The organism is Collinsella aerofaciens (assembly GCF_028209395.1).
GTDB classification, from domain to species: domain Bacteria; phylum Actinomycetota; class Coriobacteriia; order Coriobacteriales; family Coriobacteriaceae; genus Collinsella; species Collinsella aerofaciens_AZ.
Window position 1 is genome coordinate 1 of record NZ_JAQLDQ010000007.1, and the last position, 57,671, is coordinate 57,671.

Annotated in this window: 47 protein-coding genes, 4 tRNA genes and 1 pseudogene (1 of these 52 running past the window's edge); 21 read left to right on the plus strand and 31 right to left on the minus strand. The window is 60.3% G+C overall.

What is annotated here, in order from left to right:
- Window positions 1-224, plus strand: a 224-nt coding sequence (locus PMW67_RS04440) for a hypothetical protein (RefSeq protein ID WP_271738840.1), incomplete at its 5' end; no start/stop codon positions are given.
- A 413-nt stretch (window positions 225-637) separates the two neighbouring features.
- On the opposite strand, the gene PMW67_RS04445 is transcribed toward PMW67_RS04440, so the two are convergent.
- Window positions 638-1,639: an Abi family protein gene (locus PMW67_RS04445; RefSeq protein WP_117757939.1), complete on the minus strand. Its 1,002-nt coding sequence runs from the start codon at window positions 1,637-1,639 to the stop codon at window positions 638-640.
- A gap of 286 nt (window positions 1,640-1,925) precedes the next feature.
- Here PMW67_RS04445 and PMW67_RS04450 point away from each other — a divergent pair, with 286 nt between their 5' ends.
- Window positions 1,926-2,255 (plus strand): ATP-binding protein, encoded by a 330-nt coding sequence (locus tag PMW67_RS04450; RefSeq protein ID WP_117757953.1) that lies wholly within the window; start codon window positions 1,926-1,928, stop codon window positions 2,253-2,255.
- Here the strand turns inward: PMW67_RS04450 and PMW67_RS09765 are convergent.
- The 7 genes and pseudogenes from PMW67_RS09765 to PMW67_RS04485 all read right to left on the minus strand — a co-directional run.
- Window positions 2,225-2,477 (minus strand): annotated as a pseudogene (locus tag PMW67_RS09765) (ATP-binding protein); the annotation flags it as partial. The gene PMW67_RS04450 and the pseudogene PMW67_RS09765 overlap by 31 nt on opposite strands.
- 177 nt (window positions 2,478-2,654) lie before the next feature.
- On the minus strand, window positions 2,655-2,975 hold the full coding sequence (locus PMW67_RS04460; protein ID WP_187361856.1) for a hypothetical protein: 321 nt from the start codon (window positions 2,973-2,975) through the stop codon (window positions 2,655-2,657).
- A 120-nt stretch (window positions 2,976-3,095) separates the two neighbouring features.
- On the minus strand, window positions 3,096-5,582 hold the full coding sequence (locus tag PMW67_RS04465; protein ID WP_271738841.1) for a glycosyltransferase family 2 protein: 2,487 nt from the start codon (window positions 5,580-5,582) through the stop codon (window positions 3,096-3,098).
- Window positions 5,583-6,650, minus strand: coding sequence for a glycosyltransferase family 2 protein (locus PMW67_RS04470; protein WP_253055872.1), 1,068 nt, complete (start codon window positions 6,648-6,650; stop codon window positions 5,583-5,585). It lies immediately after the preceding gene.
- Window positions 6,651-6,662: 12 nt separating this feature from the next.
- The gene (locus tag PMW67_RS04475; RefSeq protein WP_158558594.1) at window positions 6,663-7,781 is read right to left on the minus strand and encodes a glycosyltransferase family 2 protein; all 1,119 of its coding nucleotides are present in this window, start codon (window positions 7,779-7,781) and stop codon (window positions 6,663-6,665) included.
- A gap of 74 nt (window positions 7,782-7,855) precedes the next feature.
- A complete protein-coding gene (locus tag PMW67_RS04480; protein ID WP_271738842.1) occupies window positions 7,856-8,896 on the minus strand; it encodes a glycosyltransferase family 2 protein in 1,041 nt (346 codons plus the stop codon).
- A gap of 6 nt (window positions 8,897-8,902) precedes the next feature.
- Complete coding sequence (locus tag PMW67_RS04485; RefSeq protein ID WP_117772959.1) at window positions 8,903-10,006, minus strand: glycosyltransferase; 1,104 nt, start codon at window positions 10,004-10,006, stop codon at window positions 8,903-8,905.
- Between the two features lie 113 nt (window positions 10,007-10,119).
- Here PMW67_RS04485 and PMW67_RS04490 point away from each other — a divergent pair, with 113 nt between their 5' ends.
- Both PMW67_RS04490 and PMW67_RS04495 read left to right on the plus strand, forming a co-directional pair.
- Entirely contained in the window at window positions 10,120-11,250 is a 1,131-nt protein-coding gene (locus PMW67_RS04490) for an acyltransferase family protein (protein ID WP_271738843.1), read from the plus strand.
- 170 nt (window positions 11,251-11,420) lie between these two features.
- Entirely contained in the window at window positions 11,421-12,443 is a 1,023-nt protein-coding gene (locus tag PMW67_RS04495; protein WP_271738844.1) for a glycosyltransferase, read from the plus strand.
- A 17-nt stretch (window positions 12,444-12,460) separates the two neighbouring features.
- On the opposite strand, the gene PMW67_RS04500 is transcribed toward PMW67_RS04495, so the two are convergent.
- From PMW67_RS04500 to PMW67_RS04510, 3 genes are all read right to left on the minus strand, one after another.
- Window positions 12,461-14,419, minus strand: coding sequence for an AAA family ATPase (locus PMW67_RS04500; protein ID WP_334204044.1), 1,959 nt, complete (start codon window positions 14,417-14,419; stop codon window positions 12,461-12,463).
- 41 nt (window positions 14,420-14,460) lie between these two features.
- Window positions 14,461-16,281, minus strand: coding sequence for a VgrG-related protein (locus PMW67_RS04505; protein WP_271738845.1), 1,821 nt, complete (start codon window positions 16,279-16,281; stop codon window positions 14,461-14,463).
- 139 nt (window positions 16,282-16,420) lie between these two features.
- Window positions 16,421-16,852 carry an RrF2 family transcriptional regulator gene (locus PMW67_RS04510; protein ID WP_117735619.1) on the minus strand — a complete coding sequence of 144 codons (432 nt, stop codon included), beginning with the start codon at window positions 16,850-16,852 and terminating at the stop codon, window positions 16,421-16,423.
- A 220-nt stretch (window positions 16,853-17,072) separates the two neighbouring features.
- Here PMW67_RS04510 and sufC point away from each other — a divergent pair, with 220 nt between their 5' ends.
- From sufC to sufU, 5 genes are read left to right on the plus strand one after another with little or no spacing between them, the layout of a single operon-like run.
- Complete coding sequence (gene sufC / locus PMW67_RS04515; RefSeq protein WP_271738846.1) at window positions 17,073-17,873, plus strand: Fe-S cluster assembly ATPase SufC; 801 nt, start codon at window positions 17,073-17,075, stop codon at window positions 17,871-17,873.
- Window positions 17,874-17,885: 12 nt separating this feature from the next.
- Window positions 17,886-19,298: a Fe-S cluster assembly protein SufB gene (gene sufB / locus PMW67_RS04520; RefSeq protein WP_117640948.1), complete on the plus strand. Its 1,413-nt coding sequence runs from the start codon at window positions 17,886-17,888 to the stop codon at window positions 19,296-19,298.
- Window positions 19,298-20,569, plus strand: a complete 1,272-nt coding sequence (locus PMW67_RS04525) for a SufB/SufD family protein (protein ID WP_271738847.1) — start codon at window positions 19,298-19,300, stop codon at window positions 20,567-20,569. The genes sufB and PMW67_RS04525 overlap by 1 nt, the downstream gene beginning before the upstream one ends.
- Window positions 20,566-21,891, plus strand: coding sequence for an aminotransferase class V-fold PLP-dependent enzyme (locus tag PMW67_RS04530; protein WP_271738848.1), 1,326 nt, complete (start codon window positions 20,566-20,568; stop codon window positions 21,889-21,891). Before PMW67_RS04525 ends, PMW67_RS04530 begins: the two co-directional genes overlap by 4 nt.
- Window positions 21,884-22,318, plus strand: a complete 435-nt coding sequence (gene sufU / locus PMW67_RS04535) for a Fe-S cluster assembly sulfur transfer protein SufU (protein WP_117583738.1) — start codon at window positions 21,884-21,886, stop codon at window positions 22,316-22,318. Before PMW67_RS04530 ends, sufU begins: the two co-directional genes overlap by 8 nt.
- A 65-nt stretch (window positions 22,319-22,383) precedes the next feature.
- Here the strand turns inward: sufU and PMW67_RS04540 are convergent, their stop codons facing one another.
- Entirely contained in the window at window positions 22,384-23,184 is an 801-nt protein-coding gene (locus PMW67_RS04540; RefSeq protein WP_117583739.1) for a transposase, read from the minus strand.
- Between the two features lie 403 nt (window positions 23,185-23,587).
- On the opposite strand from PMW67_RS04540, the gene PMW67_RS04545 reads away from it, so the two are divergent.
- The 4 genes from PMW67_RS04545 (at window position 23,588) to dinD (ending at window position 28,150) form a co-directional block, all read left to right on the plus strand.
- Entirely contained in the window at window positions 23,588-24,322 is a 735-nt protein-coding gene (locus PMW67_RS04545) for an iron-sulfur cluster assembly scaffold protein (RefSeq protein ID WP_006235554.1), read from the plus strand.
- An 18-nt stretch (window positions 24,323-24,340) separates the two neighbouring features.
- On the plus strand, window positions 24,341-25,345 hold the full coding sequence (locus PMW67_RS04550) for a GGGtGRT protein (protein ID WP_117790827.1): 1,005 nt from the start codon (window positions 24,341-24,343) through the stop codon (window positions 25,343-25,345).
- 256 nt (window positions 25,346-25,601) lie between these two features.
- Window positions 25,602-27,128, plus strand: a complete 1,527-nt coding sequence (locus PMW67_RS04555; protein ID WP_271738849.1) for an FAD-binding protein — start codon at window positions 25,602-25,604, stop codon at window positions 27,126-27,128.
- Window positions 27,129-27,289: 161 nt separating this feature from the next.
- Window positions 27,290-28,150 carry a DNA damage-inducible protein D gene (gene dinD, locus PMW67_RS04560; RefSeq protein ID WP_271738850.1) on the plus strand — a complete coding sequence of 287 codons (861 nt, stop codon included), beginning with the start codon at window positions 27,290-27,292 and terminating at the stop codon, window positions 28,148-28,150.
- Window positions 28,151-28,233: 83 nt separating this feature from the next.
- On the opposite strand, the gene PMW67_RS04565 is transcribed toward dinD, so the two are convergent.
- The 3 genes from PMW67_RS04565 to PMW67_RS04575 all read right to left on the minus strand — a co-directional run bounded on the left by PMW67_RS04565 (window position 28,234) and on the right by PMW67_RS04575 (window position 28,527).
- A tRNA-Lys gene (locus PMW67_RS04565) sits at window positions 28,234-28,309 on the minus strand.
- 43 nt (window positions 28,310-28,352) lie between these two features.
- Window positions 28,353-28,428: transfer RNA gene (locus PMW67_RS04570), tRNA-Lys, on the minus strand.
- A 22-nt stretch (window positions 28,429-28,450) separates the two neighbouring features.
- Window positions 28,451-28,527: transfer RNA gene (locus PMW67_RS04575), tRNA-His, on the minus strand.
- Window positions 28,528-28,693: 166 nt separating this feature from the next.
- Here PMW67_RS04575 and PMW67_RS04580 point away from each other — a divergent pair.
- Window positions 28,694-29,875, plus strand: coding sequence for a pyridoxal phosphate-dependent aminotransferase (locus tag PMW67_RS04580; RefSeq protein ID WP_271738851.1), 1,182 nt, complete (start codon window positions 28,694-28,696; stop codon window positions 29,873-29,875).
- Window positions 29,876-30,012: 137 nt separating this feature from the next.
- Window positions 30,013-30,903, plus strand: a complete 891-nt coding sequence (locus tag PMW67_RS04585) for an ROK family protein (RefSeq protein WP_271738852.1) — start codon at window positions 30,013-30,015, stop codon at window positions 30,901-30,903.
- Between the two features lie 114 nt (window positions 30,904-31,017).
- On the opposite strand, the gene PMW67_RS04590 is transcribed toward PMW67_RS04585, so the two are convergent.
- The 4 genes from PMW67_RS04590 to argS all read right to left on the minus strand — a co-directional run bounded on the left by PMW67_RS04590 (window position 31,018) and on the right by argS (window position 38,123).
- Window positions 31,018-31,467, minus strand: a complete 450-nt coding sequence (locus PMW67_RS04590; protein ID WP_117800435.1) for a VanZ family protein — start codon at window positions 31,465-31,467, stop codon at window positions 31,018-31,020.
- 7 nt (window positions 31,468-31,474) lie between these two features.
- Window positions 31,475-32,875, minus strand: a complete 1,401-nt coding sequence (locus tag PMW67_RS04595) for a hypothetical protein (RefSeq protein WP_117583743.1) — start codon at window positions 32,873-32,875, stop codon at window positions 31,475-31,477.
- Between the two features lie 313 nt (window positions 32,876-33,188).
- The gene (gene rho / locus PMW67_RS04600; protein ID WP_416378092.1) at window positions 33,189-35,738 is read right to left on the minus strand and encodes a transcription termination factor Rho; all 2,550 of its coding nucleotides are present in this window, start codon (window positions 35,736-35,738) and stop codon (window positions 33,189-33,191) included.
- Window positions 35,739-36,269: 531 nt separating this feature from the next.
- Window positions 36,270-38,123: an arginine--tRNA ligase gene (gene argS, locus PMW67_RS04605; RefSeq protein ID WP_035137232.1), complete on the minus strand. Its 1,854-nt coding sequence runs from the start codon at window positions 38,121-38,123 to the stop codon at window positions 36,270-36,272.
- A gap of 342 nt (window positions 38,124-38,465) precedes the next feature.
- Between argS and PMW67_RS04610 the strand changes: the two genes are divergently transcribed.
- Together PMW67_RS04610 and PMW67_RS04615 are read left to right on the plus strand one after the other, a co-directional pair.
- Window positions 38,466-38,951, plus strand: a complete 486-nt coding sequence (locus tag PMW67_RS04610) for a CarD family transcriptional regulator (protein WP_006235480.1) — start codon at window positions 38,466-38,468, stop codon at window positions 38,949-38,951.
- Between the two features lie 108 nt (window positions 38,952-39,059).
- Window positions 39,060-39,659, plus strand: coding sequence for an HD domain-containing protein (locus PMW67_RS04615; RefSeq protein WP_161145052.1), 600 nt, complete (start codon window positions 39,060-39,062; stop codon window positions 39,657-39,659).
- A gap of 69 nt (window positions 39,660-39,728) precedes the next feature.
- Here the strand turns inward: PMW67_RS04615 and PMW67_RS04620 are convergent, their stop codons facing one another.
- Window positions 39,729-41,015: a glutamate-5-semialdehyde dehydrogenase gene (locus PMW67_RS04620; protein WP_271738853.1), complete on the minus strand. Its 1,287-nt coding sequence runs from the start codon at window positions 41,013-41,015 to the stop codon at window positions 39,729-39,731.
- A gap of 112 nt (window positions 41,016-41,127) precedes the next feature.
- Here PMW67_RS04620 and PMW67_RS04625 point away from each other — a divergent pair, with 112 nt between their 5' ends.
- Window positions 41,128-42,546, plus strand: a complete 1,419-nt coding sequence (locus PMW67_RS04625; protein ID WP_271738854.1) for an alpha/beta fold hydrolase — start codon at window positions 41,128-41,130, stop codon at window positions 42,544-42,546.
- 209 nt (window positions 42,547-42,755) lie between these two features.
- Here PMW67_RS04625 and proB read toward each other — a convergent pair whose 3' ends face one another.
- The 5 genes from proB to PMW67_RS04650 form a co-directional block, all read right to left on the minus strand.
- Window positions 42,756-43,883 carry a glutamate 5-kinase gene (gene proB / locus PMW67_RS04630; RefSeq protein ID WP_271738855.1) on the minus strand — a complete coding sequence of 376 codons (1,128 nt, stop codon included), beginning with the start codon at window positions 43,881-43,883 and terminating at the stop codon, window positions 42,756-42,758.
- A 78-nt stretch (window positions 43,884-43,961) separates the two neighbouring features.
- Entirely contained in the window at window positions 43,962-45,467 is a 1,506-nt protein-coding gene (locus PMW67_RS04635; protein WP_271738856.1) for a nicotinate phosphoribosyltransferase, read from the minus strand.
- Between the two features lie 81 nt (window positions 45,468-45,548).
- Window positions 45,549-45,989 carry a hypothetical protein gene (locus PMW67_RS04640; RefSeq protein ID WP_117778432.1) on the minus strand — a complete coding sequence of 147 codons (441 nt, stop codon included), beginning with the start codon at window positions 45,987-45,989 and terminating at the stop codon, window positions 45,549-45,551.
- Window positions 45,990-46,053: 64 nt separating this feature from the next.
- Window positions 46,054-46,126, minus strand: a tRNA-Ala gene (locus PMW67_RS04645).
- A 179-nt stretch (window positions 46,127-46,305) separates the two neighbouring features.
- Entirely contained in the window at window positions 46,306-47,250 is a 945-nt protein-coding gene (locus PMW67_RS04650) for a radical SAM protein (protein WP_271738857.1), read from the minus strand.
- Between the two features lie 526 nt (window positions 47,251-47,776).
- Between PMW67_RS04650 and PMW67_RS04655 the strand changes: the two genes are divergently transcribed.
- Window positions 47,777-48,976, plus strand: coding sequence for an MraY family glycosyltransferase (locus tag PMW67_RS04655; protein WP_271738858.1), 1,200 nt, complete (start codon window positions 47,777-47,779; stop codon window positions 48,974-48,976).
- A gap of 161 nt (window positions 48,977-49,137) precedes the next feature.
- Window positions 49,138-50,187: a tryptophan--tRNA ligase gene (gene trpS / locus PMW67_RS04660; RefSeq protein ID WP_117757745.1), complete on the plus strand. Its 1,050-nt coding sequence runs from the start codon at window positions 49,138-49,140 to the stop codon at window positions 50,185-50,187.
- Between the two features lie 389 nt (window positions 50,188-50,576).
- On the opposite strand, the gene PMW67_RS04665 is transcribed toward trpS, so the two are convergent.
- From PMW67_RS04665 to pckA, 5 genes are all read right to left on the minus strand, one after another.
- Window positions 50,577-50,897, minus strand: a complete 321-nt coding sequence (locus PMW67_RS04665) for an MGMT family protein (RefSeq protein ID WP_089572047.1) — start codon at window positions 50,895-50,897, stop codon at window positions 50,577-50,579.
- A 79-nt stretch (window positions 50,898-50,976) separates the two neighbouring features.
- A complete protein-coding gene (locus PMW67_RS04670) occupies window positions 50,977-51,831 on the minus strand; it encodes a DegV family protein (RefSeq protein ID WP_117641033.1) in 855 nt (284 codons plus the stop codon).
- Window positions 51,832-51,950: 119 nt separating this feature from the next.
- Window positions 51,951-52,400 carry a MarR family winged helix-turn-helix transcriptional regulator gene (locus PMW67_RS04675; RefSeq protein WP_271738859.1) on the minus strand — a complete coding sequence of 150 codons (450 nt, stop codon included), beginning with the start codon at window positions 52,398-52,400 and terminating at the stop codon, window positions 51,951-51,953.
- 172 nt (window positions 52,401-52,572) lie between these two features.
- A complete protein-coding gene (locus PMW67_RS04680) occupies window positions 52,573-53,292 on the minus strand; it encodes a B3/B4 domain-containing protein (protein ID WP_271738860.1) in 720 nt (239 codons plus the stop codon).
- Window positions 53,293-53,519: 227 nt separating this feature from the next.
- Window positions 53,520-55,190 (minus strand): phosphoenolpyruvate carboxykinase (ATP), encoded by a 1,671-nt coding sequence (gene pckA / locus PMW67_RS04685; protein WP_271738861.1) that lies wholly within the window; start codon window positions 55,188-55,190, stop codon window positions 53,520-53,522.
- Between the two features lie 351 nt (window positions 55,191-55,541).
- Between pckA and PMW67_RS04690 the strand changes: the two genes are divergently transcribed.
- Window positions 55,542-57,116, plus strand: a complete 1,575-nt coding sequence (locus tag PMW67_RS04690; protein ID WP_271738862.1) for a lipopolysaccharide biosynthesis protein — start codon at window positions 55,542-55,544, stop codon at window positions 57,114-57,116.
- A gap of 355 nt (window positions 57,117-57,471) precedes the next feature.
- Here PMW67_RS04690 and PMW67_RS04695 read toward each other — a convergent pair whose 3' ends face one another.
- Window positions 57,472-57,671, minus strand: the 3' end of a protein-coding gene (locus tag PMW67_RS04695; protein WP_271738863.1) for a metallophosphoesterase. The gene runs 640 nt beyond the window's last position; the window shows 200 of its 840 coding nt (coding positions 641-840); its start codon lies off the right edge, out of view; the stop codon is at window positions 57,472-57,474.

Sequence of the window (57,671 nt, forward strand, 5' to 3'; positions counted from 1 at the left end):
ATGGACGAGCTGAGCAAGAAGGCGGAGGGCTAGAGCAAGGCGGGGCCGAGGCCGCCTCGATCAATTTGCGAAAGAATCTTGACGGTACCTTTGCCTTTCTAGGGAATCGATTAACAGCCAATCATCGGTTAAATAATTATCGCAGACTATATCGAATAATATCGAGTTATATAAGGCTGTATAAACTTATCGCGGAAGTATCGAGCTTTCGTAATATGACTTAGTTAATAGTCCACCATTGCTTTCTTCCAAGCTCATAGCGAAAGAAAGTTCAGGACTTCCTAAACCCATTGCCTTAATACGAGAAATACTCGCTCTCGGCAGATAGGTTTGGCCCCAACCACGGATCGCCGCTGAGGAAGAACTCCGGCCAGCGCTGCATGAACAGTGCTTGCTCACGCTTCCAGCGGCGCAGCTTTTCCTCGTTGGCCTCTTCCCTGCCGCGCGAGGTGAACTCGTAGTGATACAGGGGTGAAGATAGGTAGGCCCGGCCGTGCGCGGTAGCTCCGCGGGCGGCCGGGCCGGTTTTGCCTCTTGGCAATGTTCAACTCATATTAAAAGGGAGGAGTCGACTGATCGGCCCCTCCCACGGCGTTTCGCCGTTTCTCTCTGCACATATTAGCACACGGAAGGAACGTCACCGCTTGCGCCCGTAGCCATCGATGAACCCCTCAATAAATCCGTATTTCTGCCGGTCACCGCTTCCGACGATCATCATGTACGTATCAACCCCGACAGCGCTCTCGAGCTTCTCGAGCTCCCGCAGGCATTTCCGAAGAAAATCTCTGGAACGCTTCTTCTGATGCGTTAGCAAGGTCAATAGGTAGGCCAGGAGAACGATGTAGTCGATTATGGAATTGAAATTCAACCTGTACCCGATAGAAAGATCCTCATCGAGAAGCTCGCCAACCGCGGCCAGGTTTCTGTCGGTCTTGGGATACTTAACCGATTGGCTGAACCTCGAATCAAATACCGCCCCGTTATGGGCGACCGCGTTCCTTAAGGGACGAATCGTCTCGACGATGTTGATGACGATGCCGGGGTTCGCATGTAAGAGACCTAGGTCGCTTGCGATATCGGCGAGGATTTCATCGGGAAGGCTTCTGCATACGCTTGTGAGATCGCCGAGGGTCATCACCTCGAAAATGCTCCAAACGGGCGCGTCATCGTCGCGATCGACATAATGCTTCACGAGATCGTTTTTGTAACTCCGTCTCACGATGTTCTGAAGCTGGCTCTTGAGCTTGAGCTTTTCCCCCATCTGCCCGTTCACGACCCTTCCGTTGACATCCCTGCATGTCCGGAGGCCGCGCTTTAAGAAGGTCGCCAGCCCGGGGTCCTCTATGTTCTCAAGTATTCTGGCCAAGACTATGTTTTTAACCGCCGTTTCGATGAACATTATCTCCGGGTAGATTGCAGCCTTGATGGCGGAATCGAACCCGTATATGTCCATGAGTGCATCGAACGAAGGGAGGGGGAGCGCATTTTTGGGCTTTCGGACAAACCGGAAGCCTTTATAGCCATGGAAATAGCCCATGTTTCTCAGCAGTATCTTTCTGTCGCTCCCCCGCAAATCCTCCATACCGTGATTCGTCCTCATGTGCTTCATGAGGGAATTGATGCTCATGCCCTTCTTCATCGAACCTCCCTTGGCCTCCTTCTAGGAAATTATATCCCAGCCCGCCTCGACGGGGCGAGCCTGTCGTTGGCGCCGGCCTATTTGTGTTTGTTAACGTCGTGATTGCGGGTTTGATCACATCCGATTTTCAGAATTGAGCACGATAGTTTTTCGGTTTTGAGCACGGCCACGCCGACCAGACCGCATGCCTTAACGTTGTCGGTGCGTCGTATCGGCAACGAGCAAAGGCAGGAGGGAATGATCGACGTGGACAAGATAGAGGACGCAGGTGGCGGGCTGCAGGGCCATGCTCGAGGCCGAGCTCGCGCACAGGGACGCGACCAAGAGGGCACGGCTGCTCAGGCAGGCGAGGCTCCCCGTGCACAAGTCGGCCGAGGGGTTCGACTGGTCGCACGTGCGGTTCTCCGAGGGCTGGGGCCGCGACGACATGCTTTCGCTGGGCTTCGTCGGCCCCCGCGAGGACCTCGTGTTCTTCGGCAAGACCGGCAGGGGCAAGACCCACATGGCCGTGGCCCTGGCGATGCGCACGGCCGCCGCCATCTGGTCGTCGCCGAACACCGCGCCCCACCGGCTGAACTCCAGGTTCGTGGTGATGACCACCGACTGCCGCTCGTAGGCGTCGGCGAACACCTAGAAGAGCGCGCGCGCCGTCGAGATCCAGCGGCAGGAAGCCGAGCTCGTCGATGACGAGCAGCCTAGCGCAGCCGATGAGCGCGGCCTCACGGTCAAGGCGCCCCTCGTCGCGGGCGCGCCGCAGCCGCATGACGAGCGATGACGCGGTGAAGAAGCGGGCCTCCATCCTCCGCTCGCACGCCAGCATGCACAGCGCCGAGGCCATGTGCGTCTTGCCGGTGCTGACGTCCCCCACCAGCACGAGGTCCTCGCAGAAACCAGTTTCATGGAGCGTTTCATTGAAAATCCCCCTAATCTAGCAACGGTTTAAAGTCTACTAGATTGGGGGGGACGCGAGCCAAGTCGACAAAGGCAGTTAACCGGCGGCTATTCATGCCTCGATTTAGAACCGCTCGAGAATCTCCGCAGCATTCTCTCGCAGATAGATATCTAGGTCCGGCACGGCAAACTGCACGTAGCCCCTCTGTGGTGCCTGAATAACCTCTCTTTGTAGCAATTTGGCCCTAATAGAGCTGATCTCATTGGTCTTTTTACCCATGCGCTTAGCAATCTCGGCTGATTTGGACTGTTGTTTATCCTCGCACATCGCCAAAAGGTATTTGATATCGTTAAGTCCCAGTCCAGAAATCGCGGGCTCGTGAACAACATCGTGAAAACGAGCCTCTGCCAGCGCAATGCCTTCGGTGACATCGTGTTCGCTCACAATGGCACTTTTGGCACGATGCAAGTTGGCGCGCTGCCAAATGGAGTAACCGACCATTTGCACCAGATAGGCATAGCCCTTAGTGGTCTTAGCGGTTCTCGACAGCAGTTAAACCATTGTCTAAAGCGAGAAATACTCACTCTCGGCAGATAAGTTAGGCCCCAACCACGGATCACCCGTCAAGAAAAACTCCGGCCAGCGCTGCATAAACAGCGCTTGCTCGCGCTTCCAGCGGCGCAGCTTTTCCTCGTTGGCCTTTTCCCTGCCGCGCGAGGTGAACTCGTAGTGATACAGCTCGGCATAAGGCGTATAGATGGTGTGGTAGCCCGCCTCCCATACGCGCAGGCAAAAGTCTGCGTCGTTAAAGCCAACGGCGAATTCCTCGTTGTAGCCGCCGACGCGCTCAAATACGTCGCGTCGCACCATCTGGCAGGCACCCGTTACGGCGCTAAAGTTGCCCGGGCGCACAGCGCGGGCAAGATAGCCCTCGCGCTTTGCCGAGAAGTCCTGGTTGGCATGGGCAAGTGCCCCACGCACGCCAACCAAAATGCCGGCATGCTGCACCAGATGATCGGCAAAGTAGAGTTTGGCGCCCACCACGCCCGCATCGGGACGCTGCAGATAGCCCATCATCTCTTCGATAAAGTCCGGGCTTATGACCTCGGTATCGTTGTTGAGCAGCAGCAGGTAGTCGCCCTTGGCGTGCTTCACACCAAAATTGATGATCTGAGAGTAATTGAACTCGCCCGGCCAGCACACAACACGCGCGATGCCCTTGCCTTCGGATGCTGCAGCCACGCGCTCTGGCAGGGTTTCGTAATACGCAAACGTCTCCGGGGCTTCGCTGTTGTTCTCCACCAAGACGATCTCGTAATTGGTATACGTTGCCTTCTGAGCGATCGACATCACGCAGGCATCGAGCGTCTCAACGTGATCCTTAGTGGGAATCACAATGCTCACCAGCGGCGCAGACTCCGGCAGCGCATAACGCATGTGATAGACAAACGGCGTCTCGGCCTCCTCGACCGTTCCGCAAATGCCCAGCGCGTTAAAGTGGCGCTGAAGCGCAAGGCGCCCAGCTTCAATAGCATACGGCTTGCTATCGGCAGAACCGTCGGCGGTTGAACCGGGATGCACGCGCCAGTGATACAGTACGTGCGCAACATGTTCAAACCGCGCGCCCGCCGCAAGGCAGCGGAGCGTCAGGTCGTAATCTTGGGCGCCCGCGACGTCTTCCGGCGACATGCCAATGCGATCAATAAGCGCCTTCTGCACCATCAGGAAATGCGTCACGCAGTTATGGCTATAGAGCAGGTCGACGTTGAGCTTGGTCTTAAAGACCGGCTGGCCCCACTCCCCCGTTTTCTGGAACATGTCCTCGTCGCAGAACAGGACCTGGGGACGCTCGTCCTCGGCAGCCTTGTTCAGCGCGGCAACATAGTGGAACAACGCGTCCGGTTCCAGGATGTCGTCATGGTCCAAGAACGCGATGTAGTCGCCCGTCGCTTGCTCGATACCTGCGTTGGTGTTGACCACAATGCCGCCGTTGCCGGGAAGCTCGATGCGACGGATGCGCTCGTCGTTGGCACCTGCCGCAAGGGCGGCCACCGCATCCCATTCAGGCGAGGCATCCATAAGGAGCAGTTCCCAGTTGTCATAACTCTGGACTAGCACCGAGTCCAGCAGCTCGCGCAGGTATTCCCGATCAGTCTTGTAGCACGGCACCACAATACTCACGAGTGGTCTATAGGCAAAAGCCACCGAAGCGACACGCTGGCACGCTAAATCGCCCGGCTTTGCGCGATGTTGCTCAAACCAACGTCGATAAGCTGCGTCGTCTGCACGCGCGTCCTTCATGCGGTTCCAGCTGTCGTCGACAATGCCGTTGTACAGGCGACCATCCATGGCGCAAAAACCGCTCTGGATTAGGCCCGTGGGATCAGCCGCAATCGCGACAAAATCACGTATATCCTGGGGCATCTCAACGCTCAAATACGTTTTATTGACGCGGCAACCGTTGCGCTGCGGCACATCGATCTGCGATTCAAACACATGCACGGTGACATCGATGGCATTCATATGCGCATCGAAAATCTGGAGCTCAGGGGTGCACTTGGAGTCTCCCACCCACGTAACCTCATAGCGCCACACCGCGCCGGCGTCTGCCGGCAAATAGCGAATGGCATCGATCTCGTAGCGACCGCAGCATTCGCCACGCTGCGCATCGCGGATAAGCGCACACAGCGCAGGCTTTGCTTTGTAGTTAATCTTGGATTCCAGCTTGGCCACGCGGCTATCGAGGCGAATAGAGCCCAACCTTTGGCCACCGAATGCAAAAACGGCATCCATCGACGAGCCATCCAAAAACGGAAGTACCAAGACGGCGAGCTCGCGTTCGTAATCGGAAACGGAAGGGCAAAGCGCCAGCACACGGCCATGATCGACCGGGAGTACCAGCGACGGCACACAAGAGCCGCTCGTCGTCGCATGGGCAAACGCTTGAGAACCCTCCCGCTCAATAAGCGCGGTGACATCCTGACCGGCAAAACGAAGCAGCACAAACAGACGGCCCTGACTGCGGCAAAGCGTCAAACGCTTGATACTCATCTACACTTCTCGCTTTCCCAGGGCGTTCGCTGCCATGCGTTTGCAGGCACCCAGGCGCCCAAACCTCAAGACGTCGTAATCGAACATGAGCTTTTTACATGCACGGGCATTGGGGGCCTTGCTGGTAAGCGCCGCACGCACCATAGCGGCAACAGAAGGAGCGCATTGTGCGAGCGCAGCATCGCTGCCCACGGCAGAACCGGCAAGCGCCGTGGCAACGGCAGCAAACACCTTGCCGCAGTCCGAACCCAGCAACCTGAGCGCATCGTACAGCACCAGATCGCATAGGAAGTACGCCAGGTCATCGGCATACTGGACATCGAGACCGTCGCGCTGCCAGTCAGCCAGCACAGCGGAGTAAATCTTCACATGCTCCAGCAGACGCGTCTCGTCGTCATAGCGCATGGTGTCCATGAGCGAGCCCTTGCGCGCCACGCGGTAGTCATACAGCTTGTTCGAGATAAGCGCGGTCTTGCGCGAGCGACCGTACACGGCAAAATCGAAGACCTGGTCCTCGCCATACTTAACGGTTTCGTCGAACACGATCCCGTTGCCCAGCAAAAACTCACGCTTGCAAGCGGTGCGCCATGCAAAGGGGCGAGACGCTTCCTTAAACAGCAGGTCGGAGCCATAGCCTTCAAACGACACATCGCGCGGGCTCAGTACATAGTTAAGCCACGGATACCCCGCCTCCAGCGGATACGGATTCGCGCCAAAGGTCAACACGTCGCAATCCTCGCGTTCAAAGGCATCGACGATCACGCGGCATGCATCGGGCGTAAACCGGTCGTCGGAATCCAAAAACGCGACGATAGGCGCCGTGGACGCAGCGATGCCGGCATTACGCGCACTCGACAGGCCCCCGTTTGGCTTATCGACCAGCGTAAAGCGCGCGTCCTTTTCGCAATACGCAGCCGCAATATCGCGCGAACCGTCCGGCGAGCCATCGTTGACCAGCACGCCTTCCCAATCGGGCATGTCCTGCGCAAGCAGGGAGTCCAGGCACCAGGCCAGGCACTCCTCCACGTTATAGATAGGAACGACAACGGAAATCTTGGGGGTAGCCATAGTCAAGTGCTCCTACTGTGCGACCGGAACGTCATCGGGGTGCGGGTTGTCGCCGTAGGCGCGCTGATACGTCAGCACGCGCCAGACCAGCGGCAGGCCGCCGATCTTAAAGTAGTGTTTAAACGTATTGAGCTTGCCCGGCTTCTTAAAATCAAAGCGCGAATCGATATAGGCGCGGGGCGACTTGACCATCAGTCGCAAGTCGGTCTCGCCACGCGGGTCGAAGAGAGACAGGTCAAAGCGACCGGCATCCCAATCGGCCTTGAGCTCGGGAGATGCCTTCTCCCAAAACTGCTCGCGCAATTCATCGACCAGGCGCTCATCATTCCAACGGTACGTATCGACCTTCATGCGCATTAAAATACCCTGAAGCTGAGCCTTAAGCTCGGGGCGTTCATCCAAAAAGCGCTGCATCTCGGTATATTCGTCGCACACGCAAAACACCTTGTTAGGAGAATTAACGGAGCTCTTCTCGTTATCTTGGCGATAGCACAAAATGGGGTCCGCGATAAACGCAGCACGCTCGGCGCATGCCCAGACCTTAAAGTTAAAACCCGCATCCTGATACGAAGCACCTGGCGTGGGAAGAAACCGAATCTGATTGTCGTTGAGGAACTCGCGCCGGTAGATAGCCGACCAAATGGAAGGTTTGCGGTAGAAGATGCCCGGGCGATCGACGGGGCGATACGCGGCGCCCGTCATATGCTCGTCGATGATCCCAAACAGCTCACGCCGCTCGCTGGGCGTGGACCAATACAGGTAAAAGTCGCCCTTTACCACATCGGCATGCTCGGCATCGGCCTTGGCGACCAGCTTTTGGAGTGAATCCTCAAACATAAAGTCGTCGGACTCAAGGATGCCCACGTACTCGCCGCGCGCCATCTCCAGGCCGCGGTTCATCGAGTCGCCGTAGCCGCTGTTGGCCTTGTCGATCATCTTTACACGGGGGTCGCGCTCCATGTACTCGCGGATGATATCCGGCGAGCTATCGGTGGAGCCGTCGTTGATGCAGATGATCTCGATGTCCTTGAGCGTCTGCGCCACGGCGGAATCGAGGCACTCACGCAGGTAGCGCTCAACATTGCAGATGGGAACAAGAAGCGAAACTTTAGGGGTATCAGAGTTCTGCAAGAGAACCTCCTGTTGAATAGCGTGTAACAGGGTTATTTTAGCAGCCGAGTTGCGGCGGGCGGCAGCGCTTGGAATTAGATAAAACGCTCCAGGCAGGCTTTGAGACCGCGAGTCGAAAGATAGAACAGCGCGGCATCTGCCATCGAAACGCCCGAGGTCGCCGCAACGAGCTTGTGGGCAACACGGCGAACGGCGCCCTTAGCAGGCATATCCGCCCACTCCGTTCCCAAAAACGTCGTGAGGTCCATGTTGACGCGAGCCGCCACGCGATGGAAGTCATCGGCATCCAAGCGCGCCAGGTCGAACACAATGAGGTCCAGGAACCAGGTGATCAGCTCGCCGGGGCACAGGTCCAAAAGACCGTAGGCCGCCCAGCCCTCCAAGACCTCCTCGAGCATTCTCATGTGGGCGTCAAGCTTTTTGGCGCGAGCCTCGGCACTGTTGAACTCGTGCGTCGCCGATTCGCTCTCCATCACGTAGTGGTAGAACTTGTCCGGCATGACGACGGTCTTGCGGGCAAGCGCATAAGCCGCAAATTGGAAGACGACGTCCTCGCCCAAAGCCAAACCGGGGGCGAAGCGAATGCCTTCGCGATTGAGCAGCTCGCGCGAAAAAGCCACGCGGCAGGCATAGGGCTGCGCATTCGAATGGAACAGAAGTTGGGGATCACGGGCGTCGAAGGTACCGGCTTTGGGGCTCATGAGTTGATGGACGCGTTTGGGGGCAGCATCGGCTGGTTCACAGACGCCGCCAAAAACGGCGGCCTCGGCATCTGCAGACTCCATGGCATGCAGTACGCGCTCGACCGTCTGGGCATCGATATAATCGTCGGCGTCCACAAAAAAGACGGTCTCGCCCTCGGCGGCATCGATACCGGCATTTCGAGCACACGAGACACCCGCATTTTCCTGGTCAATCACCAGTACGCGATCGTCGGCCTGCGCGACCTGGCGCAACACGTTCAACGAATCATCAGTCGAACCGTCGTTGACGCAGATAACCTGAATCGAGCGTTCGGACTGAGCCAACAGCGAATCGAGGCATCGCTGAATGGAGCGCGCAGAGTTGTAAACGGGGACGACAACGGTCGCTTTGGGGGTCAAAGTCTCTCCCATGTCGACCTACCCCCTCAGCGATTCGATGAGGAAGGCAGCAACCACGCCTGGGCCTCCAACCGAGGCGTAATACTTAGCACGCCCCAAGGCACCATCCGTCGCAAAACTCGGATGCTCGTCAACCCAGCCCTCAGGATCTTTGAGGATGGCAGCGAGATTTGCGCGCTTCCACGGCTTGAGGTCGTCAAGCGAAAACTCCCCCGCGTCCAAGGCCGCTTGGAACTCCTTGGCCATCTGAACCAGGAACTCCTTATAGAACTTAGGCGCCAAGCGCACGTAGTTCCACATATACGAATCGTACTTAATGAGTTGGTTGAACTTGAGCATGCGCGCGACGTCATCACTTGCGTGGTCGCGGGCATAATCCTCTCGAATCCAACGCTCAATCTCGGCATACTCGGTATTGACGCAAAAGACCTTAGCCGAAGAATTGACCGAGGAATTCTCGTTGTCCTGGCGATACGACAACACGGCATCATGCAGGTAAATAGCCTTTTCGGCACACGCGATCACCTTAAAGGCAAATGACGTGTCCTGAAAGGATGCCCCCGGAGTCGGCAGGAACTTGATACCGTTGCGCTCAAGAAAATCACGACGGTACACGGCCGACCAAATCGACGGTTTTTGCTTAAAGAACTGCGTCGTATTGCTGGGATGCACCGGTTTGCCACAATCCCTTGCCTTAAACATCTCGTGCAGCGAACGACGCTCCTCGGGCTTAGACCAGTAGAAATCAAAGTTCGCCTTCGCAAAGTCGGCATTATTGCTATCGGCGGCCGAGACAAGCTTTTCGAGTGCGTCGGGCGCCATAAAGTCATCGGACTCCAAGATGCCAACGTACTTGCCACGCGCCATCTCCAGACCGTGGTTCATCGAGTCGCCGTAGCCGCTGTTGGCCTTGTCGATCATCTTGACGCGCCCATCGCGCTCCATATACTCGCGGATAATCGCCGGCGAGTTGTCGGTCGACCCGTCGTTAATGCAGATGATCTCAATATCCTTGAGCGTCTGCGCCAGGGCGGAATCGAGACACTCGCGCAGGTAGCGCTGAACATTGTAAATGGGAATAAGCAGCGACAGAACAGGGCTGCCAGAGGCGTTAGTAGACAAATGTGCTCCTTAGGAAATACCTGTCGTTTCATGGTATCAAAGGGTCAGCGCGCCAGCGGGCGTTTATATAATCTATGGAGCTCACAGAGGAGAAACCGATACGAAAGGACGTCATGCAGCCCAAAGCCGCACGCAACATACCCATCGAAGCGCTGCGCTTAATCGCGGTCGCCGGTATCGCGGTGTTCCACACCTTTCAGTGGACCTTCCAGGCAACCTGTGCCGGCTTGCCGGAATACGTGCCGCTTGCCGCCTTCCCCCATTCCGGCGTGCTCGGTTTTATTAACTTGCTGGGCTGCTGGGCCAACGAGGTCTTCTTTATGATCTCGGGCTATTTTCTCATCGCTTCTGCCGCGCGTGCTTGGGACGGTGGGGCAACGTGGAAGTCGCAAATGCAGCGAACGGCGCAGCGCCTAGGCAAGGTCGTTATGCCCACTGCGTTTTATTGCGTCGTGGCGCTCGCGTGGTCCACGGTCGTCTCCCCCATTCCCGATGTTACCCTCAACACGCACTACTGGTACACGCTAGGCCTTGAGTTTATCTGGGTCTATGCCGCCACGGTCTTCATGGCGCCATGGTTTGGACTGGCTAAGTGTCGACTCTCCCAGAAGAGCTACACGACGACGGTCATCGCCGTTGGCATCCTCGCATTTGTTGTTAACGGGTATTTGGCCGCCATGAGTGCGACAAGCGCCGGCGAGTTTTCTTGGCTCCAGAAACTCATGAGCGCTGCCACGTACGTAATCGCGTTTTTGATCGGCGGGCTGCTCCGCGACGTTACCGATGCCGTGGATTCGGACAGGGCGGGCGCCTTGGGCATGCGGTCGCTCGCAGCGGTTTTGGCGCTCGCCACCATCCTGGAAGGAGCACTCTCCTTCACCGGCAACCTCACGGCGATGGCAGCCCTCTCCTACAAATCGACCTCGCTGATCTCGTTTGCCCTCGCTGCCGCCTCCTTGCTCTTTGCGGCAACCCGACGCAGTGCCTCAGGCAATCCGCGGACTGCGGGTGTCATCGTCACCTTATCGACCGCCACGCTCGGTTTCTATGTGATGCAGTCGCTCACCAGTAGCCTGTGGCGTCCCGTCTCCAATACGTTGCTCGCAAACATGCTGGTCAGCCAAAACAGCCCGGCAGCTATATGTATCATCACGGGTACCGTCATTAGCATCGTCTTTGCTCTGGCGCTCCTCATCATCGATGCAGCTAGAAGCCTTATCGTTCGCAAGCTCAAGCGGCAATAGACACGCTGCCGTCAGACGTCAAAGCCGCTACACCCGTGGCAGGTTCCTGCGTTTTATTCAAAGCTTGCCGTCAAGGTGCGCCGAGCCTTTACAATAGGACAGTCCCAAGGACGTATTCGATAGCTTCCGCGCAGCGCTCGCCCGCCGCGCGTGAAAGGATATATTGCCCCATGCCTTCAACCCTTCCCACTCCCATCGATAAGCTCGCCATCGTTGTCGTTACGTACAAGCGCCAGGAACTCCTGGCCAACCTGTTCGACTCCATGACCGAGCTCACGGCAACGCCCTGGCGCATCGTGATTGTCGATAACGAGAATTCGCGCGAGACCGAGGCCATGTGCACCGCATTCAACGAGCGCCTGGCCAGCCTGTGGGGCATCGACACCGAGCAGCCCGACGCGCAGGGCGGCACCGACCGTGTCATCTACGCGCCGCAACTCGAAAACGGCGGCGGCGCGGGCGGCTTCTCCGCCGGCACCAAATGCGCCTACGACCTAGGCGTCCAGTGGTTCTGGGTGATGGACGACGACGTGCTCGTCATTCCCGAGGGCATCGAGCGCCTTGCCAAGTGGACCGACCGCTACGACGTCATCCAGGGCTCACGCCTAGACTTCGACGGTGGCGCGTTCTTTTGGCAGTACCAGCTGATCCTTTCGCTTGGTATCCCCAATCCCATCGCCAAGTGGGACTTGGGCCCCGAGGGCTATCGTCCTATGAACCAGTTGTGCTTTGAGGGCGGCCTGTTCTCGCGTCGCGTTGTCGACAAGATCGGCCTGCCCGACGCGCGCTTCTTCATCTATGGCGACGACGCCTGCTACGGCTATGTCGCCAGCCAGCACTTCCCCGCCGCCGTGGTCGCCGACGTGGTGCTCAAGCGCGCCCGCGCCGTCTCCAACTGGGACATCGCCGGCAAGCGCCAACTCAACTCCACGAGCGACACCAACCGCTACTACATCATGCGCAACCGCGGTTATCTGGCACGCTACATGCAGATCTACGGCGACTACCACCCAGTGCTGTTCCGTCTGGGCAACGCCGCGACCTTCTGCAAGGAATTCATTCGCCTGGCCGCCGTTGACAAGTGCTTTAAGACCGGCATTCCGGCGCTGCGCCGCGGCATGAAGGACGCCCGCAAGATCATCAAGGACCCCAACTGGAAGCCCATGCCGCCCATGAAGGACGCAGAACAGTAAAGGGCTTTCGCCCGCCGCTACAGTCGTTGGCACACCACGGACACACGCTGACCGTCAAAACCAAAGCCCCAACGCATGCGCCCGACGGCGGGGCGCGGCACGCGGATATCATCGATGCCGTCGCGCTCTATGTCGAGCAGCGCCTGAACCGCTAACAGTTCCAGGCCCAGGGCATCGACGCCAGGGTCATACAACATGTTGATCGTAATGAGCGGTCGCTCATCGAGCATGCCGAGCGTGTCGGCCACGTCAAACACCCGACCGGTGGGAATCACCTGGATATCCCAGCGATCCGAGACGCCACTTCGCTTGGAGCTGGGATTGCAATAGCCGGACAGTCCAAAGCAAAGCCCCTGCAGCGCCAGATGATAGGCTGTCGGCATATCTGATTTGTCCACATCGATGCCCAGATCGCCGATAGCACAGCTCAAAGCTTGCTTTACAGCGTCCTCGTCTCCTCGACACAACCCGTCATGGAACGAGTCGATAACTCCAACGTCCTCAACGGCGCACTCAAACCATTCCAGAATTACAAGACGGAGCGCCTGACGCACTTCGTTGTTAGGCAGGCGCAGGGAACGAAGGCACGCGCCGTCCTCCGAATGCCCTGTCATGTCCGTCGTAAGAAATCCAGACAGATACAGCGCAGTCCAGATATCTTCGGGCTTGGCGGCATCGACCTCCTCGGCATGCACATGCACTGGCGCCTCAATAAACCCATGCGGCTCAACCAAATCGAACAATGCGGACAGGCGCATGAGATTCCAGTCACCGACGCATGCGCTCAGACGGTCGGCGTAACCATACAGATCCGCCCGAACGGGCGCGACGCAATCGCGCTGTGCGTAGTCCACCACGCGCTCCGGGCTCGAGCAATAAAAACCACCAAACAGATAGCCCTCGAGCCACTCACGCGCGTCATCCAGACAGCCGTTGCGACCGATGCAATCCAACAGCACTTGGACTTCGTCGTCCGAAAAACCGAACCATCGATCACACCAACTCGACAACGCTGTCGCCGACCGATAGGAAACCCCACGTTGGGACAACGCAAACTCGGCATGACCGGGGCGCTCGCCCATCAGACACGTCAATCGCAACGAGTCGCCGGCATCGGCAATGGTGTCGAACAACATTCGGCTGAGCGACTCTAGGGAATCCACGCTACCGTCGTCCTTAGCGTCCAAACGCTTTGGACATACCGCGTCGTAGTCGTCTATCAGAAGAACAACCTGCTCATCGAAAGCTGCCTGGAGCAGCTTGATAAGCACGCCAAGCGCCGCATCGATCTCCTTATCGCTGGCCACCCCACGCGCCGCCCTCTCGATAAGACGGACTTCACGTCTTGACAGATCAGGTGCGGCAAGCAGCGGCAGCAATCGGGCGCACTCGTTCGCGACAGCGCTGCGAATAGCCGCCGCAGCATCGGCGTCGCGCCCCGCAGCGGCAGCTGAAAAGTCGAGCGTGATGACCGGATAACTCGCGTACTCATCACGATAGCGACCGCCGCCCGCCTGCCAAATCTGGGTACCAGCGAACAGGCTTCGATCCGGCAGCCGGTGATCAGGTCGTTCCAAATAGCACTTGAGCATCGATAAATTCATGCTCTTGCCAAAACCCTTGGGCCGACAGCAAAACGCAACAGGTGCTTCACTGTCCAATATATCGGCAATAAACATAGTCTTATCGACGAGCAAACACCGATTGATTGCATCGGAAAAGTCGTGTGCATCAACCGGTAGAGCTGCGCTATCCGCATGATTGAGCAACCGTGCACCAAACGCATGAGTAAAACCACAATTCACCTGTTCAGACACCGTAGACTCTCCTTCTAACGCAGCACGATGCCCATTGTAGCGAGCGGGTAGAGCGCAACAATATCGACATGCAAACGTTTCGGGCAGCGGTAGCAACAGACCCCCGAGGGGGCATAACAAATCGTTGCACAACAAAAAAGGGGCCCGATGCCGCCGCACCGGACCCCGTCCCAAACTCTTATAGAAAACGATCTGGAAGATTACTCCTCCGAGCCGTCCTCCCCAGAAGCCTTCTTCTGCTGATCGAGCTTATGCTTACCACTTACGATAGACGTAGCGCCCAGTGTGGCCAAGCTTGCACTGGCAAGGCTCGCCATCACAATCAGATCGCCCGTCTTGGGCATGTTGCCGCCCGAAGACTTGGTAGTTGTAGTCGTCGTGGTCGTGGTGGTCACCGTTTTGGAGTCATTTTGCTCCTGGACCTGGTCATCGGTGTTGCCCTTACCGCTGTCCTCGCTCTGCTGCTTTCCGTCCTCGGTCTTGTCCTTGCTCTTGTCCTTCTCCTCAGATTCAGACTTCTTATCCTCGTCCTTCTTCTGTTCGGACTTGTCGCTCTTCTCCTCAGAGCTAGAACCCTTATCGGATTCGGTCTTCTCGGAAGCCTTGTCCTTGGAGTCGCCCTTTGCGGCTTCGATCTTTTCCGTGGAAACCTGATCAGAGTTGCCCTTGTTCTGGGTCGAGCCGTTATTGACGCCAGCCATCAGCGAAGAGCCCAGCGTAGAACCAAGCTGCTCGGAGAAAGAAGGCTTCTTGTCCGGCGAAGCAACGGGAACGTCCGGCGCCTTATTCGAGTCATCCTTGGAAGCATCGGAACCAGGGGTTGCGTCAGAGCCGGAGCCGTTGTTAGAGCCGGTGCCAACGGACGAATCGCTCGAGCCGGTGGATGAGTTAGAGGTGCCAGCGCCGGTCGAACCAGAAGCGTCGCTGTCCGTATTGCCGGCAGAGCTTGAAGACGAATCGCCCGCAGCAGAGCCGTTTGAATCGGAGCCGTTCGAGGTAGAGCCGTTGTTGGTAGTGCCACCAGCAGAGCCATCACCGTCAGCACCGGTCGAGGGCGCATCCATCCTGTCATCGTTGGCATCGTCGCTCGAGTCGTCATTCGAATCAGGCGTCGGCGAGGGCGCCGGCGTGGGCTCGGGCTGCACGGGCGTCGCAGCGGCAGCGGCCTCGTCCTCGGCGATATAAACCAAGCAGTCCTTCAGCTCGTTGCGGTAGCGGTTCTTCCAGCCCTCATGATACTGGGGCTGGCTCGAATACTTGGTCGCCACGTTATTGACCACACTGTTGGAAAGCGCCGTCACAAACTCGCGATCAGTCATACTGTTAGAAAGGTTTGCCCAACGGAAGAAGTCCCTGCAACCACCGGTGCCGCACATGTTGGTGATGCTCCACACCATGCCCTTAACGCAATCGGCACGGCCCGAAATATCAATGCCCAGGCCACTCTTGAGCCACGCCTCGGTCACCGCATAGTACGAGTTGTACGCATAGGCATCTTGCAGAGCCGAAAACTCAGCAGGGTCGGTGTTATAAGCGCCCTGGAAGGCCTCCTGCGCAATACGGCCCAGCTCAGTGAGCTGGCCGTTCTCGTACATGGCATTGCTCGTGTTAGAAATCTCGCTGCCGCGATCAATCGCATCCTTGAGCATGCTGTATTTCTCGGGATTGTAGTTGTAGACCTGCTTCATAAACGGAATGAGCGACCAACGACGGTCGAACTGGTAATAACCCAGCGCGTTATAGCCGTCGCCATACGAAAAGCCCTGGTTATAGTTGCCATGGCTCTCGTACTTGGTAAAGTACTTCATCTCGGGGGTCACGTTAACAAACGAAACGCCCTGGACCGACCTCAGCACGCCCGAGAAGGACTGCTGGGTGTAGAGACCCTTATCGATATCGGTGGCATCCGAGGCAACGCCCGGCGTGGGCTCCTCGGCAGCGGCGGGTGCCGGCACGGAAACGGCGCCAAACGAAAGCGCCAGCGTCAGGCCCGCGACAATAGCAGAATGCTTGGGCTGCATAAGATCCTCCCTGCATTGGTGTAGTTAAAGAGCAGTTTGCAAAGATAAAAATAAGTATTGCAGCTCGCCCGTTGTTACACAACAACCCCTCGGTAAACGGCAACAACCCTCCGCGAAATCTTAAGGAATTGCGCTCAACCTACAGCTTAATGTCAAAGTTAATCTCGGGGACGGCAGCAAGGTCGGCTAACGTCACGCCGTCGACGTACTTTTCGATCACGTCGTCCAGACCGCGCCAGAACTTGACCGTGGAGCAAAGATCGCTGCGGGTACAACTGTTGTCGATGCCATCGCACGCCACCGGTGCCGTGCTGCCCTCGACGGCGCGCAGGATGTCGCCGGCACGCACCTCGGCCGGGTCCTTGGCCATCATGTAGCCGCCGCCCTTGCCGCGCACGCTCTTAAGTAGGCCCGCCTTCATGAGCGGACGAACCAGCTGTTCCAGATACTTCTGCGAAATGCGCTCGCGGTCGGCAACCTCGCGCAGAGCAATCTTGCCCTCGGCGTCACCGAGCGCCGCGATATAGATCATCAGTCGGAGGGCATAGCGGCCCTTAGAAGAAATGAGCATACCTACCCTCCCATCGTTACTGGGACAAAACCAGGCTTGTTTGTCCCAAATCCTATGCAAGCGGAACAAACAAACCTGATTATTATGTCCCTCATCTAAAAAGTCGAGTGGATTAGTCGGGTTTTCCCTTGACTAACGCCGAACCCATAGTAACTTTATTCCGAGAAGATTCCTAGGGTTTAGCACACCTATGAGTACACCATATACAGAGAGGGACAGCATGAGCGCAAATCCGCTGCTTTCCATCGAAGGTCTGACCGCCTCCGTGGACGAGAAGACCATCCTCCACAACGTCAACCTCAACGTCGCCGCCGGCGAGACCCACGTGCTGATGGGCCCCAACGGCGCCGGCAAGTCCACCCTCGGCCACCTGGTCATGGGCGACCCCGTCTACACGGTCAACGACGGACGTATCGTCTTTGACGGCCAGGACATCACCGAGCTCACCACCGACAAGCGTTCGCGCGCCGGCCTGTTTCTGAGCTTCCAGGCCCCGGTCGAGATCCCGGGCGTGCCGCTGTCGAGCTTTTTGCGCGCCAGCATCGCCGGCCGCCCCGGCCTGGAGATGAAGGGCAAGGAGTTCCGACGTCGCGTCAAGGAGCTCGCGGCCGAGCTTAACATGGATACCTCCTACCTCAACCGTGAGCTGGGCGTGGGCTTCTCGGGCGGCGAGAAAAAGAAGGTCGAGATGCTCCAGCTTCTGCTGCTGCAGCCCAAGCTCGCCATCCTAGACGAGACCGACTCCGGCCTGGACGTCGACGCGCTTTCCACCGTCAGCCACGGCATGGACGCCTACCGCAAGAGCTGCGACGGCTCCATGCTCATCATCACGCACAACACGCGCATCCTGGAGCACTTGGATGTCGACCGCGTCCACGTTATGGTCAAGGGTCACATCGTGCGCGAGGACGACGCCTCGCTCATCCCCTGGATCGACAAGAACGGCTTTGAGACCTTCGAGCGCGAGGCCGCCGAGCAGCGCGCCCAGGCCGAGGCCGCCGCTGCCGGGCAGCAGGCGTAAAGGGGCGACGCAATGACCAAGAACCGCACCGAGGTCGCGGACATCGACCGCAGCCTCTACGACTTCACCTATGGCGAGGAGGGATTCGAGCGCCTCGACGCCGGCATCACGCCCGACATCGTGCGCGAGATCAGCGCCAAGAAGGACGAACCGCAGTGGATGCTCGACCTGCGCCTCAAGTCCCTCGAGATCTTCAACCGCTTCCCCGATCCGACGTGGGGCCCCTCCATCGAGGGCCTGGACATGGACAACATCGTCACCTACGTCAAGCCCAACACCGACCAAAAGCACGACTGGGAGTCGGTGCCCGACGACATCAAGAACACCTTTGAGCGCTTGGGCATCCCCGACGCCGAGCGCAGCTACCTGGCAGGCGTCGGCGCGCAGTACGACTCCGAGCTGGTCTACCACAACATGCAGGACACGGCGTCCAAGATGGGCATCGTCTACTCCGGTATTGAAGAAGCCCTGCACGATCCACAGTGGGAACCGCTCATCCACGAGAAGTTTATGACGCTCATCCCGCCCACCGACCACAAGTTTGCGGCCTTGCACGGCGCCGTATGGTCGGGCGGCTCGTTTGTCTACGTGCCCAAGGGCACCAAGTTGGACTTCCCGCTGCAGAGCTACTTCCGCCTTAACGCCAAGGGCGCCGGCCAGTTTGAGCACACGCTCATCATCGTCGAGGACGATGCCGACCTGCACTTCATTGAGGGTTGCTCAGCGCCCAAGTACAACGTGGCCAACCTCCACGCCGGCGCCGTCGAGCTCTTTGTGGGCAAGCGTGCACATCTGCGCTACTCGACCATCGAGAACTGGTCCAAGAATATGTACAACCTCAACACCAAGCGTGCGCGCGTGGACGAGGACGGCGATATCGAGTGGATCAGCGGTTCCTTCGGCAGCCACGTGGGCTACCTCTACCCCATGAGCGTGCTCAACGGCCGCCGCGCCCGCTCGAGCTTTACCGGCATCACCTTTGCCGGCGCCGGCCAGAACCTGGATACCGGCTGCAAGGTCGTGCTCAACGCGCCCGATACCTCGGCAACCGTCGAGACCAAAGGTATCTCCAAGAGCGGCGGCATTCAGACCTTCCGCAGCTCTATCGTGGCCACGCCCAAGGCAGAGGGTTCCAAGGCAACCGTGAGCTGCCAGTCGCTCATGCTCGATGACCAGAGCCGCTCCGACACCATCCCCGCCATGGACATCCGCGCCAAGAACGTCGACATCGGCCACGAGGCCACCATCGGCCGCATCGGCGACGACAAGGTGTTCTACCTGATGAGCCGCGGCATCTCGGAGGAAGAGGCCCGCACCATGATCGTCAACGGCTTTGCTAACCCGGTCTCCAAGGAGCTGCCGCTGGAGTACGCCGTCGAGATGAACAACCTGATCAAGCTCGAGATGGAAGGAGCGATCGGATAATGAAACAGGAAACCAACGCCGCTGCTACCACGCTCGAGCAGGTCAACGCGATGCCCGCAGCAACCTGGGGCTGGTTGAAAATGAATCAGACCAAGCTCGAGCTCTCTGACGAGCTTGCCGCCGCTCCCGCGGAGGCCGTTGAGGTCGAAGGCTTGGGCGAGCAGTTTTCCGGCGCTGCCGACGCGTTTGGCACCGCCATGAACGCCATGGCCGAGCGCTTCCCCGAGCGCCGCGCCTCCGCCCCCGGTGATGCCGCCGACCGCGCCCGCATCACGCCCGAGACCGAGCTCGACGTGCCCGCCACCTCCGTCTACCAGGCCGGCGCCATCAAGCTCGAGGAGGAGCTCTCCCCTGCTGAAGCCTTCGAAACCGGCTTGGGCGAGGCTGCCTACGCCTACTTGGCCGAGCACGCTACCAAGCGCATCGTCATCGATGTGCCCGCATACCAGCACGCCACGGTTACCGTGCGTGTGAGCGGTGTCGATGCCGCCGCGGCCATCGCCGCCATCGACATCGTCGCTCGCCCGCAGGCAACGCTCGACCTGCATATTGCCCTAGACTCTCCTGTTACCGGCGAGGGTGTCGTGGGCTCCGTGCTACGCGTGTGCGCCCACGAGTACGCCACCGTCAACGTGACCTGCACGCAGACACTCGACGACAGCTGGATCGCACTCGACGACACCGGCCTGTTCCTGGACGAGGGCGCGCGCGTCAACGTGCAGCACACCGTCCTGGGTGCCGGCGCCAGCGCCACCGGCCTTGCCGGCGACCTGCTGGGCGACACCGCCAAGGTGACCATCGATACCGATTACCTGGGCGCCCGCGAGCAGGTGCGCGACTTTAACTACGAGCTGCGCCACCGCGGTCGCAAGACCGAGTGCGAGATCGACGCCAACGGCGTGCTGACCGGCACGTCCAAGAAGGTCTACCGTGGCACCATCGACCTCGTGCACGGCTGCAAGGGTGCAACCGGCACCGAACGCGAGACGGTGCTTTTGGCCAACAAGGGCGTCGACAACAAGACCGTTCCCGTCATTCTCTGTGACGAGGACGACGTCGCCGGCAACCACGGCGCCACCATCGGTCACGTCCGCGACGAGCAGCTGTTCTACCTCGCCTGCCGTGGCCTTGACCAAAACGCCGCCGAGGACCTGTTCATCCGCGCCAAGCTGGAGGACGCCGCGCTTTCCGCCACCGACGAGCGCACCCGCGCCGCCGTCGTCCGCCTAGGCAACAACCTGATCGACAACTTTGAAGAGGAGCTCGCATGATCGACACCGAGCACGTTAAATGCGACACCTGTACCGCCCCCGAGCCCATGGAGCTCGACGCCAGCGACGAGGCTTCGCGCGGCTGGCCCACCGTGGACATCGAGACCAACCCCTACAAGGGCGAGTTCCCGCTGTTCCAGCAGCACCCCGAGATCGCTTTCCTCGATAGCGCCGCCACCGCGCAGCGCCCTGCCCGTGTGCTCGACGCCGAACGCGACTTCTACCAGCGCATGAACGCCAACCCCCTGCGCGGCCTGTACTCGCTGTCCGTCGAGGCCACCGACGCCATCGCGAAGGTCCGCCAGCAGATCGCTGACCTCATCGGCGCCTCACAGGCCAACGAGGTCGTCTTCACCCGCAACACGAGCGAGTCGCTCAACCTGGTCGCTAAGAGCTTTGCGCCCACAGTGCTCGAACCGGGCGACGAGGTCGTCATCACCATCATGGAGCACCACTCCAACCTGATTCCGTGGCAGCAGGTCTGCCGCGAGACCGGCGCCAAGCTCGTCTACCTCTACCCCACCAAGACCGGCCAGCTCACCACCGAGGAGGTTCTTGCCAAGGTGGGTCCCAAGACCAAGATCCTAGCCGTGGGACAGGTCTCCAACGTGCTGGGCGTCGAGAACCCGGTCAAGAACCTCGGCAAACTCGTGCACAAGTACGGCGGCTACCTGGTCGTCGACGGCGCGCAGTCGCTGCCGCACATGCCGGTCGATGTGGCCGACCTGGGCGCCGACTTCTTTGCCTTTAGTGCGCACAAGGCCATGGGCCCCATGGGCATCGGCGTGCTGTGGGGCAAAATGGACCTGCTCAACGCCATGCCGCCCATGCTTACCGGCGGCGAGATGATCGATTCGGTCACCGAGCAGAACGCTGTCTGGGCTCCCGTCCCCGAGAAGTTCGAGGCCGGCACGCAGGACGCCGCCGGCATCTTCGCCACGGGCGCCGCACTCGATTACCTGGTCAACACGGTGGGTTACGAGAACATCCAGGCCCGCGAGCAGGCACTCGTCCACTATCTGATGGGCGAACTCATGCAGCTCGACTTTGTCCAGATCATCGGCTCCATCTATTGGGACAACCACCACGGCGTCGTGAGCTTTAACGTCAAGGGCATCCACCCGCACGACGTAGCGAGCATCATGGACATGGACGGCGTCTGCATTCGCGCCGGCCACCACTGTGCGCAGCCGCTGCTCACCTGGCTGGGCGTCGAGAACCTTGCCTGCTGCCGCGCCAGCGTGGCCTTCTACAACGACAAGGCCGATATCGACAAGTTCATCGCCGGCCTGCATCACGTTTGGAGCACGTTCAATGGGTAATCTGTACACCTCCACCACGTTTATGGAGCACAACTCGCACCCCGACTACAAGTACGAGATGGACGCCCCCACGCACGAGCACGACGGCATCAACCCCAGCTGCGGAGACGAGCTCACCTTGCAGCTACGTGTCGAGAACAACGTGATCGAGGAGGCCTCCTTTACCGGCCACGGCTGCGCCATCAGCCAGGCAAGCGCCGACATCATGGCCGACCTCATCACCGGCGAGACCGTCGAGGAAGCTCGCCGCTTGGCAGAGCTCTTCCTCGCCATGATCCGCGGCGAGCAGCTCTCCGAGGAGGACTTGGAAGACCTGGACGAGGCCGCCCAGCTCCAGGACATCTCGCACATGCCCGCCCGCGTCAAATGCGCCGAGCTCGCCTGGCGCACCCTCGACGGCATGCTCACGGGACAAAATAATCAGTAGTATTTGTCCCAAATCTTAAGAATTTTGTTGGCCGAATCGCTTGACAAGAGTGGTTCGGCCATTTTCTATTCCGAGCCCTCAGCCTGAGCATTCACCCGAACATAAGCGCGCACGATACGAGAGACGGTACTCTTGCTGATTCCCGTATATCGTTCGATCTCGCGCACCGTGTAGCCGACATCGTGCAGGGCGAAAATGATTCCATCTCGCCGCGAGGGCGCTACGGTCTTGAGTTCGTTGAGCGGCACGCCCAGGCGCTTCGCCATCTTGTCGGCAAACGCACGCCGCTCCCACTCTGTCTCATCCATATCGTGAATCACCGGATCGGAACCATCGGGCATCGACAGAGAATAATCCAGAAACCCCTTGGCAGACTCAAAGAGCTCAAGCACACAAGAAGGGTCCGAAAATCCCCTCGTCGTATCGTTGTCATACGCTCTCAGATACTCGGCAAAGCTGCTCCAGGGATAACGCTCGATCAGGGCGATACCCGCCTCCTGCGGATTAGCGTGAACATAGCGAATGGCAGCCATTAGATAACGGTCGGTATCGAGCGAGCGCCGGTCAAAACGGTTCTGGAACAGATGACCCGTGCGCCCCGTGCGCTTATTGAACCGCCGCGCGTACGTCAAAAGCAGCCGGTGCATCGCCGCGCTCATCGCGTCCTCGTAATCTGCAAGCACCAGATGCACGTGATTGCCCATAAGGCACCAGGCGATAACCGTCACGCCCGCCTCGCGGCAGCACTCGCGCATCAGCTCCAAAAACTCCCACCGGTCTTCATCGCCCTCAAAGATGAGCTGCTTGCCCACACCGCGGGCACAGACATGGTAAAAGCCGGTAACCGTTCTCCAAACGCGCTGCATGGCGCTCCCTTCGCCGGGATCTGATTGCCATCCAATACAGCACGATTGAAGCGTGCCATCAAAACATTCACGCAAAACAATACACTCGCGCGGCCAAAGGCAGTAAACGGGCGGCGAACGGCACCGTTGCAACAGGTCAGACCCCGCAACGCATACAAGAGCTGACCAAAAGCTTGCCCAAGACGAACCCCCTCTACGGAAGTTCGCGACCACAGAACATATAGTTAAACCGTTTCAATTAAAACTTCCGGACTTCTCGCTACGAAAACTGAGCCGTTCGCCGAATATTCCGTGCATTTCGCGGTATTATAGGGGCTGCATGTCATGTCCCTTTCGAAGGGTCGCCCGGCAATCGCCAGCCACGACCCCCAGACGGGACGCCAACACGATAGAGAGGAGAGGCATGCAGTACTCACAGGAAGTGGAGAACATGTGCCCCGTTGCCAAGGGTGCATACCACGGCCCCGCACCCATCCCCGAGGAGGGCAAGTGGGTCCAGGCTAAGGAGATTTCCGACATCTCCGGTCTTACGCACGGTGTGGGTTGGTGCGCACCTCAGCAGGGCGCCTGCAAGCTCACGCTGAACGTCAAGGACGGCATCATCGAGGAGGCCCTCGTTGAGACCATCGGCTGCTCGGGCATGACCCACTCTGCCGCCATGGCTTCCGAGATCCTTCCCGGTAAGACCATCCTCGAGGCCCTCAACACCGACCTCGTCTGCGACGCCATCAACGTTGCTATGCGCGAGATCTTCCTGCAGATCGTTTACGGCCGCAGCCAGACCGCGTTCTCCGAGGGCGGCCTGCCCGTGGGCGCCTCCCTCGACGACCTCGGCAAGGGCCTTCGCTCTCAGGTCGGCACCATGTTCGGCACCAAGGCCAAGGGCGCTCGTTACCTCGAGCTCGCTCAGGGCTACGTCACCCGCATGGCTCTCAACGACAAGAACGAGATCATCGCATTCGAGTTCCTGAACCTCGGCAAGTTCACCGACGCCGTCAAGGCCGGCAAGACCCCCGAGGAGGCCATCGCTGGCGCTATGGGCCACTATGGTCAGTGGGAGAACGCTGCCAAGTACATCGACCCGCGCACCGACGAGGAGACTCACTCCGTCGCCAGCGTGTTCCCGGTTCACGAGTAGAAAGGGAGGGAAATAACTATGACTGTTACGTTCGAAGGTTACGAGCGCCGCGCTGACAAGATCAACAAGTGCCTCGCCGACAACGGCATCGCCTCCCTCGAGGAAGCTCTGCAGATCTGCACCGACAAGGGCTTCAACCCGCGTGAGATCGTCAACAACACCCAGTCCATCGCCTTCCAGAACGCCGAGTGGGCCTACACCCTCGGCTGCGCTCTCGCTGTCAAGCGTGGCGCCAAGACCGCTTCTGAGGCTGCCGCCATCATCGGCGAGGGCATCCAGGCCTTCACCGTTCCCGGCTCCGTCGCTGAGGACCGCAAGGTCGGTCTGGGCCACGGCAACCTGGGCGCTATGCTGCTCTCCGACGACACCGAGTGCTTCGCCTTCCTGGCCGGCCATGAGTCCTTCGCTGCCGCTGAGGGCGCTATCGGCCTGGCTCTGAACGCCAACAAGGCTCGCAAGAAGCCGCTGCGCGTTATCCTTAACGGTCTGGGCAAGGACGCCGCCCAGATCATCGCCCGCATCAACGGCTTCACCTATGTGAAGACCCAGTTCGACTACTACACGGGCGAGCTCAAGGTCGTCGAGACCATCCCCTACTCCGATGGTCCCCGCGCTGCCGTTAACTGCTACGGCTCCGACGACGTCCGCGAGGGCGTTGCCATCATGTGGCACGAGAACGTCGACATCTCGATCACCGGTAACTCCACCAACCCCACGCGCTTCCAGCACCCCGTCGCTGGCACCTACAAGAAGGAGCGCATCGAGGCTGGCAAGAAGTACTTCTCCGTCGCTTCTGGTGGCGGCACTGGCCGTACCCTGCACCCGGACAACATGGGCGCCGGCCCTGCCTCTTACGGCATGACCGACACCATGGGCCGCATGCACTCCGACGCCCAGTTCGCCGGTTCTTCCTCCGTGCCTGCGCACGTTGACATGATGGGTCTCATCGGCATGGGCAACAACCCCATGGTCGGTGCCACCGTCGCCTGCGCTGTCGCCGTCGAGGAGGCCCTCAAGGCCTAATCGCGCCCGCGCGATGCTCATATAGTTGAGCTTTGGAGCCGCTACCTTTCGAGGTAGCGGCTCTTTTTGTTTGCGCTGCTGCAGGGTGGCTAACGCCAATATATCAGTTGGGGCGATATACGAGATGTGATGAAATGGAGCATCAGAACGCCCATGACGCCCACCTGCCATATGTGCCCTTTACCGATTTGCCGAGTCTTTGCGGCCCCATTGCCGATCACCCGTGCGACAATGCGCCGGACGAGAAAGGAATCCGATGGAATCGACTGATGTACTGGTAATTGGATCTGGCATTGCGGGACTTTGCGCCGCCATCGAAGCGGCACGCACGGGTGCAACCGTCACTGTGGCAAGCGCCGGCAAGACTATGAGTGGATCGAGCTTCTTCCCCGGAACCTGGGGCCTGGGGCTTATCGGACCCGTTAACGAAGACGACGAACAAGACTTCATCGACACCATCCAGACCGTTGGTGGCGGCGTCGCCGACCCCGAGCTTGTCCAGACGTTTGTCCGCGGCATTCCCCGGGCAATTGAATGGCTCGAGCAAGACCTGGGCGTTGAGCTTCAACGCCCACAAAATGCCGAGAGCGCCCAGCAAAAGCAATTTATCCCCTGCTTTGACCACAAGACGCGCATGTGGCGCGGCCTCACCCGTAAGCCCCTTGAGGACGCTCTGACGACCCGGATCGAGTCACTCGGCATTCGCCTGCTCCCCCGCCATGAGCTTATCGACCTTGTTGAGGACACGAACGGTAGAATAACCGGAACCGTGCTCTACGACCTCACCGAAAATCGAATCGTGCCCTTTGCTGCCAAGGCCACGATCATCGCAACCGGTGGCACAGGCGGCCTGTTCGAGCGCAGCCTTACGTCGGCTGATGTGCTCAGCTCCTCGCAGGCCATCGCGCTGGCGCACGGCGCAACACTTACTAATATAGAGTTCATGCAGATGATGCCCGGTTTCATCGAGCCCAAGCGCAACCTGGTCTTCAACGAGAAAACCTGGCGCTACGTACATGTAGACCAGCCGGTAGATATTGCCGACGACAAGCTGGACGACCTGCTTGAGCAACGCTCCGGATACGGTCCCTTCACTTCGCGTCTGGATTCTCGCGCTATCGACCTAGCCATCGACCAAGCGGGAGCCGAAGGCCTGGCGCTCCACTACGATTTCCCCCGCGAGGATGTCCCAGAGTTTGTGCAGACCTTTGCCACCTGGCTGCAAGACGAGCACGGCATCGCGCCGACCGACGAGATGCGCGTGGCGATGTATGCCCACGCCGCCAACGGCGGTATCAAGATCGATAAGACCGCGCAAACGGGCGTTGAGGGCCTCTACGCTTGCGGTGAGGCGACAGGCGGCATGCACGGCGCCGACCGCATCGGCGGCTTGTCGAGTGCCAATGGCATCGTGTTCGGGCGCATTGCGGGCGCATCGGCAGCCCAAGCAGCGCTGGACGCTCCTGAGGCGGCCGCACCGATGGATATCGCCCTCCCCCAGCATGGCATAGCTACAGCAGACGCCGAGCGCCTGACCCGCTGCCTCAAACGCACAATGAGTACCTACTGCATGATCAACAGGACCGAAGCGGGTCTATCCAAGGCCCTGCAACAGCTTGAAAGCCTGCAAGACGACGCAACGGCGCTGAGCAAGCCGTATGCCAACGACAGCGAAGTCGCAGCCCTCGCCCGCCTGCAATCGCAGATTCAACTAGCACGGGAAATGATCAAAGCCATGCGTAAGCGAACCGAAGGCCTCGGATCGCACTATCGAGCGAATTAAACTGGACACCTATCTAAAGCAAAACACAACTAATCGATATCTATGGGCCCCGTGAACTCGAAGTGGCACGGGGCCCATTCGTGTCCGCACGGCAGCGTATCCTAATTCTGAATACAGAGCGGGCAAAGCCCGCATAGACAATAGGCCAGCGAGGAGGAGATATGGACAGTAGAGATATCGAGAAATGGCGTGTCAAACTTGATAGCTACGCCAATGTGGAAGACGGCGTTGAGTATTGGCTCGCACGCGATTTAATGGAACCTATGGGGTACACTCGATGGGAGAACTTTGCCGAAGTTGTTAAGAGGGCAAAAGTCTCGTGCGAAACAAACAAAACTCCAGTTGATTCCCATTTTCGTGACACCACGAAAATGGTAACTGCCGGTGTCGCCGCTCGCGCGGTTAAAGACTACAAACTTACGCGCTATGCATGCTATTTAATCGCCCAGAACGGAGATTCAAACAAGCAAGAAATCGCGCTCGCACAGGCGTACTTCGCCGTGCAGACGCGCCGGCAAGAGCTCATAGAGCAGCGCTTCGCAGAGATTCAGCGCTTGCAGGCGCGCCACTCGCTATCTGATTCAGAGATACAGCTCTCGGGTATTGCGTTCAAACGCGGCGTGGACTCCAAAGGATTCGCGATCATCAAGTCGAAGGGCGATGAAGCGTTATTCGGCGGCAGAAGCACGGCGGAAATGAAGCAACAGCTCGGCGTATCCAAGAGCTCGGCATTGGCGGACAGGCTAGCCGATGTTCTCATCAAAGCAAAGGACCTTACGAACTCGATGACGGCCTTCAACGCCGAGGAACACGACCTGTACGGTCTGGACCAGATCAAGCAAGAGCACGTCGAGAACAACACAAGCGTGCGTGGCAGCCTCATCGACCGCGGAATTGTACCCGAGAACCTACCGCCTGCCGAAGATACAAAGAAGCTCGAACGTCGCGTGAAAGCAGACGAGAAAAAGCTCAAGGAGGGTACAGACGGATTCACCGACCCCCAGGGCAGGCTCGACTTGTAAAGCGTCTGCGCCCTTACGGGTTCGGCCCCATGCGAGGTTAATAAAAAAGACGGCCAACCGAAGTTGACCGTCTTAACAATCTTTGGTGGGCCGTCAGGGGGTCGAACCCTGGACCTTGGGATTAAGAGTCCCCTGCTCTACCAACTGAGCTAACGACCCAAAGCTAAAGTCCGTCGTAGCGGACTTTAGAGGAGATATCGTGTGGTGGGCCGTCAGGGGGTCGAACCCTGGACCTTGGGATTAAGAGTCCCCTGCTCTACCAACTGAGCTAACGACCCGATATCAACACGAAGCAAGAACTGGGGTGGGTAAAGGGACTCGAACCCTCGACCTACGGGACCACAACCCGTCGCTCTAGCCAACTGAGCTACACCCACCGTGTCCTGTGCGCTTCGCGCTCGACTATTATTGCAAGGAACGCCACGCGATGCAAGCCCCAATTTTCAAGAATTTTGAAAAGAGTTTTTCAAGCGCGTTTCGAGCAATTCCCACCGGTTTCATAGGAGTAAACTTGCCCCACTGCAAATGCTCGAAAGGACAAGCATGAAAGAACTCTCCAACCGTACGGCAACGTTTACCGATTCGGTCATCCGCCGCATGACGCGCATCTCCAATAAGTATGGCGCCGTCAACCTGTCGCAGGGCTTCCCCGACTTCGATCCCCCGGCGCAGCTGCTCAACAGCCTGAGCGCCATCGCCAGCGACCCCAAGCCGCTCTATCACCAGTACTCCATCACCTGGGGCTCCCAGGCCATGCGTGAGGCGCTTGCCGCCAAGCAGGAGCACTTTATGGGCATGCCGATCAACCCCAACGAGAACATCGTGGTCACCTGCGGCTCCACCGAGGCCATGATGGCCGCCATGATGACGGTCACAAACCCCGGCGACAAGGTCGTCATTTTCTCGCCATTCTACGAGAACTACGGCGCCGACACGATCCTCTCGGGTGCCGAGCCCATCTACGTGCCGCTCAACCCGCCCACCTTTGACTTTGACCGTGAGGTCCTGGAGGCGGCCTTCCGCGACAACGATCCCAAGGCGATCGTTCTGTGCAACCCGTCCAACCCCTGCGGCAAGGTCTTTACCCGCGAGGAGCTCACCCTTATCGCCGACCTGTGCAAAAAGTATGACGCCTACTGCATCACCGACGAGGTCTACGAGCACATCGTCTACGCGCCCCACGAGCACGTGTACATGGCCACGCTGCCCGGCATGTTTGAGCGCACCATCAGCTGCAGCTCGCTGTCCAAGACCTACTCCATCACCGGCTGGCGCCTAGGCTACACCATCGCTCCCGCCGAAATCACCGAGCGCATCAAAAAGGTCCACGACTTCCTCACCGTAGGCGCCGCCGCTCCCCTGCAAGAGGCCGTCGTCACCGCCCTCAACTTCGACGACAGTTATTACCAGGAGGTCCTCGACCTCTACACCGCCAAGCGCGACCTATTCTGTCAGGGACTCGACAGCATCGGCCTCACGCACAACGTGCCGCAGGGCGCCTACTACGTGATGATGGACATCTCTGAGTTTTGCTATGACAGCGACCTCGACTTCTGCGAGGACCTGGCCTCAAAGGTGGGCGTGGGCGCCGTGCCCGGCTCGAGCTTCTTCCGCGAGCCCGTCAACCATCTGATTCGTTTCCACTTTGCCAAGCGAGACGAGACGCTTAACGCGGCGCTGGAGAACCTCAAGTCTCTGCGTGATAAAATCGAGCCGCGCGGGTAAGGACGGTCAGTAACTAAAGGCACTAAAGAAACCTCGTGAACCCGTTGGGCCACGAGGTTTCTTTTTATAGCGACCTCATTTATTTTTTAGAGCGCTATACTTTAGTCACGGAGCAACTCGTCCCAGAGAGGAATACTATGGCAGAGCAGCAGCTTATCGGAGCGCTCGAGGCCGGCGGCACCAAGATGGTCTGCGCCACGGGCTATGCAGACGGCACGGTCCTGGAACGCGAGCAGATTGCGACCACGACCCCGCAGGAGACCGTTGAGGCCGTCAACGCATGGTTTGCCGACAAGGGCATCGCCGCGCTGGGCATCGGCGCCTTTGGCCCCACCGCAGTCAACCCTGCCTCGTCCCAATACGGCAAGATCCTGGAGACGCCCAAAACGGCATGGCGCTACTTTGACCTGCTGGGCACCATCCAAAACGAGCTCAATATTCCCTGCGGCTACGACACCGACGTCAACGTCGCCTGCCTGGGCGAGGTCACCTTTGGTTGCGCCCAGGGCCTCACTGATGTGGTGTATCTGACCATCGGTACCGGCGTGGGCGCCGGCGTGCTCTCGGGCGGTAAGCTCGTGCACGGCATGATGCATCCCGAGGCCGGCCACATCCTGGTCACGCGCGACCCGCGCGACACCATTGGCGAGCACAGCGGCTGCCCCTTCCACGACAACTGCCTCGAGGGCCTCATCGCCGGTCCCGGCGTCAAAAAGCGCTGGGGTGGCAAGAGCGCCGGAGAGATGGCCGATGACCCGGAGGCCATGGACCTGCTCGCCGGCTATCTGGCGCAGGCGCTCATGACCTACATCCTGTGCTACGCACCGCAAAAGATCGTCATCGGTGGCGGCGTGGCCGACCACACCCCCATCGTGCCGCTCGCGCGCAAGAAGTGCGCCGAGATGCTCAACGGCTACATCGTCACGCCCGAGATGGCCGACATTGATAGCTATATCGTCAACAACAGCCTCGAGGGCAAACAGGGCATTATGGGCTGCCTGGCCCTGGGCGCTCAGGCGCTTCAGTAGCAGACGCACCCACAGGGCGTGGCGCGCCCGGCAAATCCGACCTACGGAACGACGCCACCACGCCTCATATAAGCCCTCAAATAAAAAAGGCCGCCTAGGACCAAACAATACGTCCTAGGCGGCTTTTTTGGCGCGCATCAGCGGCCGTAAGAGATATCGGAGCACAACGCCCGTTGCCGCACCACAGCAGTCGATCATCACATCGGTGATCATGCCGGCGCGTCCCGGCACAAAGAGCTGAATCGTCTCGTCGATCGAGGGAATCAGCAGCAGGAACACCGCCGTGGGCAGCAGCACGTCAAAGGTGCGCCGGCCCTCAAAATCAAAGGCGTGCGTTGCCAAGATACCGAGCACCATATACTCGGTAAAATGCGCGCACTTGCGAACAACAAAGTTGGTCACCCATGCATATGGAAGTCCCACGCCGTGCAGGAAACCGCGGATAGCTTCCATGACCGTTAGGCTCAGTGAGCCCGACCCCGAGCCGGGAACCAGCGAATTGCCCCAGATCAAGAGCGCCATCAGGCAGGTTACGACCGCCCATTTTCGATTGATCTTAACCATGCAGAAGTTATGCCTCCGCACGGAGCGGCGCGAAGCTGGCGGTACCGCCCTCGATAACGCTCAGATAGGCACGGCCCGTACGCTTGGCGGTAGAGGACTGAAGACGCTCGATCTCTTCCTCGAGGATCTGATTGACGCGCTCGTGACGACGATTTTCCATAATGCCGGCGGCAATAGCCTCGGCCCGCTCGATGCTCTCACGCGAGATACGGGCAGTATCCTCGGGGAACACAGCGCTGTGACGGCCGACATAGGCGGGGGCAGCAGGCTGAGGGGCAGCGACGGGAGCGGGGGCTGAAACAGGAGCAGGCTCGTCAATCTCATCCAGAATCGCGGTGGCGGCGGCCCACATACCCTCGTGGCCCGAGTAATCGGCCATGGGGACATCAACCTCGAGCGAGGCGTCCGGAAGGTCGCCGGTGTCGATGCGATCTTGGGCATCAATCGATGCGGTGATGGCTGCAGGCTCATCGAGGTCATCGAGATCGATGCCCGCGGCACCGGAGATGATAGGCATGCTGGCGAGGTTTGCATTGTACGGCGCAGCCTCAGCCGCCTGCTGCTGGGCAGGAGCGCCCCAAAGCGAGCTTTCGGCGGCACGGCGGGCGGCAACAGCCTCCTCGTCCGCGGTCATGGCTTCATCAACGTACGAATTATCGGCAGAAGCGTTCGCGTCCGCCGAGGTAGCGCTGTAGGCGTTATTGACCGCCGCATTGGCAACGAGTGCCACGAAAGCCGCCGTGCTGCCCGCAGGGGCGGCCTGGGAGCCCGACACGGCGCGTGCCGCGGCGGCGATATCATCGCGATTGAAGGAGCCGGTCTGCCCGCCGTTGGTGAGCTCGTCGATGGCGACTTGATAGACGTCGCGCGAGCGCGCAGGGTCGCAGCTCACCGGCGAATCGTCGTCGAGCATGCTGTCGATCATGGACCAAGCCTCGGCCTCGTCCATAGCATCTGCGGCTCGAGCGATGGTAGGGACACCATCATCGGCATGACGGCGCTGGAACGCACCAGTCAGGCCGGAAAGGAATGCCGAGGTAGACTGCTCCGACTGAGCCTGAGAAGCAGAAGCCGCAGCGTACGGAATCGCATCCTGCTGCTGAGCTGGAATCGAGGCGGTCTTGAACTCGCTTTGATGCTGATTGAGATTGGCGGCACCGCCCATGGCATCGGGCTGGAACAGACGCTCTTCACGCTGCGCACGATACTCGGAGATACCCAGCGAGGCGGCATAGATACCCACGCCCGCCACCGCGCCCACGGCGAAGGGAACTGCACCCGCCACGACCGTCTCGTTCACCGACGAAAACGGCAGCGTCGCGGCATACATAACCACGGGAGCGGCAAGGCCGATCCCGCACGAAAGTCCGGCAAGGACTGCTCGTTGTGTTGCATCAGAAGAAGCCATGAGCTCTCCCCATCTTCCAGCACCCAAATCGCATCATTCAGTTGGCTGCGCGAGAGAAGATGAAGCGGGGCTATGCCCCAAAGCAACGGTATATGGTTCGTTTCATCTGCGTTTTCCGTCGCGAAGCTTAAAAGTTATTATGCGAAACCGACCCTCCGATTGCAAGTGACGATGTCGGATTGAAACGGGAAACCTGCTGCTCGTCGGTCTTACGGTCAAAAATAAGCGCGGAGCGGCGCTATGGAAAAGGGCCGAGGCTCAAAGCCCCGACCCTTTCTCGCATTGATGACTATCGCTGCGCGTGGATGACAACCTAGAACGTCTGCTCGTAGTCGCTGTGTTTTTTGGCCGAACGCACCAGGAACTCCTGATTGGTGTTGGTGCCCTTAAGACCCTTGATAAACGATGCGGCTGCGCGCTCGGTGTTGTTCATGCCGGCAAGAATGCGACGCAGACCAAAGACAAACGGACGCATCTGCTCGTCGACCAACAGGTCCTCGTTACGCGTACCGGAGGCAACGGGGTCGATAGCCGGGAAGATGCGGCGGTCGGCCAGGTCGCGGTCGAGCTTAAGCTCCATGTTGCCGGTACCCTTGAACTCCTCAAAGATGACTTCGTCCATCTTGGAACCGGTGTCGATGAGGGCAGAGGCCAGGATGGTGAGCGAGCCACCATTCTCGATATTACGGGCTGCGCCCAGGAAGCGCTTGGGCGGATAGAGGGCCGCCGAATCGACGCCGCCCGAAAGGATGCGGCCTGAGGCGGGCGCCGCCAAGTTGTAGGCGCGGGCAAGACGCGTGATGGAGTCGAGCACCACCACGACGTCGCCACCCAGCTCCACGATGCGCTTGGCGCGCTCGATGACGAGCTCTGCCACGCGGGTGTGGTTGTCGGCGGGCATATCGAAGGTCGACGCCACAACCTCGCCTTTGATGGAACGCTGCATATCGGTGACCTCTTCGGGGCGCTCGTCGACGAGCAGGCAGATGAGGTGCACCTCGGGGTTGTTAATCGAGATAGACTGGCAGATCTTCTTGAGGATCGTGGTCTTGCCGGCCTTGGGCGGGGACACGATCAGGCCGCGCTGGCCCTTGCCGATCGGTGACACGATGTCGATGGCGCGGCCGGTAATAGAGTCCTTGCCGTGCTCCATGCGCAGCGGCTCGTTGGGATAGACCGGGGTGAGGTCGCCGAACTTGGGACGGTTGCGAATCTGCTCGGGGTCCAGACCGTTGACGGTCGTGATTTTGGCGAGGCCGGCGCGCTTGTCGCCGCCGCGCGAAGGACGCAGCGAGCCCTCGATGACGTCGCCCGTGCGCAGGCGCGCGGAGCGGATGAGGTAGGCGGGCACGAAGGCGTCGTCGTTGGACTTCATGTAGCCATGGGCGTGGATGATGCCGGAGCTGTCCGGGCGAATCTGCAGAATGCCCTTGATGTCGCGGAAGCCCTCGGCCTTCGCAGCGGTGACGTAGATTTCCTCGACGAGCTCGGCCTTCTTCTTGCCGGTCGTCTCGATCTCGAACTCCTTAGCCTTCTCGCGCAGCTCAGCGACCTTCATGGCCGCGAGTTCCTCGCGCGAAAGCGTGGGCTCGGTGGGAGCGGCATTACGCTCCTTGTTGCGCTGTTTGCGATCGCGCTGGCGGTTGCGACGGTCGTTGTTGCGGTCGTCCTTACGCTCGTTGCGCTCGTCGTTGCGCTTGTGCTGGCGACGGTTGGGACGAGTGCCGTCTTCGCCCTCAGCGGGGGCGGCACCATCGGTTGCGGCGGTGCCAACATTGGCCGCAGCGGCGTCATTGGCCTCGGCGCCAGAATCAACCTGCGCTTCGACATCCTGCTGCTCGGACGCCTTGGCCTTAACGGACTTCTTACGACCGCGCTTGGGCTTCTCGGACGCAGGCTGTTCGACGTCCTGGGCCTTGGCGACATCAGTCGACGCATCGGCGGTCGTCTCGGCAGAATCCTCGGACGCACCCTTCTTGGCAGCCTTGGCCTTGGACGTGCGCTTAGCAGCAGTACGACGGCTGCGACCGGGACGGACGTCGGCAGGCTCGGCATCGGCGGGAGCGGCCTCGGAAGTCGTAGCATCCTGGACGGGTGCATCGGCAGCGGTTGCAGACTCGGCGGTCGCCGCAGCATCCCGAGCGGCGGCTGCTGCTGCGGCCTTCTCTGCCTCGACAAAGGCCTTGGGCTTGCGACCGCGACGGTGCGGGCGCAAAGCCGGATCGACAACGGGAACTTCGTTGGCCTCGACAGGCGCAGCGGGCTCAACAGGCAATGTGCCCTCCCCTGCCGCGAAACGGACCGAAGCCTCAGTGAGCTCGGGGGCTACCTGTTCCGCAACTTGCTCGGCCATAGCAGCCGTGCGGCGGCGTGTGCGCGGTGCCGGCTTCTCGGTCGGCAGGTCGGCGGCAGGCGTCTCGGGCACAGACGGAGCTGCAAGCTCGGTCAGAGCCGCGGCCTCGCGCTCGGCAGCACGACGGCGGGCGCGCACCACCTGAGCCTCGCTAATCTGCGCCAACGCACGTGCCTGCGCGACCTCATCGGAAATCGGCGCCGAGGAGTCAGCTGCAACGGTGCGCTTGACGCGCGTCATGCGCGTGGTACGGCGCTTGGGCTTGGTGACCTCCTCGCCGTCAGCAGCAGGCTTGGCCGTGCGGCGCGTACGCTTGGGCTTTGCCGGAGCAGCCTCCTCACCAGTTGCAGGCACGGCCTTCTCAGCCGTTGCAGGCGTAGGCGTCGAAGCAGCCTTAGGCGTCTCAGGAGCCGAGGCATGCGCGGGCGCCGCGACCTGATCCGACACAACCGGTGCAGCGGGAGCGGCTTGCGTCGTCGTTATTTCGTTTTCTTGCTGTTGATCAGACACAGTGTTTGCTCAACTTTCTTTTCAAGCCCTGTGATCACATGCTCCCTGCATAAACCTTCAGGGCGGCTAAACAGTCTAGCTCCGTCAAATACCGACGGACATCATTGATCTGTATCGAGATATTTGCGTCATATACGCAGCGTTAGTGTAACACAACCGCAACCACCTGCAACTTAGTCATTGAGGACGTTCTTAAACGACTAGTCAAAAGGGACAATCTTTGGTTTTAACACCCACAAATCTGACTGCCTCCGCCAAAACTGTGGCGGTTTACTACGATGAATCGCTCAACCGCGATCACTCCGAAACTTGTTGAACTAAAACCGCAGGTAGATGCCTTGCACTTTTTTGCGAAAAGCCGGCGTAGTTGGAATTTCTCATTTCATCGTAGTAAACCGGCATAGTTTCGTATTTCCAGCAGTTCCAAATTCGTCAATACGTCGGCGTTTGCAAAAAGCCCGACCTCCGTGGGAGATCGGGCTTTCAAGGCTTAGTTAAACCAAGTCTGTACGGTCAAATGACCCCCGTAGCTTACATCTGCTCGGGCGCGGAAACGCCAACGAGGGTGAGCACCAGGGCGAGCGTCACACGGACGGCATCGCAAGCGGCCAGACGGGCACGCGAAAGCTCGGGGTCGACGGGACGGCCCTCGCTCGGCAGCACCTGACAGGCAGCGTAGAAGCTGTGGAAGTCGCCGGCGAGTTCCTCAGCAAAGTGCGTCAGACGGAACGGGGCGCGGTCGCGAGCGCAGCTGGCGATGAGGTCGGTGAGCTCGTTGAGCTTGCGCGAAAGGGCGAGCTCGGTCGGGTCGGTCAGCAGCGAGTAATCGACGTTCTCACCGATGGCCTTGGCGGCGACGGCCTTCATGCCCATCTCGTCAGCCTGCTCGGGCGTAACGTCAGCGGCACGGCGCAGGATGGAGCACACGCGGGCGTGAGCGTACTGCACGTAGTACACCGGGTTGGAGTTGTCGCGCTTCTTGACGGCCTCAATATCGAAGTCGACCATCTGGTTGGAGCTCTTGGAGATGAGGGTGTAACGGGCAGCGTCGGAGCCGACCTCGTCGACGAGCTCCTGCAGGGTCACCATGGTGCCCTTACGCTTGGACATACGGACGGGCTTGCCGTTGCGCAGCAGGTTGACGAGCTGGCCCAGCAGAACCTCAAACTTGCCGGGGTAACCCAAGGCATCGCAGACGCAGCGGACGCGCTCGATGTAGCCGTGGTGGTCGGCGCCCCAGATGTCGATGACGTGGTCGACGCGCTGGAACTTATCCCAGTGATAGGCGACGTCGGAGGCGAAGTAGGTGTACTCGCCGTCGGACTTGATCAGAACGCGGTCCTTGTCATCGCCCAGGTCGGTGGAGCGGAACCACAGGGCGCCGTCCTTAGTGTAGAGGTAGCCCATCTTGTCGAGCTTCTCAAAAGCGCGGTCGACGGCGGAGGTGCCGGCGGTCTCGCCCTCGGTGTCCTTCACATACAGCGAGCGCTCGGAGAACCAACGATCGAAGTCGCAATTGACGGCGTGGCAGAGGTCGCGCATGTTGTCGACCATCTTTACATAGCCGCGCTCGCGGAAGCTCTCCATGCGCTTCTGCGGATCGGCGTTGACCCACTTATCGCCGTCGGTGCGCCAGAACTCGGCGGCCTCGTCGATGATGTAGTCGCCGCCGTAGGAGTCCTTGCCCAGAGTCTCGGCAAAGTTGTCCTGGTACGGATGGGTCTCGGGGTGCTCGTCGTTCTCGTCGGCAACAAAGGCGTCGCGGTCTGCGATCAGCAGCTTGTGAGCCTCGTCGATATCCACACCCTGCTTGGCGATGATGTCGGCAAGCTGCATATAGCGCGTGCTGATGGAGTTGCCGAAGGTGTTCATCTGAGAGCCGTGGTCGTTGATGTAGAACTCACGCTGGATGTCGTAACCGGCGTGGTCCATAACGCGGCAGAGCGAGTCGCCCAGCGCGGCCCAGCGGCCGTGGCCGATGTGCATGGGGCCGACTGGGTTGGCGGAAACGAACTCAACCTGGGTCTTCAGGCCACCACCGACGTTGGACTTAGCGAAGTCCATACCCTTCTCGCGAGCCTCGCCAAAGATGGCATTCTTGACGGCAACGGAGAGGTAGAAGTTGATGAAGCCGGGGCCTGCGATCTCGACCTTCTCGATCGCGGGGTCCTCGGGCATATGGGCAACGATGGCCTCGGCGATCTTGCGCGGGGCGCAGTGGGCCAGCTTGGCGGACTTCAGGGCCATGGTAGAGGTCCACTCGCCATGAGAAGTGTCAGCCGGTCGCTCGATAGCGCAATCGTCAAGTTCAAATGCGGAAAGGTCGCCGGCCTCCTGGGCCGCAGCAAGCGCAGCGCGTACCAGCTCTTCAATCTTCTCGGGCATAGATCCTCCTTGTGTTAAAGCCCCCGAGCTCTTGGTCACTCGTAGGGCAAAAGCCAGAGTTTGTAGCACTCTATCACAAGCGACGGGCACTGTCGCAGGGTAAAGCTAATAGATATTGCATATGCACAAAAATGACTACAGCTTGTATGGAGTCACTCAAAGATGCCGGTCTGCCTGCAGATTATGCAGGCGTTGAAAATGCATAAAGGTGTGAATGAGCTGCGTCTGTTATCGAATACTCTTACCTATCAGAGTTGTGTGCTTTTCCTGCATAAAGTACGGGTTTGCGCACGTCAGCGTGTTATTCTAGACATACGTAAATTCGTATAAGTTGGAGGTAGCATGTTCTCAATCGGTCAACACGTCATTCATCCGGGCCAGGGAGTCTGCACCGTCGTCGGTTTTAGGGACGACACACCGCAGCCCATGCTGCTGCTCGAGACCAAGCAGGGACATGCGCAGACGATCCTCATGTACCCCGTGGCGCAGGCCGACCGTCTGCACGCCGCCATCTCTCAGCAAGATGCCGAGCACCTGCTGAGCCACTATGACGAGCTGGAGTGCGACACCTTTACCGAGCGCAACAGCTCGCTTGAGGAGACACACTTTAAGCAGCAGCTCAAGCTGGGCGCGCCCGAGACGGTCCGCGTGGCAAAGACCATGATGCACCGCATTCGCCAGGCCGAGGAAGCTGATAAAAAACCCAGCTCCTACTACATGCGCGTACTCAAGGAGGCCAAACGCCGCTCCATCGAGGAGTTCGCCGTGGCCCTTGGCGTCACCGAGGAGGCCGCCGAAGCCCGCCTAGCCCAAGCCGCCCTCAACTAACCCATCCGCGCCAAAAACCACCACAAAGGGAACAGGCACCTTTGTGGTGGTTTTCTTGTTCTAGTAGTATTCATTCTTATCGATACCCACGAGCACAAGGAGTCTCTTATGGCAGAGCCGCTTACCGCCGGAATCACCCGCGACCGCGCGTTCGAACTGCTCAATGAGCACAACAAGGACCCGTTCCATATCACCCATGGCGAGACGGTCGAGGGCACTATGCGCTACTTTGCGCGCGAGTTCGACCCCGAGAACGAGGAGTTTTGGGGCATCGTCGGTCTGCTGCACGACCTGGATTGGGAGGAGCATGAGGACGACCCCATTAACCACACCATCTATGCTGCCGAGATTCTTGAGGGCGAAGGTGCGTCTCCCGAGCTCATTCGCGCCATCCAGACGCACACGTCGGACTTCAACACCTCACTACCCAAGCCCGAGCTGCAGATGGAAAAGATCCTGTTTGCCTGCGATGAGCTCACCGGCCTGATCGGCGCTGCCGTCATCATGCGCCCGAGCAAGAGCGTTATGGACTTTACGACTAAGTCGCTCAAGAAGAAGTTCAAGGACAAACGCTTTGCCGCCGGCTGCTCGCGCGACGTGATTTCGCAGGGCGCCGAGATGTTGGGCTGGGAGCTCCCCGAGCTCTTTGACCGCACCATCGCGGCCATGCAGTCCTTCGCGCCCGATCGCGATACCTTCCAGGCCTAACCGCCCGCGCCAGCTAAAACCGCCACAAAGGGGACAGGCACCTTTGTGGCGGTTTTTCTTGCGCGGTCGTTAGGGGCGGACCTGGCCGGTGCCTCGGAGCTTGTATTTGTAGGTAGTGAGGGCCTCGGCGGCAAAGGGGCCACGGGCGTGGAGCTTTTGGGTCGAGATGCCAATCTCGGCGCCCAGGCCAAACTCGCCGCCGTCAGTGAAGCGCATGCTGGCGTTGGCGTACACGGCCGAGGCATCGACCGCATCCAGGAAGCGCTCGCAAGCGTCCGTGTCCTCGGCAACGATGGCCTCGGAGTGCATCGTGCCGTAGCGATTGATGTGTGCGATGGCCTGGTCCTCGTTTGCCACGACCTTCACGCTCATCTCGAGCGCCAGGTACTCGCGACCCCAGTCCTCCTCAGTCGCGGCGACGTAGTCATCGCCCTCCACAAAGCCGGCGTCGGCGCACGCGGCGCACGTGGCCTCGTCGCCGTGAATGAGCACGCCGTGGTCATGCAGCACGGTCACGACCGCGGGCAAAAACGCATCGGCCACAGCACGGTCGACCAGCAGCGACTCGGCGGCATTGCACACGCCTACGCGCTGGGTCTTGGCATTAACGATAATGTTGAGCGCCTTATCAAAGTCGGCGGATTCATGCACGTAGATGTGGCAGTTGCCCGTGCCCGTCTCGATCACCGGCACAAGCGACTCGCGCACGCAGCGCTGGATCAGGCCTGCACCTCCGCGCGGAATGAGTACGTCGACAATACCGCGGAGCTTCATGAGCTCGCCGGTGGCCTCGCGATCGGTGGACTCGATCATCGACACGGCCTCGCGCGGGAAGCCCTTGGCCTCGAGCGCATCGGCCAGCAGCTCGGCGATCATGGCACACGAGTGATAGGCCAGCGAGCCGCCGCGTAGAATGCAGGCGTTGCCGGTACGGATGCAGATGCCTGCGGCGTCGGCCGTCACGTTGGGGCGCGCCTCGTAGACCATAGCGACCAGGCCCAGCGGCACACTCACACGGGTCAGGTCCACGCCACTTGCAAGCACGCGGTGGTCGAGCACGCGGCCCACGGGATCGGGCAGCTCGGCGAGCTTTTCCAGGCCGGCGACCATGCCCTCGACGCGCTCGGGCGTCAGCAGCAGGCGATCGAGCAGTCCGGCCGAGGTACCCGCATCGCGCGCGGCAGACATATCGAGCTCGTTAGCGGCGACGATGGAGTCGACACCGTTGCGCAGTGCTGCGGCCATGGCGCGCACGGCCTCCTGACGCTGCTCATCGCTCGCCGTGGCAAGCGAGGCCGACGCTGCCTTGGCGGCAACGGCAAGATCGTGGACATACGTGGCTATATCGACCGACATGGACGGCCCTTTCTCCTAGAAGTTTGCAACCATGGTAGCCGATTTGCGCATGGCCTCGCCCGCGGCGGTAGAATTGGTCAACCCGAAACACCGCAACGAACGGAAGACTCACATGGCCCCCATCACTTCGTACCACGTCCCCGGCCTTTATGTCGAGGACCACAGCATCGACGTCCCCCTTGACTGGCGCGGCCTGGAGCCGATGCTCCTGGCCGTCGGCAGCACCATGCGCCGCGGCGCTATGCCGGCACCCATCGCCGGCGCGCCCGAGAGCATCAAGCTCTTCTACCGCGTGGTTTGCGCGCCCGACCGCATCAACGACGATCTGCCGCTGCTCCTGTTTTTGCAGGGCGGCCCCGGCGGCGAGAGCCCGCGTCCGCTGTCGCCCACAAGCGACGGCTGGATCGAGGAGGCCGTCAAGCACTTCCGCGTCGTCCTGCCCGACCAGCGCGGCACCGGGCGCAGCAGCTGTGTAGACGGGCGCACGATTGCCGCACTGGGCGAGCGCGCGGCGGCGGCCAGCTCCGATGCCGCACGCTCGCAGGCTGACTTCCTCAAGCGCCACCTCGCCAGCTCCATCGTGCGCGATTTTGAGTACCTGCGCCTAGTGGGCTTTGGCGGCAAGCCGTGGGTCACGCTCGGCCAAAGCTACGGCGGTTTTTTGACGCTGAGCTACCTGTCGCTCTTCCCCGAGGGCGTGGCGGCGAGCTTTACCTGTGGCGGAATCCCCCACGCGCCGGCGAGCGCAAGCGAGGTCTACGCGCACACCTTCCCGCGTATGGCCGCCAAGACGCAGCAGTATTATGACCGCTACCCCGCTGACGTCGAGCGCGTGGCAGCCCTGGCCGATGCGCTCGAGGCTCAGAAGCCCGTGCTGCCCGACGGCTCGCCGATGACGGTCGAGCGCCTACAGCTCATGGGCAGCGACTTTGGCATGAAGCCGAGCTTTGAGCGCATGCATTGGATTATCGATCACGCTTTTGTTGACGGCGACGGCACGCTGACCTGCGGCGCCTCGGTATCTGACAGCTTTTTGATGCGCGCCTTCGAGCGCACCAACACGCGCACGAATCCGCTGTACTGGACGCTGCAGGAGTTCATATACGCCGACGGCGACACTATGCCCATTGGTTGGGCCGCGGCCGAAGAGAAGGCACACCGCGCCGAGTTCGACACCCTCGCGCGCCCGCTCATGTTTACCGGCGAGGCCATGTTCCCGTGGATGTTCGAGCAGATGCCCGAGCTTAAGCCGTTTAAGCCCGCCATGGACCTGCTGATGGAAGACACCAGCTGGGACAAGATCTACGACCCGCAGCGCCTGGCCTGCAACGAGGTGCCGCTCCAGGCCGCGGTGTATTTCGACGACATGTACGTGGATTCGAGCCTGCAGCTCGATACGCTCAGCCGCGTGGGCAACTCGCATGCCTGGGTGACCAACGAGTTCGAGCACGACGGCCTGCACGGCAGCGTGGTGTTCAAGTACCTCTTCGACGAAGCCCTCAACCGCGGAGACCTGCGCCGGATCTTCTAGCAAAGGGGTGTCCCCACCTGCCGGCACAAAAAGAACGTCCCCAAGTGCCGAACAAGTGCCGGCAACGACAATGCCGCAGGTAGAGAACGGAAAGCGAAAACGCCCCTAAGCGAGCAAGGTGACGTGAAAGAGGAGGGCATTGACCTTTTGGTCATGCCCGACGATTGAACGTCAGATTGCCGCTTAGGGGCGTTTGCAGCGTCAATTGGTTATGCGAAGACGATTAAATTATCCCTGTGTATCGCCGGCTTCTCGGCCAGGTTAGCGAGCAGGCGGTTGCTGGCAATCTGGTCTTGACGGCGTCCGGCGGCGAGCTCCAACACATCCGAATCGGCCTCGGCGATACCGCGGGCGACAACCATGCCGCTCGGATCGCACACATCGAGCACATCGCCCTCGGCAAACTGGCCATCGACCTCGCGAATACCCACCGCAAGCAAGGAAGAGCCACGGCTAACCAGCGCCTTCGCGGCACCATCATCGACCGTCACCGAGCCGTGCGCCTTGTCGCCCAGTGCGATCCACAGCTTGCGGGGTGCGATGTCCAGACGCTCCGCCGGCGGATCGAACAGCGTGCCCACGCTCTCGCCGCGGGCGAGGCGCACGAGCGCATCGGGTTCCTCGCCCGAGCAAATCACGCTCTGAATGCCCGCCGTCATCAGGATACGGCTCGCGCGAATCTTGGTAATCATGCCGCCCGTGCCCACCGATGTGGAAGAATCGCCCGCCGAGGCAATAATCTTGGCATCGATCTTATGCACGACCGGGACAAACTCGGCCGTCGGGTCCTCGTGCGGATTGGCGGTGTAGAGGCCGTCGATGTCGGACAGCGTCACGCACAGATCGACAGAAACCAGGCAGCTCACAAGCGCCGCCAGTGTGTCGTTGTCACCAAACTTGATCTCATCGACGGTAACGGTATCGTTCTCGTTGACGATCGGCACCACGCCAAGCTCCACGAGGCGCAGCAGGGCGTCGCGCGCATGCAGGTAGGACATGCGACGGGCCGTGTCGTGGCGCGTGAGCAGCACGAGCGAGGTGAGCAGGTCGCGCGCATGAAACTCCTCGTCGTAGGCCGACGAGATGATGCACTGACCGGCCGAGGCGCAAGCCTGTAAGCTCGGCAGGTCACCGACCGGCTTGCGGTCGAAGCCCAGCACGGGATAGCCACAGGCAATAGCGCCCGAGCTCACCACGACCAGACGCCAGCCGAGCTTGCGCAGCGCTGCGGCTTGATCGGCAAGTCCGCCGATAAAGGCGCGGTTGACCTTGCCATCGGCGCCCACCACCGTGGACGAACCGATCTTTACCACCATCGTTTTATAAGAAGTCGTCATACGTCAAACCAATCAACTGTTCAGCGAACGGCCGAGCGGCGGCCAAGGGAGCGTGACTCGCCCCTACCGCCCAAAGAATTAGTGAGCCCAGGGAAAAGCAGAAGCCGCGGCCATATTCTTGCGCACGAGCTCGTCGCGCACCTGAGCCAGGCCCTGCTCCATGCCCACCACATAGGTCTGCGGGTACAGGAAGCGCTTGAAAGCTGCGTCCAGATGATCGAGCGCCCAAACACAGCGCTCGCGCGCGTCCTGGATGCTCTCACGCGGAGCCACCGCGCTGCCGTCGCGCACGATCGGCACCAGCAGCTCGCGATACTCAAGTTCGGACACGTCGGTCACCAGGGCGGCATCATTCACGGCCACGAGGGCATTGCCGCGCGCGGCGCCCTCCCCCGCCAGATGGTCCTCGTCGTAGATCATGTCGCAGACCGGGCCGCCAAAGCCGTCGTAATAACGGCGCACGCGTTGCACACCCGGGATCGTGCGCTTGTAGGGCTGCTCGGAGAGCTTGACCACCGGCGTCCATGGATCTGCCTCGCTCGCACGGCGGGCGGAAAGCTTGTACACGCCACCCAGCGCCGGCTGGTCATAGCAGGTCGCAAGCTTGGTACCCACACCAAAGCTGTCGATGGGCGCACCCTGGTCGAGCAGCGACTGAATCGTGTATTCATCCAGATCGTTAGAAACCGAGATCCCCACATAGGGCAGGCCCTCGGCATCAAAACGGCCGCGAACATACTTGGAGAGCTTGGCAAGGTCGCCGGAGTCGATGCGAATAGCCGACAGGCGCTCGCCCACCGCCTCCATCTCCTTGGCAACCGTAATGGCATGCTCGCAGCCCTCGCGCACGTCATAGGTGTCGATGAGCAGCGTACAGTTCTTGGGGCTCGACTTGGCAAAGGCGCGGAAGGCCTCGAGCTCGGAATCGAAGCTCATCACCCAGCTGTGCGCATGCGTGCCAAAGACGGGAATACCGTAGCGGCGGCCGGCGAGCACATTGGACGTAGAGGAGCAGCCGGCAACGTAGCTCGCGCGCGCAACGGCCAGGCCGCCATCGGGGCCCTGGGCACGGCGCAGGCCAAACTCCGCCACGGGACGGCCGTCGGCGGCAAGCACCACGCGCGCCGTCTTGGTGGCGACAAGCGTCTGGAAGCCGACGATGTTGAGCAGCGCCGTCTCAAGCAGCTGACACTCGAGCGCAGGACCGGTGACGCGCACCATGGGCTCGCGCGGAAAGACGAGCTCGCCCTCGGGAACGGCGTCGATATTTACATGCGCACGAAAATCGCGCAGGTAGTCGAGGAATGCGGACTTGAACATCGCGCCGCCGGCAGGGGCCTCAAGCGATGCGAGGTAGTCGATGTCCTCGGGCGTAAAGCGCAGATTCTCGACCAGCTCGGGCAGTTCGGCGGTGCCGCACATGACGGCATAGGCGCTGCCAAAGGGATGGTCGCGGTAAAACGCGGTAAAACAACCCTGCTCATTGGCCTTGCCGCTCTCCCACAGGCCCTGGGCCATAGTGAGCTCGTACAGATCGGTGAGCATTGCGATGTCGGTGGGATGAGAGATATCGGTCAAAGCCATGGGGCGACCTTTCGGATGCGTTGTGCAGAGGTTGAGGGTTGGCGAGGCGGGCGTGCGGGCATGGAGCCCAGCGCGAACAGGCTAGTGCAGACCCATGCTGGTCAGGATCGTGTAGCCCATAAAGATGACAAACGCGATGAGGGCAAGGACAATGATGATTTTTTGAGCCGGCGCCATACCGGGGATCTCGTTCTCGCCCGTGGGCTCCTTAGAGGTGACCATGCGCTGGGCAAAGGTCATCTCGTCACGGCTCGGTTTGGGCTCGACGGGCTTGGGACGAGCGGCCCTTTTAGGCTGAGGTTTGGGTGCGGCGGGCGCGGGCTTCGCGGCGGCGGGCCTGGGCGCGGGGGCGACGTTCGCGGCGGCCTCCTCGGCCTTCTCGCGCTCGGCACGCAGGGCGGTCAGCTCCTCACGCTCGCGACGTGCCTCTTCCTGGGCCTCGCGGCGGGCCTTCTCGGCGCGGAGCTCTTCCAACTCGGCGCGTTCCTCGGCAGACAGTGGTTGGGACTCAAGCTCGGCCATGGTACAGCCCTTTCTTTTAAAAAAAGCCGCCGACACAATGTCAGCGGCTTATCAAATCCAAGGGTGGAGACGAAGGGAGTCGAACCCTCGGCCTCTGCCATGCGACGGCAGCGCTCTCCCAACTGAGCTACGTCCCCAGGACAAGTTGATATTTTACCTACGGCTCGCCAACTGTCAACGCCCAATACCCAGTCTTTTTGGGACGCGGCTGTTTTAGCTACCCCGACAGACAACGCGAACGGTTTGGTCGAACAGCGGCAGGGGTAGCTAAAACAGCCCCGTCCCAAAAAGACTACTCAAAGAGCCTCGTCCCAGATTAGCTGGTTTGAGCACTAGTAAGAACACCGGTGGTATCGAACGCCGGGGTAAAGCTCTCGTCTACCGCGCCGCCTTCTTGCCAAAACATCGTCGTAAAGCCCAGGTCGTCGGCATGGTCGAGCACCTGCTCGTACTCCTCGCGCGTCACGGCGCGCGCCAGGTCGCCGCCTTGTTCGCGCATGAGGGCATTGGGCGTGTACTGGTTCATGACCGAGATCGGCACGTCGCCCACCGTCTGCCACACCAGGTCCAACACGCGGCACGAATCGTCCGCATGCCCCGGCAGCACCAAGTGGCGCACGATGATGCCGCGCTTCATAAGCCCGTCGTCATCCACCAACTCTCCCCCGCGGCGCTCGATCTCGCGCGCCATCTGCGCCAGACCCGACACGGCGACGCGCGGGTAGTCCTGAATATGAGAGAGCGACTGCGCAAGCCCCGCATCGGCATATTTAAAGTCGGTAAGCCACACATCGACCAGATCGCCGAGCGCCGCCACGGCGCTCGCCCGCTCATAGCCGCTCGTGTTGTAGACGATGGGGATGACCAACCCCCGCGCCCGCGCCGCGGCAATCGCAGCAGGCAACAGGTGCGCATAGTGCGTCGCCGTCACCAAATTGATGTTGTTGGCACCCTGGTCCTGCAGTTCCAGCATAATCTCGACCAGGCGCTCAGGCGAAATCTCAAGGCCAAAATTGCCGGTCGAGATCTCATGGTTCTGGCAGTAGATACATTTGAGCGAACAGCCGCTAAAGAAGATCGTGCCCGAACCGGCCTCGCCCGAGATAGGCGGCTCCTCCCACATATGAAGCGCCGCGCGGGCCACCTTGAGCGTGTTGTCGGCGCCGCACACGCCACGCGCGCCCTCGTCGCGCGCCGCACCGCAACGGCGCGGACACAAATGGCAGGCAGGCGAAAAAAGTTCGGTCAACGACGTCGGCATAAATAAACATGCTCCAAAACAACGATTCAGCAGCTCAAACGCAAAAGGACCAAGCGCGCAGGCGGCTCGAGCCCAAGGCGCCGTAATCGTCCGACACGATTTTTGTAATGTCAAGACTGGAATCGATAAAGTGCCGCTTTATGATGTAGGTATTCCGCCCCCCGCGGAGCAACTGGGTGAACCGTCGCGTTTATTTAGGGAGCCCACACAGTCGTACCTAGTACAGGTATCCTTCGTTGTTAAGGACGCTGGAACAGTCGATGAGGGCACCCACCTGTTTTAGGTGGGTTCATTTTCGTAACGTGGGGGGTGGTTTTCTTTTGCCGAAAACCACCATTACAGCCCATATGGATCCCCGCCGGTATCCCGACAAGCCATCGACAACATCCCAATATCTGGTAAGCGCGTGATTATCGCTGCATGCAATTCCATGCACCCCCCGTGGTCGAGTATCATGGTTCGGCTATGCCCTTTGCGCTTAGCAACCTTTGACCTTTTCCTTCGACGCTTGGCGGTTTTTAGATTCATGGCTTCATCCCCGAGCTACATACCGTATCTATGCGTGGCAGCGGCGGCCTTCATCACGACCTTCCTCACGGTGCCCCTGGTCAAGCGCTTGGCAATTAAGCTCGACGCCGTCGACTATCCTTCTAAGCGCCGCATCAACACCAAGCCCATCCCGCGTTTGGGCGGAACGGCGGTGTTTTTGGGCCTGGTCGTTGCCTGTATTGTGCAAATCCTAGGCACCTGGTACCTGGGTTGGCCGCCCGTCCTGGTGCCGCACCCGCGCCTTCACATTAGCTATCCTATGCTGGCCCTCTCCTTTACCGTCATCTTTGCGACCGGCGCTATCGACGACGTCATCCAGCTCAAGCCCAAGCAAAAGCTGGCCGGACAGGTCCTCGCTGCGCTCATCGCCTGCGTGGGCGGCCTGCGCATCGGCGTCATCGTCAACCCGTTTGCCCCTGGCGAAATCATGCTCGGATGGCTCGCCTACCCCATCACCGTGATCTATCTGGTGGCATTCACCAACATCATTAACCTCATCGACGGCCTCGACGGCTTAGCCACGGGCATCTGCGGCATCGCGTCGTTCACCATGTTTTCGATGGCCGTTCTCTCGGGCCGCATCGACGCCGCCGCGCTCTCCATTGCGCTCTTTGGCGCCTGTCTGGCCTTTTTGCGCTACAACTTCAACCCCGCAAGCATCTTCTTGGGCGACTCGGGGTCGCTGCTTCTGGGCTTTGCGCTGGGCTCCATCTCGCTACTCAACGTGAGCCGCACCGCCGCGCTCACCTCGCTTATCATCCCGCTCATCGTTGCCGGCGTGCCCATCATCGACACGTTTAGCGCCATCGTGCGCCGCAAGCGCGCCCACATTAGCATCGGGCAGGCCGACAAGGGCCACATCCACCACCGCCTGATCCAAGAGGGCTACAACCAAAAGCAGGCTGTGCTGCTCATCTATGCCTGGTGCATTATGCTTTCGGCCGGCGCCGCCGCGATCAACCAGGTCGAGGTGCCCATGCGCGTGCTCATCTTTACCGTGCTCGCCATTGGCTCGGCGGCCTTTGCCAAGCATCTACATCTGTTTGAGCCCGTGCTGCGCCACCATTACAACAAGCGCACGCACGAGGACGAGCTCGTCACCCCCGACGATCCCGCCTTTAAGCAAGAGGAGCAGGCAGCCGAGGAACGTAAGGAAGAGCGCCACCACAGGCGCTAGGGTAAGCTGCCGAGGATGCGTCCAGACGCCGCCGGCCAAACGTGCAGCCACGCCGCGCCCATCGCACAAGCCGCCGCTCTCCCGCCCCTCGCCTACTTACGACCTGCCCCTCCAATAAACGCGTTATCATCTTGACCCATGAACATACGTTAGGAGCAATCATGCCAAACGAGAACAGCTACGAAGTCGCGCTGCAAAAGAGCAACGCCATTCGCGAGGGCCTGGCCAAAACGCCCGAGAAGTTCACCATGCTCACCGGCGACCGCCCCACCGGCCGTCTGCACCTGGGTCACTACTTCGGCACCCTCAAGGGCCGTGTTGAGCTGCAGAACATGGGCGCCAAGACCAACGTGCTCATCGCCGACTACCAAGTCATCACTGACCGCGATACGACCGAGCACATCCAGGACAACGTGTACAACATGGTCATGGACTACCTTGCCTGCGGCATCGACCCCGACAAGACCATGATCTACGCGCACTCCGCCGTACCCGCCGCAAACCAGCTCATGCTGCCGTTCCTGTCGCTGGTCTCCGAGGCCGAGCTGGCGCGCAACCCCACGGTCAAGGCCGAGATGGAGGCCTCGGGCCACGAGCTCACCGGCCTTCTGCTCACCTACCCGGTGCACCAGGCCTGCGACATCCTGTTCTGCAAGGGCAATGTGGTGCCCGTCGGTCGCGACCAGCTGCCGCACATCGAGCTCACCCGCACCATCGCCCGCCGCTTTAACAACCGCTACGGCAAAGTGTTCCCCGAGGTCGAAGCGCTGCTGTCCGAGACCCCGCTACTGCCGGGCCTGGACGGTCGCAAGATGAGCAAGAGCTACGGCAACGCCATCAACATCTCGATGACCGCCGAGGAGACGGCCAAGCGCATCAAGAAGAGCCAGACCGACTCCGAGCGCATGATCACGTTCGATCCCGAGAACCGCCCCGGCGTGTCCGGCCTGCTTTCAACCGCCGCCATCTGCACTGGCCGTTCCGAGGTCGAGATTGCCGAGGAGATTGGCATGGGCGGCTCCGGCCAGCTCAAGAAGTACGTGACCGAGGCCGTCAACGAGTACTTCGCGCCGATCCGCGAGCGTCGTCAGCGCTATGAGAACGATCTGGACTATGTGAAGGACGTGCTGCACGAGGGCAACCGTCGCGCCAACGAGATTGCCGAGCAGACCCTGGCCGAGGTTCAGGACGCCATGGGCATGGTGTACTAGATCGATCTGCTGGCTAGAACTTTCGATTGCTATAGGGCGGGCGCTACGGCGTCCGCCTTTTTTGGTGCCCGACCGGTTCGGCTCTGCCCATTGCACTCCCTCGACAAACAGGAACAGGCCCGCTGGCAGTTAGTTGCCAGCGGGCCTGTTCCCGAAGTACACCGTTGAATCGCACAGAGGGGAGGAATGCGAATCAAACTCAACAGGGCAGGCTTTTTCATCGCCTATTGCCTGCTCCGTTGCTGAAACCAATATAGTTCACCGTGGTTTACTTTGCTGCGACAAACCGCGCCGCCATACCTTCTCCATAAGTTAACCTCGGTAAACCTGCCAAAACCACCACAAAGGGGATAGGCACCTTTGTGGTGGTTTAAGCCACGGCAGAGCCGCTAGAGCCCTGCAGGCCAGCGACAGGCGGCCAAGTCGACGTGCATGTCGTCCTTAAACGCCACACCCTCCCCTAGCAAAAGCTCACGTTGAGCATCGGGACCGCCAAAAGCAAAACCATCGCATATGCGGCCATCGGCAAACACCACGCGGTGACAGGGAATCTCGCCGGGGCGCGGATTGCCATGCAGGGCATACCCCACGTACCGCGCACTTCGTGGACGTCCAGCAAGCAGCGCCACCTGACCATACGTGGCGACCATCCCCTCGGGAATCTGCTCGACCACCTCGTACACCCGCTCAAAAAAGCCCTCAGACGCCATTGCTCGCCCCCTTCCACCCGGAATAGCATAAACCACCACAAAGGTGCCTGTCCCCTTTGTGGTGGTTTTGGCAGGTGGGCTAGTTAACGGGCTGGAAGAAGGCTACGGCTACGGCGCCGGGGCCTACATGGGTGCCGATGGTGGCGCCGATGGTGTGAACGGGCAGTTCGCCCTCGGTATGGCCAGCCCACAGTGCCGCGCTGTCCTCGATATACTTCTTGAGCACCGCATCCGAAAGGCCCGTATAGCCGAGCGCCAGCGGCATGGAAAAGTCGATGCCGCCCGCCTTTTCGACCTTCTGGTTGAGCAGGTTACGTCCGTTCTTGGAACCGCGCGCCTTGCCCAGCTGCACGATCAGACCGTCCTCGGCAGCCACCACGGGCTTTACGTTGAGCAGCGTACCCACGGCACCGGCCGCAGCAGACAGGCGACCGCCGCGCACCAGGTACTCCAGCGTCTCGAGCAGGCCGATGACGACCACGCGGTCGCGCACGGCCTCGACAGCCGCCGCAACCTGAGCCGCGCCCTGGCCCTCGTCCACCAGGCGCAGCGCATACTCGACCAGCACGCGCTCGCCCAAGGTCACGTTATTGCTGTCCACGACGAACATGTCGCCGCCCGGCGCCTCGGCAAGTGCCGTACGAGCACTCTGGTTGGTGCCCGAGAGTTTGGCTCCCACGGTAATAATCACGGCCTCATCGCCGGCCTCACGCGCTTCGGCAATCGCCTGCGAAAAGGCGTACGGGTTGACCTGACCGGTCTTGGGCAGCTCATCGCGCTCCACAAGCATCTCGTAAAAGCGCTGGTGATCGATGTCGACGCCATCCATATACACATCGGTGCCAAAGGTGACGGACAGCGGCAGAACACGCAGAGCGGGGTGCTCCGCCGGCGACATATCGCTTGCGGAATCGGTAATAATGCGGACGGACATAACGAATCCTTTCTTGCGCAGGTCTCGCGCAGGGAATTTTGACAGCAATGTCCCGGCACGGCGTACGCGCTCAAACGGGACGATGCAGTTCTTGGCTGAAAGCTAGCGCCAGCGCGGCTCTAGATCTCGCGCAGGGTGTTGAGGATCGTGCGCAGCGATGCATACATCTGCTCGCGCTGCTCCACGCCCATGGCCTTGCCGGTGGTATCGAGCACCTCGCGAATGATGCGATCGGCCTCGCTCATGCTCTCGCCGCCCAGGGCAGTCAGGCGCACCGGAGCACGATACTTGACGGCCGCATCACCCGAGTCGTCAACCTCGACGTAGCCGCCCTCCTCCAGATGTGCCAGTGTGCGCGAAACGGCGGCACGGGTAACGCCGGCCATGCGGGCGAGGTCGGCGCCAGTCAGGCCGTCCTTGCTGCGCTCAAGATAGTACAGGCACATAACGTCGGAGCCCTTGAGGCCCAGCCTTGCGCCTTCGGACGTCTTGATACGCTGAATCTCCTTGTAGAGGCCGCTGATCAGTCCGACAAAGTCCTCAAAACGTGTCTCGCCGTTCTGCTGCATGGTGACGACCGCCTTTCGCTTACATGATGCTAACGGGTAAACATCTTAGCCGCACAAGGCAACACCCGTACCCAAATATCCCATTTGTTAACCCATCAACATAAAAACCACCACAAAGGGGACAGGCACCTTTGTGGTGGTTTGGGGCATCGAGTTTGATCCGCAGACTTCGCTACAGCCCCACGCAAGGATTGTCGCGGGTCACAAGCGTTTTAACGACAACCGTCGCTCCCAGATAGCGCTCGAGCAGCTCGGCTAAGCGATCGATCGCGGCCTGGCAATCCCCCATCCGCTCGGGCTCCACGCACTCAATCGCCAGGAAAGCATCGACCGAATCATCGGACAACGCCGTTCGAACGCCATCGCGCCAGTTCCAGCAGCGGCATACGGCGCCCGCATCATCGATGTAGGCGAGCTCGCCGGGCAGCGTCGGGTCATCTGTCTCCTCGCCAAGCGGCAGAAATGAATCGCCACCGTCGGTCACCTTCAGGCAAAGGTCTCCCTCAATCGCGTGCAAATCCTCGCCGCCTACGGGCAGCGCGTAGGACAGCGACACCGTGTTGTAGATGTCCACCGCGGGCGTAATGTGGCCCACCGGCTTTCCTTTGAGCACGCGCTTGAGCAGGTTCTCAATTGAGCAACGCGCGCCCTTCTTGGTCTTGAATAGGCGATATGCCTCGCGCCATGCCTTAACCGGCGCATTCTCGCTGATGGTATCACTCGTCAGGTGACGCTCCGCATCGATATTGGCGCGGTCGAGCAACGCGGCAATCGCATCAACGTCCTCTTGAGGAATCTGAGCCGCGGGCTTCATGCCCTTTACGACCACAACACCGACAGCCGCCTGCGGAAATAGCTCCCAAAACGAATCCTCGGCAACGAAACTCTTCATGTGCTCTCCCTTCATAGCATGCGCCCGAGCCCGGGTGCCTAAACAAAAAGCGCCCTTACGACGGCCACCTTCAAAGTCCTACGGTGCCGCCACAAGAGCGCTTACGCTGCCCCCATCCGGAGAAGGGGGCGATATGTCAGGCGTATTGTAACCCGAGTCATTCGCCCAAGCAAAACCGCCACAAAGGTGCCTGTCCCCTTTGTGGCGGATATGGACTCGCGGCGACGCTAGTGTCGGAGTCCCAGCAGGCCGCGGCCGCGATGACGGGCGTCGGCGTGCACCTGAGCGTGCGGACCGGCGGCCTTCACGGACTCGGGCAGGTGCGAGTACTTCTTCTCGAAGTTCTCCTCGAACATCACGGCCAAGTTGTGCGCCGCCTCGTCGTAGCGCGCGGTGCTCTGCCAGTACTGGCGCGGCACCAGGATGCCGTCGGGCACGCCGTGGCACGTGGTGGGAATGTCGACGTTAAAGATATCATCGTGGACGAACTCGCTGTCCTCGATGGTACCGTCGAGGGCGCGGGCCACCAGGGCGCGCGTGTAGGCAAGCTCGATGCGATGGCCCACGCCGTAGCCGCCGCCAATCCAGCCGGTGTTGACCAGGTACACACGCGTGCGGCCGTCGGCGATGCGCTCACCGAGCATCTTGGCATAGACCATGGGGTCGAGCGGCATAAACGGCTCGCCAAACAGCGAAGAGAACGTGGGCGTGGGCTCGGTGACGCCGACCTCGGTGCCGGGGATCTTGGCCGTAAAGCCCGTCACAAAGTGATACATGGCGGCGTCGGCCGTCAGGCGCGAGATGGGCGGCAGCACGCCAAAGGCGTCGCAGGTCAAAAACAGCACGACGCTCGGAGTGGTGCCCATACCCTTGGTCCACGCGTTGGGAATGTGCTCCACAGGGTAGGCCACGCGCGTGTTGTGCGTGACCGAGACGTCATCGTAGTTGGGCTTGCGGCTCTCGTCGAGCACCACGTTTTCGCAGATCGCGCCAAAGCGGACGGCGTTGAAGATCTCAGGCTCGTGGAACGCGTCCAGGCCCTCGCATTTGGCGTAGCAGCCACCCTCGATGTTGAAGATGCCCATGTCGGACCAACCGTGCTCGTCGTCGCCGATCAGTAGGCGCGTGGGGTTGGCCGAAAGCGTGGTCTTGCCGGTGCCAGACAGGCCAAAGAACACGGCGGTCTCGTGCGTGACAGGATCCATGCTGGCCGAGCAGTGCATGGGCAGCACGTCGTCCTCTACGGGCAGCAGGTAGTTCATGACGCTGAAGATGGACTTTTTGATCTCACCGGAGTAACCGGTGCCGGCAACCAGAATCACGCGCTCCTGGAAGTTGATGACCACGGCGGCGCTGGAGTTGAGGCCCTTAATGGCGGGATCGCACTGGTAGCCGGGAGCGGCGAGCACGCAAAAGTCCGGCTCACCGGTGCGCGCAATTTCGCGAGCGAGCGGGCGAGCGAGCATCTGCTTAATAAAGAGCGCCTGGCTGGCACGTTCGCAGGCGACAAGCAGGCGACGTGTATGGTTGCGATCGGCACCGGCCATACCGCGCGTGACGAAAACATCGCGCTCGTTGAGGTAGTTGACGATACCGGCCTTGATGGTCTCGTAGCTCTCGATCGAAAGCGGTCGGTTGACGGCGCCCCAGGCGATCTTGTCGTGCACGTCGGGCGTGTCGACGATAAAGCGGTCGTTGGGCGAACGGCCGGTGCGCTCCCCCGTCTCGATCACGAGTGCGCCATTGGATGCCATGCGGCCTTCTTCGCGGCGGATGGCGTGCTCGACGAGCTCCGCGGCGGGTAGATCGACCAGCAGACGGGGCTGATTCTCGGCAGGATCTTCGACCAGCGTAAGACCAAAGTTGGACAAAACTTCTGCAGGGGTAACACCTGGCATGGGGCCTCCTTTAAAAGCGCGACACGTGGACGCGGCACGCACTTTACTCACGTAAAGCCCGTTGTACCCGATATGCAAAAACGTTTTTGCGGCAACGGCGAAGCGCCCGCCCAACGGTCAAAAATCGCAGGCAAGCGGCCTAGTCGTTAGGGACACTCTTGAACAGGCAACATTCAAGGAGTGTCCCCGGATGCCGGCACTTAGGGACGTTCCCAAAGTGCCGGCACATAAGGAACGTCCCCAAATGCGTCTACTGAATGGCGCCGCCGAAATTATCGAACAACCTGTTCAAAAACACGACCGAACACCGTCGCGTCTATACTAGAGCGTAGCAATAGAAAGGACTCCGCTTTGAGCATCACGCCCATCGATAGCATTCGCCGCGCCATCGCCCGCCGCAATGGCGTCACCGACCCCACCGTATCGGACGGGGCGCACGGACAGGGCGGACGCATCGAGAACGGCCTGTTCCCCGCATCGCACACCGCCGAGGAGCTCGCACGAATCCAAGAGCTAAGCCAGCGTAACGCCGGCGGTCCCGACAGCAGCCAGGCCACACGCCGTCGCCGCGAGCGCAATCGCCAGCCCGGCCCCATCCACCGCATGGTCAATGCCTGGTGGAACCGCCTGCTCGGAGCCGTCTACGGCGGCGGCTTCTCCACGCAAGAAGCCGAGTACGAAGATCACGCCACCCGTCGCGACTACCTTTGGAATACCCTGGGCACCGCCGTGTGGGGCATGGCGTTTCCGTTGCTCACCATCGTGTCCACACAGCTCGCGGGCGCCGAGGAGGCTGGCAAATTCTCCATCGCCTTTGTCACCGGCACGCTCATCATGATCGCGTGCAACTACGGCGTGCGCAATTTCCAGGTCTCGGACATCGACGAAAAGACGTCCTTTGCCTCTTACCAGCTCAACCGCTGGCTCTGCGGAGCGCTCGCGCTGGCATGCGGCCTGGTATACAGCAGCGCCCGCGGCTACGATGCGCAGATGGCCACGATCGGCCTGGGCGTCTACCTCTATAAGGTGATCGACGGCATCGCCGACGTGTACGAGGGCCGCCTGCAGCAGGCCGACAAGCTCTATTTGGCCGGCATGAGCCAAACGCTGCGTTCCGCCGGCGTCATCGCGGTCTTTAGCGTGGCACTGTTCCTCACGCGCAGCATGCCCATCGCGGCCATGGCCATGGGTGTCACCGCCATCGCCTCGCTCGTGCTGGTCACCGCGCCGCTTGCCCTGCTCGAGACCGAAAAATCGCGCCACGTGAGCCTGCGCGAGGTCGGCCACCTGTTTGTCCAGTGCGCCCCGCTCTTTGGTGCACTGTTCCTGTTCAACCTTATTGAGAGCATGCCCAAGTTTGTGATGGAAGGCACGCTGGCATACAAATATCAGCTGTACTTTAATGCCCTGTTCTTTCCGGCGCAGGCTATTTTGCTGAGCATTGGATTTATCTATAAACCGCAGCTCCTGCGCTTGTCGAGCATTTGGGCTAATCCTCGCAAGCGTCGTCGCTTTGACCTGATTATTGTTGCCGTTATGGCGCTGATCGCGGTCATCACCGGCGTGTGCGCCGCATTTATGGCAGGTCCCGGTATTCCCCTCATGAGCTTTATGTACGGCCTCAGCTTTGAACGCTACCGTACGCTGGCGCTGCTGATGGTCGTCGCCGGCGGCGTAACCGCGGCCATCGATTTTATCTACGCCATTATCACGGTGCTGCGCCACGCTGGAGACGTCACCAAGATCTACCTGATCTGCTTTGCCGTGAGCGTGGTGCTCCCGGTGATCCTGATCAACCTGCTGGGTCTGATGGGCGCCGTGGTGAGCTACCTAGCCATCATGGCCCTACTCCTGGTGCTGCTGATTATCGAATACGCCCACATCCGCCAACGCATCGAGCGCGACCGCAACCCGTACGGCGCCTAATTGGCGCAATGGGGGGTCTCGTTGCGGACGATTTGCGACACGCAAAACTAAGTGAGTAGACTTTTGCCGAATCCCTGACCACACCGGCAAAACACAAGTCAGTGACCTGCGGTTTTGTTGAGGCAAATTTGCCGGCTGCTCGGCATTTCCAAAAAAGTCTACTCACTTAGCCAGCGGACAGCCAAAAAAGAACCGTCGCAACGTCGTTTGACTCCGTTGCGACGGTTTTTCGAGCATTTTCGCACTGCCGAGGACGCAGACGCTCCTCATTTCTCGCGCTTACCGAGCAAGAAAGCGCTATTCTCCGAAAGTAGTCAAAAAAGCTCCGTCCCAAATTAGCTACCACTTGCACCGATTATTCGCCCGGGTTGATGTTCGCGTAGAACTCCGCCCCATCATCGAGCCGCAGGATCCCGACGCGGCCGAACTCGGAGCCGGTGGCGGCGGCGCAGTCGATATCGATGCGATCGGGCACGCCGGCGGTATCCTCGCCACCCAGGCGCACGATCTGCCCGCGGCCCGACTCCTCATCGAGCCCCGCAAGACCACCGACCT

What these genes read in the sequence shown, in the direction of transcription:
- sufU (WP_117583738.1), top strand. Translation starts at nt 21,884, where the DNA reads ATGGGTAATCTGTACACCTCCACCACGTTTATGGAGCACAACTCGCAC.
- PMW67_RS04585 (WP_271738852.1), top strand. Translation starts at nt 30,013, where the DNA reads ATGGCAGAGCAGCAGCTTATCGGAGCGCTCGAGGCCGGCGGCACCAAG.
- PMW67_RS04580 (WP_271738851.1), top strand. Translation starts at nt 28,694, where the DNA reads ATGAAAGAACTCTCCAACCGTACGGCAACGTTTACCGATTCGGTCATC.
- PMW67_RS04635 (WP_271738856.1), bottom strand. Translation starts at nt 45,467, where the DNA reads ATGGCTTTGACCGATATCTCTCATCCCACCGACATCGCAATGCTCACC.
- PMW67_RS04505 (WP_271738845.1), bottom strand. Translation starts at nt 16,281, where the DNA reads ATGCAGCCCAAGCATTCTGCTATTGTCGCGGGCCTGACGCTGGCGCTT.
- trpS (WP_117757745.1), top strand. Translation starts at nt 49,138, where the DNA reads ATGCCAAACGAGAACAGCTACGAAGTCGCGCTGCAAAAGAGCAACGCC.
- PMW67_RS04610 (WP_006235480.1), top strand. Translation starts at nt 38,466, where the DNA reads ATGTTCTCAATCGGTCAACACGTCATTCATCCGGGCCAGGGAGTCTGC.
- PMW67_RS04530 (WP_271738848.1), top strand. Translation starts at nt 20,566, where the DNA reads ATGATCGACACCGAGCACGTTAAATGCGACACCTGTACCGCCCCCGAG.
- pckA (WP_271738861.1), bottom strand. Translation starts at nt 55,190, where the DNA reads ATGCCAGGTGTTACCCCTGCAGAAGTTTTGTCCAACTTTGGTCTTACG.
- PMW67_RS04555 (WP_271738849.1), top strand. Translation starts at nt 25,602, where the DNA reads ATGGAATCGACTGATGTACTGGTAATTGGATCTGGCATTGCGGGACTT.
- PMW67_RS04665 (WP_089572047.1), bottom strand. Translation starts at nt 50,897, where the DNA reads ATGGCGTCTGAGGGCTTTTTTGAGCGGGTGTACGAGGTGGTCGAGCAG.
- proB (WP_271738855.1), bottom strand. Translation starts at nt 43,883, where the DNA reads ATGACGACTTCTTATAAAACGATGGTGGTAAAGATCGGTTCGTCCACG.
- sufC (WP_271738846.1), top strand. Translation starts at nt 17,073, where the DNA reads ATGAGCGCAAATCCGCTGCTTTCCATCGAAGGTCTGACCGCCTCCGTG.
- PMW67_RS04675 (WP_271738859.1), bottom strand. Translation starts at nt 52,400, where the DNA reads ATGCAGCAGAACGGCGAGACACGTTTTGAGGACTTTGTCGGACTGATC.
- PMW67_RS04480 (WP_271738842.1), bottom strand. Translation starts at nt 8,896, where the DNA reads ATGGGAGAGACTTTGACCCCCAAAGCGACCGTTGTCGTCCCCGTTTAC.
- sufB (WP_117640948.1), top strand. Translation starts at nt 17,886, where the DNA reads ATGACCAAGAACCGCACCGAGGTCGCGGACATCGACCGCAGCCTCTAC.
- PMW67_RS04620 (WP_271738853.1), bottom strand. Translation starts at nt 41,015, where the DNA reads ATGTCGGTCGATATAGCCACGTATGTCCACGATCTTGCCGTTGCCGCC.
- PMW67_RS04640 (WP_117778432.1), bottom strand. Translation starts at nt 45,989, where the DNA reads ATGGCCGAGCTTGAGTCCCAACCACTGTCTGCCGAGGAACGCGCCGAG.
- PMW67_RS04670 (WP_117641033.1), bottom strand. Translation starts at nt 51,831, where the DNA reads ATGTCCGTCCGCATTATTACCGATTCCGCAAGCGATATGTCGCCGGCG.
- PMW67_RS04490 (WP_271738843.1), top strand. Translation starts at nt 10,120, where the DNA reads ATGCAGCCCAAAGCCGCACGCAACATACCCATCGAAGCGCTGCGCTTA.
- PMW67_RS04545 (WP_006235554.1), top strand. Translation starts at nt 23,588, where the DNA reads ATGCAGTACTCACAGGAAGTGGAGAACATGTGCCCCGTTGCCAAGGGT.
- PMW67_RS04540 (WP_117583739.1), bottom strand. Translation starts at nt 23,184, where the DNA reads ATGCAGCGCGTTTGGAGAACGGTTACCGGCTTTTACCATGTCTGTGCC.
- PMW67_RS04450 (WP_117757953.1), top strand. Translation starts at nt 1,926, where the DNA reads ATGCTCGAGGCCGAGCTCGCGCACAGGGACGCGACCAAGAGGGCACGG.
- PMW67_RS04680 (WP_271738860.1), bottom strand. Translation starts at nt 53,292, where the DNA reads ATGAAGAGTTTCGTTGCCGAGGATTCGTTTTGGGAGCTATTTCCGCAG.
- dinD (WP_271738850.1), top strand. Translation starts at nt 27,290, where the DNA reads ATGGACAGTAGAGATATCGAGAAATGGCGTGTCAAACTTGATAGCTAC.
- PMW67_RS04470 (WP_253055872.1), bottom strand. Translation starts at nt 6,650, where the DNA reads ATGGCTACCCCCAAGATTTCCGTTGTCGTTCCTATCTATAACGTGGAG.
- PMW67_RS04655 (WP_271738858.1), top strand. Translation starts at nt 47,777, where the DNA reads ATGGCTTCATCCCCGAGCTACATACCGTATCTATGCGTGGCAGCGGCG.
- PMW67_RS04465 (WP_271738841.1), bottom strand. Translation starts at nt 5,582, where the DNA reads ATGAGTATCAAGCGTTTGACGCTTTGCCGCAGTCAGGGCCGTCTGTTT.
- PMW67_RS04510 (WP_117735619.1), bottom strand. Translation starts at nt 16,852, where the DNA reads ATGCTCATTTCTTCTAAGGGCCGCTATGCCCTCCGACTGATGATCTAT.
- PMW67_RS04625 (WP_271738854.1), top strand. Translation starts at nt 41,128, where the DNA reads ATGGCCCCCATCACTTCGTACCACGTCCCCGGCCTTTATGTCGAGGAC.
- PMW67_RS04445 (WP_117757939.1), bottom strand. Translation starts at nt 1,639, where the DNA reads ATGAAGAAGGGCATGAGCATCAATTCCCTCATGAAGCACATGAGGACG.
- argS (WP_035137232.1), bottom strand. Translation starts at nt 38,123, where the DNA reads ATGCCCGAGAAGATTGAAGAGCTGGTACGCGCTGCGCTTGCTGCGGCC.
- PMW67_RS04650 (WP_271738857.1), bottom strand. Translation starts at nt 47,250, where the DNA reads ATGCCGACGTCGTTGACCGAACTTTTTTCGCCTGCCTGCCATTTGTGT.
- PMW67_RS04615 (WP_161145052.1), top strand. Translation starts at nt 39,060, where the DNA reads ATGGCAGAGCCGCTTACCGCCGGAATCACCCGCGACCGCGCGTTCGAA.
- PMW67_RS04495 (WP_271738844.1), top strand. Translation starts at nt 11,421, where the DNA reads ATGCCTTCAACCCTTCCCACTCCCATCGATAAGCTCGCCATCGTTGTC.
- PMW67_RS04550 (WP_117790827.1), top strand. Translation starts at nt 24,341, where the DNA reads ATGACTGTTACGTTCGAAGGTTACGAGCGCCGCGCTGACAAGATCAAC.
- PMW67_RS04590 (WP_117800435.1), bottom strand. Translation starts at nt 31,467, where the DNA reads ATGGTTAAGATCAATCGAAAATGGGCGGTCGTAACCTGCCTGATGGCG.
- PMW67_RS04525 (WP_271738847.1), top strand. Translation starts at nt 19,298, where the DNA reads ATGAAACAGGAAACCAACGCCGCTGCTACCACGCTCGAGCAGGTCAAC.
- PMW67_RS04595 (WP_117583743.1), bottom strand. Translation starts at nt 32,875, where the DNA reads ATGGCTTCTTCTGATGCAACACAACGAGCAGTCCTTGCCGGACTTTCG.